64 protein-coding genes (1 of these 64 only partly in view) are annotated in these 53,264 nt (G+C 66.3%); 32 read left to right on the top strand and 32 right to left on the bottom strand.

What is annotated here, in order from left to right; genetic code table 11:
- Together H977_RS0106920 and H977_RS0106925 are read left to right on the top strand one after the other, a co-directional pair.
- A protein-coding gene (locus H977_RS0106920) for a ferredoxin reductase (protein ID WP_029107172.1) crosses the window boundary here: on the top strand, positions 1–819 show its 3' portion. Its footprint begins 276 nt before the window's first position; the window shows 819 of its 1,095 coding nt (coding positions 277–1,095); the start codon falls outside the window, past its left edge; the stop codon is at positions 817–819.
- Between the two features lie 15 nt (positions 820–834).
- Positions 835–1,977 (top strand): fatty acid desaturase family protein, encoded by a 1,143-nt coding sequence (locus H977_RS0106925; RefSeq protein ID WP_029107173.1) that lies wholly within the window; start codon positions 835–837, stop codon positions 1,975–1,977.
- Here the strand turns inward: H977_RS0106925 and H977_RS0106930 are convergent.
- The 6 genes from H977_RS0106930 to H977_RS0106955 all read right to left on the bottom strand — a co-directional run bounded on the left by H977_RS0106930 (position 1,967) and on the right by H977_RS0106955 (position 11,163).
- Entirely contained in the window at positions 1,967–2,485 is a 519-nt protein-coding gene (locus H977_RS0106930; RefSeq protein ID WP_029107174.1) for a GNAT family N-acetyltransferase, read from the bottom strand. The genes H977_RS0106925 and H977_RS0106930 overlap by 11 nt on opposite strands.
- 110 nt (positions 2,486–2,595) lie before the next feature.
- Positions 2,596–4,122 carry an HNH endonuclease signature motif containing protein gene (locus tag H977_RS0106935; protein ID WP_029107175.1) on the bottom strand — a complete coding sequence of 509 codons (1,527 nt, stop codon included), beginning with the start codon at positions 4,120–4,122 and terminating at the stop codon, positions 2,596–2,598.
- Between the two features lie 87 nt (positions 4,123–4,209).
- On the bottom strand, positions 4,210–4,962 hold the full coding sequence (gene nei2, locus H977_RS0106940; RefSeq protein ID WP_029107176.1) for an endonuclease VIII Nei2: 753 nt from the start codon (positions 4,960–4,962) through the stop codon (positions 4,210–4,212).
- 3 nt (positions 4,963–4,965) lie between these two features.
- Positions 4,966–5,913: an SDR family NAD(P)-dependent oxidoreductase gene (locus H977_RS0106945; RefSeq protein WP_029107177.1), complete on the bottom strand. Its 948-nt coding sequence runs from the start codon at positions 5,911–5,913 to the stop codon at positions 4,966–4,968.
- Between the two features lie 42 nt (positions 5,914–5,955).
- The gene (locus H977_RS0106950; protein WP_029107178.1) at positions 5,956–10,473 is read right to left on the bottom strand and encodes an ATP-dependent helicase; all 4,518 of its coding nucleotides are present in this window, start codon (positions 10,471–10,473) and stop codon (positions 5,956–5,958) included.
- Positions 10,474–10,509: 36 nt separating this feature from the next.
- The gene (locus H977_RS0106955) at positions 10,510–11,163 is read right to left on the bottom strand and encodes a TetR/AcrR family transcriptional regulator (protein ID WP_029107179.1); all 654 of its coding nucleotides are present in this window, start codon (positions 11,161–11,163) and stop codon (positions 10,510–10,512) included.
- Between the two features lie 64 nt (positions 11,164–11,227).
- Here H977_RS0106955 and H977_RS0106960 point away from each other — a divergent pair, with 64 nt between their 5' ends.
- Together H977_RS0106960 and H977_RS0106965 are read left to right on the top strand one after the other, a co-directional pair.
- Positions 11,228–12,619: a cytochrome P450 gene (locus H977_RS0106960; protein WP_029107180.1), complete on the top strand. Its 1,392-nt coding sequence runs from the start codon at positions 11,228–11,230 to the stop codon at positions 12,617–12,619.
- A gap of 89 nt (positions 12,620–12,708) precedes the next feature.
- Positions 12,709–14,157, top strand: coding sequence for a lipase maturation factor family protein (locus H977_RS0106965; protein WP_029107181.1), 1,449 nt, complete (start codon positions 12,709–12,711; stop codon positions 14,155–14,157).
- Here H977_RS0106965 and H977_RS0106970 read toward each other — a convergent pair.
- Entirely contained in the window at positions 14,137–14,940 is an 804-nt protein-coding gene (locus H977_RS0106970) for an SDR family NAD(P)-dependent oxidoreductase (RefSeq protein WP_029107182.1), read from the bottom strand. The two genes, H977_RS0106965 and H977_RS0106970, sit on opposite strands and share 21 nt — an antisense overlap.
- Before the next feature lie 144 nt (positions 14,941–15,084).
- On the opposite strand from H977_RS0106970, the gene H977_RS0106975 reads away from it, so the two are divergent.
- Genes H977_RS0106975 through H977_RS32665 form a run of 10 tightly spaced genes read left to right on the top strand, consistent with a single transcriptional unit; the run spans position 15,085 to position 24,250 of the window.
- On the top strand, positions 15,085–15,894 hold the full coding sequence (locus H977_RS0106975; protein WP_029107183.1) for an ABC transporter ATP-binding protein: 810 nt from the start codon (positions 15,085–15,087) through the stop codon (positions 15,892–15,894).
- Entirely contained in the window at positions 15,891–16,649 is a 759-nt protein-coding gene (locus tag H977_RS0106980) for an ABC transporter permease (protein ID WP_029107184.1), read from the top strand. Before H977_RS0106975 ends, H977_RS0106980 begins: the two co-directional genes overlap by 4 nt.
- Positions 16,646–17,446, top strand: coding sequence for an ABC transporter permease (locus tag H977_RS0106985; RefSeq protein ID WP_196808176.1), 801 nt, complete (start codon positions 16,646–16,648; stop codon positions 17,444–17,446). Before H977_RS0106980 ends, H977_RS0106985 begins: the two co-directional genes overlap by 4 nt.
- A gap of 34 nt (positions 17,447–17,480) precedes the next feature.
- A complete protein-coding gene (locus tag H977_RS0106990; protein WP_029107186.1) occupies positions 17,481–18,533 on the top strand; it encodes an ABC transporter substrate-binding protein in 1,053 nt (350 codons plus the stop codon).
- A 48-nt stretch (positions 18,534–18,581) separates the two neighbouring features.
- A complete protein-coding gene (allB, locus tag H977_RS0106995) occupies positions 18,582–19,946 on the top strand; it encodes an allantoinase AllB (protein ID WP_029107187.1) in 1,365 nt (454 codons plus the stop codon).
- Positions 19,943–20,812: a hypothetical protein gene (locus H977_RS0107000; RefSeq protein WP_029107188.1), complete on the top strand. Its 870-nt coding sequence runs from the start codon at positions 19,943–19,945 to the stop codon at positions 20,810–20,812. The genes allB and H977_RS0107000 overlap by 4 nt, the downstream gene beginning before the upstream one ends.
- Positions 20,809–21,474, top strand: coding sequence for a GntR family transcriptional regulator (locus H977_RS0107005; RefSeq protein WP_036475260.1), 666 nt, complete (start codon positions 20,809–20,811; stop codon positions 21,472–21,474). The genes H977_RS0107000 and H977_RS0107005 overlap by 4 nt, the downstream gene beginning before the upstream one ends.
- Before the next feature lie 25 nt (positions 21,475–21,499).
- The gene (locus H977_RS0107010; RefSeq protein ID WP_036475262.1) at positions 21,500–21,901 is read left to right on the top strand and encodes an allophanate hydrolase-related protein; all 402 of its coding nucleotides are present in this window, start codon (positions 21,500–21,502) and stop codon (positions 21,899–21,901) included.
- Positions 21,901–22,962, top strand: a complete 1,062-nt coding sequence (locus tag H977_RS0107015) for an acetamidase/formamidase family protein (RefSeq protein WP_036475264.1) — start codon at positions 21,901–21,903, stop codon at positions 22,960–22,962. Before H977_RS0107010 ends, H977_RS0107015 begins: the two co-directional genes overlap by 1 nt.
- 25 nt (positions 22,963–22,987) lie before the next feature.
- Positions 22,988–24,250: an amidohydrolase family protein gene (locus H977_RS32665; protein WP_231395890.1), complete on the top strand. Its 1,263-nt coding sequence runs from the start codon at positions 22,988–22,990 to the stop codon at positions 24,248–24,250.
- Here H977_RS32665 and amaB read toward each other — a convergent pair.
- Positions 24,218–25,768, bottom strand: coding sequence for an L-piperidine-6-carboxylate dehydrogenase (gene amaB / locus H977_RS0107025; RefSeq protein ID WP_029107192.1), 1,551 nt, complete (start codon positions 25,766–25,768; stop codon positions 24,218–24,220). The two genes, H977_RS32665 and amaB, sit on opposite strands and share 33 nt — an antisense overlap.
- Positions 25,769–25,810: 42 nt before the next feature.
- Here amaB and H977_RS0107030 point away from each other — a divergent pair, with 42 nt between their 5' ends.
- Both H977_RS0107030 and lat read left to right on the top strand, forming a co-directional pair.
- On the top strand, positions 25,811–26,275 hold the full coding sequence (locus H977_RS0107030) for an Lrp/AsnC family transcriptional regulator (protein ID WP_029107193.1): 465 nt from the start codon (positions 25,811–25,813) through the stop codon (positions 26,273–26,275).
- Positions 26,276–26,327: 52 nt separating this feature from the next.
- Complete coding sequence (gene lat / locus H977_RS0107035) at positions 26,328–27,680, top strand: L-lysine 6-transaminase (RefSeq protein ID WP_029107194.1); 1,353 nt, start codon at positions 26,328–26,330, stop codon at positions 27,678–27,680.
- Here the strand turns inward: lat and H977_RS0107040 are convergent.
- On the bottom strand, positions 27,657–28,226 hold the full coding sequence (locus tag H977_RS0107040; RefSeq protein ID WP_196808177.1) for a restriction endonuclease: 570 nt from the start codon (positions 28,224–28,226) through the stop codon (positions 27,657–27,659). The genes lat and H977_RS0107040 overlap by 24 nt on opposite strands.
- An 84-nt stretch (positions 28,227–28,310) precedes the next feature.
- Here H977_RS0107040 and H977_RS0107045 point away from each other — a divergent pair, with 84 nt between their 5' ends.
- Genes H977_RS0107045 through usfY (H977_RS0107055) form a run of 3 tightly spaced genes read left to right on the top strand, consistent with a single transcriptional unit; the run spans position 28,311 to position 29,965 of the window.
- Positions 28,311–28,997, top strand: coding sequence for a PAS and ANTAR domain-containing protein (locus tag H977_RS0107045; RefSeq protein WP_029107196.1), 687 nt, complete (start codon positions 28,311–28,313; stop codon positions 28,995–28,997).
- A gap of 29 nt (positions 28,998–29,026) precedes the next feature.
- On the top strand, positions 29,027–29,644 hold the full coding sequence (locus tag H977_RS0107050) for a flavodoxin family protein (RefSeq protein ID WP_029107197.1): 618 nt from the start codon (positions 29,027–29,029) through the stop codon (positions 29,642–29,644).
- A 12-nt stretch (positions 29,645–29,656) separates the two neighbouring features.
- Positions 29,657–29,965 carry a protein UsfY gene (usfY, locus tag H977_RS0107055; RefSeq protein WP_029107198.1) on the top strand — a complete coding sequence of 103 codons (309 nt, stop codon included), beginning with the start codon at positions 29,657–29,659 and terminating at the stop codon, positions 29,963–29,965.
- 59 nt (positions 29,966–30,024) lie between these two features.
- On the opposite strand, the gene mbp1 is transcribed toward usfY (H977_RS0107055), so the two are convergent.
- On the bottom strand, positions 30,025–30,267 hold the full coding sequence (gene mbp1, locus H977_RS0107060; protein WP_029107199.1) for a microaggregate-binding protein 1: 243 nt from the start codon (positions 30,265–30,267) through the stop codon (positions 30,025–30,027).
- 170 nt (positions 30,268–30,437) lie between these two features.
- Between mbp1 and H977_RS0107065 the strand changes: the two genes are divergently transcribed.
- A complete protein-coding gene (locus tag H977_RS0107065) occupies positions 30,438–31,136 on the top strand; it encodes a HemK2/MTQ2 family protein methyltransferase (protein WP_196808178.1) in 699 nt (232 codons plus the stop codon).
- Complete coding sequence (locus H977_RS0107070) at positions 31,133–31,339, top strand: CDGSH iron-sulfur domain-containing protein (RefSeq protein WP_029107201.1); 207 nt, start codon at positions 31,133–31,135, stop codon at positions 31,337–31,339. Before H977_RS0107065 ends, H977_RS0107070 begins: the two co-directional genes overlap by 4 nt.
- Here the strand turns inward: H977_RS0107070 and H977_RS0107075 are convergent.
- The 7 genes from H977_RS0107075 to H977_RS0107110 form a co-directional block, all read right to left on the bottom strand.
- Complete coding sequence (locus tag H977_RS0107075) at positions 31,319–32,338, bottom strand: iron-containing redox enzyme family protein (protein WP_029107202.1); 1,020 nt, start codon at positions 32,336–32,338, stop codon at positions 31,319–31,321. The genes H977_RS0107070 and H977_RS0107075 overlap by 21 nt on opposite strands.
- Before the next feature lie 73 nt (positions 32,339–32,411).
- Complete coding sequence (locus H977_RS0107080; RefSeq protein ID WP_051288703.1) at positions 32,412–32,837, bottom strand: DUF4383 domain-containing protein; 426 nt, start codon at positions 32,835–32,837, stop codon at positions 32,412–32,414.
- 331 nt (positions 32,838–33,168) lie between these two features.
- Entirely contained in the window at positions 33,169–33,507 is a 339-nt protein-coding gene (locus tag H977_RS0107090) for a hypothetical protein (protein WP_029107204.1), read from the bottom strand.
- Positions 33,494–33,859 (bottom strand): hypothetical protein, encoded by a 366-nt coding sequence (locus tag H977_RS0107095; RefSeq protein ID WP_051288704.1) that lies wholly within the window; start codon positions 33,857–33,859, stop codon positions 33,494–33,496. Before H977_RS0107095 ends, H977_RS0107090 begins: the two co-directional genes overlap by 14 nt.
- A complete protein-coding gene (locus H977_RS0107100; protein WP_029107206.1) occupies positions 33,856–35,085 on the bottom strand; it encodes an Nramp family divalent metal transporter in 1,230 nt (409 codons plus the stop codon). The genes H977_RS0107095 and H977_RS0107100 overlap by 4 nt, the downstream gene beginning before the upstream one ends.
- Positions 35,085–35,573 (bottom strand): hypothetical protein, encoded by a 489-nt coding sequence (locus H977_RS0107105; RefSeq protein WP_231395891.1) that lies wholly within the window; start codon positions 35,571–35,573, stop codon positions 35,085–35,087. Before H977_RS0107105 ends, H977_RS0107100 begins: the two co-directional genes overlap by 1 nt.
- A complete protein-coding gene (locus H977_RS0107110; protein ID WP_036475266.1) occupies positions 35,570–35,797 on the bottom strand; it encodes a hypothetical protein in 228 nt (75 codons plus the stop codon). Before H977_RS0107110 ends, H977_RS0107105 begins: the two co-directional genes overlap by 4 nt.
- 236 nt (positions 35,798–36,033) lie before the next feature.
- Here H977_RS0107110 and H977_RS0107115 point away from each other — a divergent pair, with 236 nt between their 5' ends.
- Complete coding sequence (locus H977_RS0107115; protein WP_029107209.1) at positions 36,034–37,251, top strand: glycosyltransferase; 1,218 nt, start codon at positions 36,034–36,036, stop codon at positions 37,249–37,251.
- A gap of 30 nt (positions 37,252–37,281) precedes the next feature.
- On the opposite strand, the gene H977_RS0107120 is transcribed toward H977_RS0107115, so the two are convergent.
- Positions 37,282–38,301 (bottom strand): DNA topoisomerase IB, encoded by a 1,020-nt coding sequence (locus H977_RS0107120; protein WP_029107210.1) that lies wholly within the window; start codon positions 38,299–38,301, stop codon positions 37,282–37,284.
- 163 nt (positions 38,302–38,464) lie between these two features.
- Between H977_RS0107120 and H977_RS0107125 the strand changes: the two genes are divergently transcribed.
- Positions 38,465–38,866, top strand: coding sequence for an ATP-binding protein (locus H977_RS0107125; protein WP_231395892.1), 402 nt, complete (start codon positions 38,465–38,467; stop codon positions 38,864–38,866).
- Here the strand turns inward: H977_RS0107125 and H977_RS0107130 are convergent.
- The 4 genes from H977_RS0107130 to H977_RS0107145 all read right to left on the bottom strand — a co-directional run bounded on the left by H977_RS0107130 (position 38,863) and on the right by H977_RS0107145 (position 41,764).
- Positions 38,863–39,291 carry an STAS domain-containing protein gene (locus tag H977_RS0107130; RefSeq protein ID WP_029107212.1) on the bottom strand — a complete coding sequence of 143 codons (429 nt, stop codon included), beginning with the start codon at positions 39,289–39,291 and terminating at the stop codon, positions 38,863–38,865. The two genes, H977_RS0107125 and H977_RS0107130, sit on opposite strands and share 4 nt — an antisense overlap.
- A 168-nt stretch (positions 39,292–39,459) precedes the next feature.
- Positions 39,460–40,893, bottom strand: a complete 1,434-nt coding sequence (arsB, locus tag H977_RS0107135; protein WP_051288725.1) for an ACR3 family arsenite efflux transporter — start codon at positions 40,891–40,893, stop codon at positions 39,460–39,462.
- A 47-nt stretch (positions 40,894–40,940) separates the two neighbouring features.
- Positions 40,941–41,315: an ArsR/SmtB family transcription factor gene (locus H977_RS0107140; protein WP_029107214.1), complete on the bottom strand. Its 375-nt coding sequence runs from the start codon at positions 41,313–41,315 to the stop codon at positions 40,941–40,943.
- A gap of 47 nt (positions 41,316–41,362) precedes the next feature.
- Entirely contained in the window at positions 41,363–41,764 is a 402-nt protein-coding gene (locus tag H977_RS0107145; RefSeq protein ID WP_029107215.1) for an ArsI/CadI family heavy metal resistance metalloenzyme, read from the bottom strand.
- A gap of 101 nt (positions 41,765–41,865) precedes the next feature.
- Here H977_RS0107145 and H977_RS0107150 point away from each other — a divergent pair, with 101 nt between their 5' ends.
- Positions 41,866–42,225 (top strand): Rv2640c family ArsR-like transcriptional regulator, encoded by a 360-nt coding sequence (locus H977_RS0107150; protein ID WP_029107216.1) that lies wholly within the window; start codon positions 41,866–41,868, stop codon positions 42,223–42,225.
- Between the two features lie 5 nt (positions 42,226–42,230).
- On the opposite strand, the gene H977_RS0107155 is transcribed toward H977_RS0107150, so the two are convergent.
- Genes H977_RS0107155 through H977_RS0107165 form a run of 3 tightly spaced genes read right to left on the bottom strand, consistent with a single transcriptional unit; the run spans position 42,231 to position 43,659 of the window.
- Positions 42,231–42,857, bottom strand: a complete 627-nt coding sequence (locus tag H977_RS0107155) for a maleylpyruvate isomerase family mycothiol-dependent enzyme (RefSeq protein ID WP_029107217.1) — start codon at positions 42,855–42,857, stop codon at positions 42,231–42,233.
- On the bottom strand, positions 42,854–43,342 hold the full coding sequence (locus H977_RS0107160) for an SRPBCC family protein (protein ID WP_051288705.1): 489 nt from the start codon (positions 43,340–43,342) through the stop codon (positions 42,854–42,856). The genes H977_RS0107155 and H977_RS0107160 overlap by 4 nt, the downstream gene beginning before the upstream one ends.
- Positions 43,339–43,659, bottom strand: a complete 321-nt coding sequence (locus tag H977_RS0107165; RefSeq protein ID WP_029107219.1) for an ArsR/SmtB family transcription factor — start codon at positions 43,657–43,659, stop codon at positions 43,339–43,341. The genes H977_RS0107160 and H977_RS0107165 overlap by 4 nt, the downstream gene beginning before the upstream one ends.
- A 99-nt stretch (positions 43,660–43,758) precedes the next feature.
- Between H977_RS0107165 and H977_RS0107170 the strand changes: the two genes are divergently transcribed.
- The 4 genes from H977_RS0107170 (at position 43,759) to usfY (H977_RS0107185) (ending at position 44,931) form a co-directional block, all read left to right on the top strand.
- Positions 43,759–43,992, top strand: a complete 234-nt coding sequence (locus H977_RS0107170; protein ID WP_029107220.1) for a hypothetical protein — start codon at positions 43,759–43,761, stop codon at positions 43,990–43,992.
- Positions 43,993–43,999: 7 nt separating this feature from the next.
- Positions 44,000–44,155: a DUF6131 family protein gene (locus H977_RS35185; RefSeq protein WP_155946544.1), complete on the top strand. Its 156-nt coding sequence runs from the start codon at positions 44,000–44,002 to the stop codon at positions 44,153–44,155.
- 42 nt (positions 44,156–44,197) lie between these two features.
- On the top strand, positions 44,198–44,455 hold the full coding sequence (locus H977_RS0107180; RefSeq protein WP_029107221.1) for a DUF7218 family protein: 258 nt from the start codon (positions 44,198–44,200) through the stop codon (positions 44,453–44,455).
- Positions 44,456–44,622: 167 nt separating this feature from the next.
- Positions 44,623–44,931 carry a protein UsfY gene (usfY, locus tag H977_RS0107185; RefSeq protein WP_029107222.1) on the top strand — a complete coding sequence of 103 codons (309 nt, stop codon included), beginning with the start codon at positions 44,623–44,625 and terminating at the stop codon, positions 44,929–44,931.
- Positions 44,932–45,020: 89 nt separating this feature from the next.
- On the opposite strand, the gene H977_RS0107190 is transcribed toward usfY (H977_RS0107185), so the two are convergent.
- Positions 45,021–45,365, bottom strand: a complete 345-nt coding sequence (locus H977_RS0107190; RefSeq protein ID WP_029107223.1) for a hypothetical protein — start codon at positions 45,363–45,365, stop codon at positions 45,021–45,023.
- Between the two features lie 50 nt (positions 45,366–45,415).
- Between H977_RS0107190 and H977_RS0107195 the strand changes: the two genes are divergently transcribed.
- On the top strand, positions 45,416–46,402 hold the full coding sequence (locus H977_RS0107195) for an LLM class F420-dependent oxidoreductase (RefSeq protein WP_029107224.1): 987 nt from the start codon (positions 45,416–45,418) through the stop codon (positions 46,400–46,402).
- On the opposite strand, the gene H977_RS32670 is transcribed toward H977_RS0107195, so the two are convergent.
- Complete coding sequence (locus tag H977_RS32670; RefSeq protein ID WP_036475271.1) at positions 46,370–46,915, bottom strand: DUF6328 family protein; 546 nt, start codon at positions 46,913–46,915, stop codon at positions 46,370–46,372. The genes H977_RS0107195 and H977_RS32670 overlap by 33 nt on opposite strands.
- Before the next feature lie 274 nt (positions 46,916–47,189).
- Between H977_RS32670 and H977_RS0107205 the strand changes: the two genes are divergently transcribed.
- Together H977_RS0107205 and H977_RS0107210 are read left to right on the top strand one after the other, a co-directional pair.
- Entirely contained in the window at positions 47,190–47,621 is a 432-nt protein-coding gene (locus H977_RS0107205; RefSeq protein ID WP_029107225.1) for an ATP-binding protein, read from the top strand.
- Between the two features lie 26 nt (positions 47,622–47,647).
- The gene (locus H977_RS0107210; RefSeq protein WP_231395901.1) at positions 47,648–48,370 is read left to right on the top strand and encodes an RNA polymerase sigma factor SigF; all 723 of its coding nucleotides are present in this window, start codon (positions 47,648–47,650) and stop codon (positions 48,368–48,370) included.
- Here the strand turns inward: H977_RS0107210 and H977_RS0107215 are convergent.
- On the bottom strand, positions 48,341–48,763 hold the full coding sequence (locus H977_RS0107215; RefSeq protein ID WP_029107227.1) for an STAS domain-containing protein: 423 nt from the start codon (positions 48,761–48,763) through the stop codon (positions 48,341–48,343). The genes H977_RS0107210 and H977_RS0107215 overlap by 30 nt on opposite strands.
- Positions 48,764–48,960: 197 nt before the next feature.
- On the opposite strand from H977_RS0107215, the gene H977_RS0107220 reads away from it, so the two are divergent.
- Complete coding sequence (locus H977_RS0107220; RefSeq protein ID WP_029107228.1) at positions 48,961–49,506, top strand: nucleotidyltransferase family protein; 546 nt, start codon at positions 48,961–48,963, stop codon at positions 49,504–49,506.
- A gap of 20 nt (positions 49,507–49,526) precedes the next feature.
- Here H977_RS0107220 and H977_RS0107225 read toward each other — a convergent pair whose 3' ends face one another.
- The 4 genes from H977_RS0107225 to H977_RS0107240 form a co-directional block, all read right to left on the bottom strand.
- On the bottom strand, positions 49,527–49,859 hold the full coding sequence (locus H977_RS0107225) for a hypothetical protein (RefSeq protein WP_029107229.1): 333 nt from the start codon (positions 49,857–49,859) through the stop codon (positions 49,527–49,529).
- A gap of 85 nt (positions 49,860–49,944) precedes the next feature.
- On the bottom strand, positions 49,945–51,738 hold the full coding sequence (locus H977_RS0107230) for an acetyl-CoA carboxylase biotin carboxylase subunit (protein WP_029107230.1): 1,794 nt from the start codon (positions 51,736–51,738) through the stop codon (positions 49,945–49,947).
- Positions 51,739–51,920: 182 nt separating this feature from the next.
- A complete protein-coding gene (locus H977_RS0107235) occupies positions 51,921–52,331 on the bottom strand; it encodes a SufE family protein (RefSeq protein ID WP_155946559.1) in 411 nt (136 codons plus the stop codon).
- Between the two features lie 5 nt (positions 52,332–52,336).
- Positions 52,337–53,233, bottom strand: coding sequence for a sulfurtransferase (locus H977_RS0107240; protein ID WP_029107232.1), 897 nt, complete (start codon positions 53,231–53,233; stop codon positions 52,337–52,339).
- Between the last annotated feature and the right edge of the window lie 31 nt (positions 53,234–53,264).

Below are 53,264 nucleotides of genomic sequence, written 5' to 3' on the forward strand. Positions count from 1 at the left end.
CGCCGTACCCGGTGCTATTCGCCGGCCAGCGCCGAAGGGGCATCGCGCCTCGAGTTGACCATCGGCCGACACGAAGGCGGGCTGGTCTCGAACTACCTGTGTGACCATGCCTATCCGGGGATGGTGCTTGGCCTCGACTCGGTCGGCGGAGACTTCGTCCTGCCCGAGACGCTGCCGAAGCGCATCCTGTTCGTCTCCGGCGGCAGCGGCATCACCCCGGTGCTGTCCATGTTGCGCACGCTGCGTGCACAGGCGTTCACCGGGGAAATCGCCTTCCTGCACTACGCGCGTGGTGTTGAGGAGGCGTGCTACCGCGCCGAGCTTGCGGAGTTCGCCGCCATGCCCGGCGTGCGGGTCCTGCACGGCTATACCCGTGATGGCCGCGAAGGTGATCTCGACGGGCACTTCGATGCCGCCCACCTGAGCGCGGCCATTCCCGGCGGCGATCCCGAGGCGGTCTTCGTCTGTGGTCCGCCCGCTCTCGTCGACGCTGTCCGGCTGCACTGTCCGGACGCGATCTCAGAGAGCTTCGTGCCCCCGACCTTCGCGGTGCCGACAGACGCCATCGGCGGTACCGTCGCATTCACCAGCAGCGGCATCGAGGCGACCAATGACGGTCAGACCCTGCTGGCGCAGGCCGAAGCTGCGGGGCTGTCGCCTGAGAGCGGATGCCGAATGGGGATCTGCCACAGCTGCACCCGGTTCAAGCGCAGCGGAGCGGTCCGCAACCTGATCACCGGCGCGGTTTCGACCGCTGATTGCGAAAACATCCAGATCTGCGTCACCGCACCCGTCGGTGACGTCGCCATCGATCTTTAAACGAAAGGACTTGCCATGTCCGACAAGACCTACACCCTGACCCCCGAGCAGTTCGAGGAATTCGGCGCCGAACTCGACACCATCCGCGAAAAGGCGATTGCCGATCTCGGCGAACGCGACGCCGAATACATCCGCGGCATCATCAAGATGCAGCGCAAGCTTGAGGTTGGCGGCCGGGCTCTGCTGTTCCTGCCGCCGGCCTGGCCGGTCGGCACCGTGATGCTCGGACTGTCGAAGATTCTCGACAACATGGAGATCGGCCACAACGTCATGCACGGTCAATACGACTGGATGGGCGATCCCGCGCTGCGAGGCCATAACTTCGAATGGGATTCGGCCTGCCCGTCGAATCAGTGGCGGCACTCGCACAACTACATGCACCACACCTACACGAACATCGTCGACATGGACCGCGACATCGGCTACGGCGTCCTGCGGATGAGCGAGGACCAGAAGTGGAGCCCGTACTACCTGGGCAATCCGGTGTACGCCTTCCTGCTGATGGTGTTCTTCCAGTACGGCGTGGCCCTGCACGAGCTCGAGACCGAGCGGATCCGCTCCGGCGAGATCAAGTTGCGGGACAAGAAGGACATGCTGCGCGAGATGTGGGCCAAGGTGCGCAGGCAGACCGTCAAGGACTATGTGGCCTTCCCGTTGTTGGCGGGCCCGTTCGCGCCATTTGTGTTCGCAGGCAACATGACTGCCAATCTGATGCGCAACGTCTGGTCCTACACCATCATCTTCTGCGGACATTTCCCCGAGGGCACCCAGGAGTTCACCATCGAGGAAACCCAGGACGAGACGCGCGGCCAGTGGTACTTCCGGCAGCTGTTGGGTTCGGCAAACCTGTCCGGTGGCAAGTGGTTCCACATCTTCAGTGGCAACCTGTCATTCCAGATCGAACACCACCTGTTCCCGGACATCCCGGCGCACCGCTACTCCGAGATTTCCGGTGAGGTCAAGGAGATCTGCCAGCGATACGGCCTTCCCTACAACAGCGGCCCGATCCACAAGCAGTTCGCCTCGGTGGTCCGCAAGATCGTGCGGCTGGCCTTCCCGTGGGGCGGTAAGCCAAAAGATCCCGAGCCAGCTACCAAAGAGACTGCGCCGGAACCGGATTCGCAGGCCATTTGCGAGCCCGAACTCGTCAACTGCTGACCGCCAGGCTGCACTGCAGCAGTACCGTGTCCAACCATTGTCCGTGCTTGTAGCCCACCGCACGCAGTCGACCCGCCTCGGCGAAACCGTGCTTGCGGTGCAGGGCAAGTGATGCCGTGGCCTCCTCGGCATCGACCACCACGGCGATGACCTCACGAATGCCCGCTGCGGTACAGCCCTCGAGCAGTCCTTGCAACAACAGAGTCCCGATGCCACGGCCGGCGCACTGCGGGGCGAGGTAGATCGAGTTTTCCACTGTGTGCCGGTAGGCCGGCCGCATCTTCCACGGTGCGCAGTACGCGTAGCCGACGATCTCACCATCGAGTATCGCGGTGAGGAACGGCAATTCACGTTCGCGGGCCGTTGCGAGCCGACGCTCCCACTCCTCGCGATACGGCGGAATCAACTCGAACGTGGCCACCCCGGTCTCGACATGGTGGGCATAGATGGCGCCGATCGCGGCGAGGTCATCCGGTGACGTGGGGCGCACGGTCGCGGCGTCGGTCATGTTCTCACCCTAAGCGGCGCTGATCCGGTCGGACTACATCGGAAGCGCAATCTACATCGGCCTCCGCACGGCGCACGAGGTCAAACTGAAAGCCAGCGGCGCAACGCCACTCAGAATGGTGGGGGTGGTTCGTAGTGTTCGGCGATCCAGGCTTGGAATTGGTGTTCGTGTTCGAGGTTGTTGTTGAGTTCGGCGCGTAGGCAGCGTTCTTCGGTGATGCGGTGTTGGCGGTCTTGTTCGCGGGTGCGGTGGCGGGTCGGCATCCTCGCGCCGCGGTTGGGGTGGGGTGTCTGGGGTTCGGGCTGGTGCAGGTTGCCGGTCGGTGTGGCTAATGCCGGGAACATGGCGGCGCCGTGGGGTTCGGTGATGTAGGTGTGTCCGGTGGGTGCGGTGAATTCGATGGTGCCGTCGGGTAATTGGCGATCAGACCAGCCGGTGCTGAAAGTTTTCAGTAGGTGATGGGCCCGGCAGTAGAGCTTGTTGTTGGACGGGTGGGTCGGTCCGGTCGGGTAGGGCATGGTGTGGTCGATGTCGCAGCGTTGGGCGGGGGCGTCGCAGCCGGGGAATCGGCAGGTCAGGTCGCGCCACTGGATGAATGCGGAGAGCCCCGCCGAGGGGCGGTAGCCGGGCTCACCCACTTCGCTCGGTTGGAGGGATTCCTCCGTCACGCCTGACTCAACTGACTCCGCGGGTCCGGCGGATGCCTCAGGCGGTTCGGCGGGCGCGGCCGTCTCGGCGGGTATGCGCACGGGCTTGAGTTTGGCGGTGGCCACCAGATCGCGCACTGATTGGGCGGGCAGGATGCCATGACCGGGTAGGTAGCCGGGATTGTTGGAGGTGCCGTCGATGGTGGCCTGCTCGGCCAGCACATGGATGACCGCGGCATTGGCGGCGGCGCGTTTCTGGGTGGCCGGGCATTCGGGTAACCCGCACAGGCACTGTAGTTGGGCTTCCATGCGGGCCACCGGTCCGATCGCGGCAGCACGACGCTGCGCATGCGTACGCGGATCGTTGTCACAGACCGTGTTGGCCACCGCATCCAGGCGCTGATCCAGTGCCGCCGCGTCGACGGCATCGACGTTGGCCCATAGTGTGGCCCGTCCGGGACTGCCGGGGTCGATCTGAACGAACGCGTCTTCGGTCAGATCCGGTGGCACCCGCACTCCGTGGGGGTCGAGTTTGGTGACCTGCTGATCGACGCGTTCGCGTAGTTGCCGTTCGGACAGTCGCATCCAGCTCCGTGCCCGCGAGGCCAGTGCCTCATCGAGCTGTGCCCACACCGAGGAATGCATGGTTTCGGTGCGGGCGATGATGATGCTCACCACCCGATAGTCGATGTCGCCGGCAGCGAAGCGGGCCGCCACCAGCGGCAGTTTGTCGCGCAACACCCGGGCCCGCCGGATCTGGGTACCGGCCCGGCTGCGGCTGATCCGCAGGGCGGCCGAGATTTCGGCGGCCACCTCCTCAAACGGATCAGTGGTCCAAAAGATCGTCTCGGCCAACTCCTGTTCCCGGCGGGTATCCAGTTCCCCGATCGCGGCCAACCGCGCCGCGATGGCCGCCGATTCCGCGCGCGCCCCAGCGGTGATCGCGTCGATCAGCGCCGCACCACCATGATCGGAATCTCCGTCGAACATGTGTTCGATTATGCCACCGCCCGGGGACATGCCGACGCGTTATCCACAGCGTACGATTCATCCACAGATGCTGCTGTGCAAAGCAATTCAGACTTGACAGGTGGGGCACCAGTAGGTCACCCGCTCGCTGGCGGCGTCGGTCTCGATCAATGTCCCGCATCGGCGGCAGGGCTCACCCGCGCGGCCGTAGACCCACAGCTGCCTCCCGTTCCGCGTATCTCCAGTTGTGGTCCGATTCCACCGGGATCTATTGAGCCACAGCATGTCCCGGGCGCGTTGCACCACGCGCAACGGGTCGGTCAGCGTACTGACGGGCGAGGTCGGCAGCCGGCCGAAGACGAAACACAGCTCATTGCAGTAGACATTGCCGACACCGGCCATCACCCGCTGATCGAGCAGCGCCGGGGCCAGTGGACGGTCCGGATCGGCGGTCAGGTTGGCTGCCGCAGTGCGTGGCTCCCAGTCCGGGCCGAGCAGGTCCGGACCCAGGTGTTCCACTGCCGCCATGTCGATGTCACGGTCCAGCACCTCCAACAAGCCGAGGTCGATCCCGGTCGCCCGGCTGTCGGCCGTCTCCAGCACGATACGGATCCGGTGTGCGGCGCCTTTGGTCCATCCGATGCGCCAACTGCCCTCCATCTTGAGATGGGAGTGAATGCTGGCCGGACCGACCCGAATGAACAGATGCTTACCGCGGCTGACCACCTCGTCGACGACCTGCCCGGTCAGATCGACCGTGGCATAGCGGGGCACCCGGATGTCGCAGCGGGTCAACGTCTTGCCCACCAACGCGTCGCGCAGCGCGGTGGCGGTGTGGAAGACGGTGTCGCCTTCGGGCATGCCCTATTGAACCAGCCTCAGAGAGTGCTCCCACAGTCGTTCTGCGTTGGACGGGTCCAGTGCGTATCGGGCGACACCGGATATCCCGAACTCGTCCCGGCGATCAACGACTTTCGCTTCGTTGCAGTCATCGAAGTACCGTCCGCCGATTCCTTCCAACAGCGGTGAAGCGGCCAGCAGCACCGAGGTGGCCGCCCCCTGCTCGACAGTTTTGAGTCGGCTGCCCGCCTCCCGGAACCGTTGTGCCGCCTCGGCGCCGTAGGCCGGATCAAGGTGGCGCTGCAGCGCTGTCAGGATGCCGCCGGGCATCAACGCGTTCGCGGTGATTCCGTCGTCGGCCCAGCGGCGGGTGGCTTCCACAGCGAACAAAACATTCGCTGTCTTGGACTGGCCATATGCCCCGAACGGGTCGTAGTCACGGAACGCGTAGTCGATGTCGTCGAAAACAACGGGGGAGCGCAGGTGCCCCGACGAACTGACCGATACGACGCGGGCGCCGCCGGCTGCGGCAAGAGCAGAGTGCAGACCCGTGGTGAGTGCGAAATGGCCGAGATGGTTGGTGGCGAACTGCAGCTCGTGACCACGCGAGGACAGCGTGAGCTCCGACAGCGCCATCACTCCCGCGTTGTTGACCAGAATGTGCAGCGGCCCGGACCAGTCGCGGACGAACGACTCCACGCTGCTGAGGTCGGTCAGGTCCAGGCGGCCGACTCGGATCGAGTTGTTGCCGGTCGAAGTACGGAGTTCGTCGGCGATGCGCTCGCCTGCTGCAATGTCGCGGACCGCCATGGTGACAGTGGCTCCAGCGGCCGCGAGAGCACGTGCCGTCTCGACGCCGATGCCCGAAGCCGCGCCGGTGACGATGGCCGAGCGACCGGACAGGTCCACTCCGGCGATCACTTCCGAGGCGGTTGACTCGAAGCCGAATGGCGTGCTGATGGGGGCTGTCATGCGTCTCAACAACAATGCACGGCCGGGCACTGTTCCCGAGGGCTACCGCAACCGCAAACCGCGTGGCGTGCGAGAAAATCCGGCTCCGGTCAACGCCTCCTGCACGGCGGCGCGGTCCGCGTCGACCCCGGGGTCGAGCACGGCGACTCCGTTGATCCGTTCTACCAGCAGCGACGGCATCCGCCCGGCGGTCACCAGGTCGGCCAGTGCACCCGCGGCCGCTCGTAGTGTGTCCGGATCGGAGGTGAAGCTGAGGAGGGTGCGCCCACCGCGTTCCAGGAACCACACCAATTGCCCGTCGACCAGAGCCACGAGGGCTCCCGCCTTGCGGCCAGGCCGGTGAGAGTCCTCACCGCCCCGTTCAGGCCAGGCCAGCGCGGCCCCATAGGGATTGGCCGGGTCGGTCGCGGCGAGCACGACGGTGTGGTACTCGGGCCGGTGGGGATCCACCCCGTCGAGGTAGGACCGCAACCGGTCGACCGTCGAGGCGGCCGCGAACTGCGCACCCCCCAGCGACTCGACGAAATAACCGCGTTGGCAACGGCCCGCATCCTCGAACGCACTCAACACCTTGTACAAGGTGGCAAATCCGCCCGGCACGCCCTCGGCCGCTGCCGCTCCCTTGGTGAGCACGCCATGCCGGTTGAGTAGCAGCTCGGCCTGGAAATGGGCACGCACGGTCGAATCCGGTTCTGCGCCAGGCAATGCCGACCATCGGCCGGACACCATCGGATCGGCTGCCCGGCTGTGGGGACGCGCCACGCTGTAGCGACTGAGCCGGGGCGGGCGCTGACGCTGCCGATGCGCCGGTGTGCCTGAGCGGCGGGGACCGGACAGCATCGCCCGTACGGGGGCGAACGTGTCCCCGGTGACCCAGCCGGCCCAGATGAGTTCCCACAAGGCGGTTTTCAGTTCGGATTCGCCGGCCTGATCGGTGAGTTGACGGAAGAAGTACGCACCGCCGTGTCCCAGCGTCTCCATGATCGCGCGGTGGATGTCGGTGAATTCGATCTCAGCGGGAGCGGGCAGTGTCAGTGGCGCAGTCTCGGCCAGGTGGAAGGACACCCAGCCGTCACCGCCGCCGATCTGGCCCGCACCCGACCACATGACCTCGCCGGAGGCCAGCAATTCGTCGAGCATGGCCGGCTGGTAATCGCGTACCCGCTGGCCGAAGACCAGCGACTCCAGCGCCGACGCGGGAATGAGGACGCCGGCCAGTTGCTCGATCACCGCGGCCAGGCCGTCGCTGCCCGTGCTGTGGGTGGACCCGACGTGCTGCCAGGAAGGCAGGAAGCGACCGTAGGCAGCGGTGCTGACCGGCTCGACCTGGGCACGCAACGCGGCCAGGGAGCGGCGCCGCAGGATTCTCAATACTTCGGCGTCGCACCACTGGTCGCCCGGAAGATCGTCGACGAACTCACCACGCACCAGTCGGCCGTCGACCGCCATGCGGCCCAGCACATCCGCGGTCACCCGCAGTCCCAGCCCGAACCGGGTGGCCACCTCGGTGGTGGTGAACGGCCCGTGGGTGCGGGCGTAGCGGCCGATCAGATCGCCGAGCGGGTCCGAGACCGATTCGGTGAACGCCGCAGGCACCCCGACCGGCACGGGGGCGCCAACCCCGTCGCGCAGCAGGCCGATGTCTTCCACTGCCGCCCACCAGGTCTGGCCCGCATAGGTCACCGGCAGTGCACGCTTGGCGGCATGCAACCCATCGAGCCAGCCCCCGATGGAGTCGGTGGTGGCACGCGCGGCGATCTCCGACTCGGTGAGCGGCCCCAGCATCCGCAGCAGATCGGTCACCGCCTCGGCGTCCCGCGCCGCCCGTTCCTCGGTCAGGTGTTGCAGCTGTGCCGATGTCGAGGCGATCACCGCCGGATCCAGCAGCTCGCGTAGCTCGACGCGGCCCAGCAGTTCGGACAGCAGCACGGTGTCCAGCGCCAGCGCCGCGGCGCGCCGTTCGGCCAGCGGGCTGTCGCCCTCGTACATGAAGGCGCCCACATAGCCGAACAGCAGTGAGGCTGCGAACGGCGACGGGACTGCGGTTTCCACTTCGACCAACCGCAGCCGGCGCTGTGCGACCCGCCGCATCAGCTCGGTCAGGGCAGGCACGTCGTACACGTCCTGGAGGCATTCCCGCACTGTCTCCAGCACGATGGGGAAGTCCGGGTATTTGCGGGCGATGTCGAGCAGTTGCGCGGCGCGTTGCCGTTGATGCCACAACGGGGAACGCTTGCCAGGGTGTCTGCGCGGCAGCAGCAACGCACGTGCGGCGCATTCACGGAACCGGGACGCGAACAACGCCGAACCGCCCACTTCCGCGGTGACGATGGGCTCGATCTCGTCGGCGTCGAACACGAACAGATCTGCACCCGGCGGGTTTTCGCCGCTGTCGGGCAGCCGCACGATGATGCCGTCGTCGGAGGCGGTCGGCTTCTCGTCGATGCCGTATCGTTCCCGCAGCCGCCGGCCCACGGCCAGTGCCAATGGTCCATGGACCCTGAGCCCGTACGGGGAATGCAGGATCACCCGCCAATCGCCGAGCTCGTCGCGGAAGCGTTCCACCACGAACGTGCTGTCACTGGGAACGACGCCGGTGGACTCCCGCTGATCGTGCAGCAGCCGGTAGAGGTTGTCGGTGGCGAAGCCGGCGAAACCCATTGTCTGACAGCGCTCGTCGAACTCAGCGCGACCGAGTGCGGCAAGCTCGCCGGTGAACGCCCCGACGGCCGCGCCCAGCTCGGCGGGCCGGCCCACGCTGTCGCCGCGCCAGAACGGCAACCGCGCGGGTTGACCCGGGGCCGGGATGACCAGCACCCGGTCGTGGGTGATCTCGGTGATCCGCCAACTGGTGGCACCCAGGGAGATGACGTCGCCGGGGCGCGACTCGTACACCATCTCCTCGTCGAGTTCGCCGACTCTCGAAGGCTTTTCGGACTCGGTGGCCAGGTAGACGGTGAACAGCCCGCGGTCGGGGATGGCCCCGCCGGACGTGACGGCGAGCCGTTGGGCGCCGGGGCGGGCGGTCAAGGTTCCGGTGTCGCGGTCGTACACCAGCCGCGGCCGCAGTTCGGCGAACTCGGTGGACGGATACTTCCCGGACAGCAGGTCCAGCGTTGCCTCGAAGGCGCTGCGCGGCAACGTGGCGAAGGGCGCGCTACGACGTACTGCGTCGAACCAGGCGTCGGCGTCCACCGGTTCCAGGGCGGCCACCGCCACAGTGTGCTGGGCCAGCACGTCGAGCGGACTGGCCGGGACGTGCATGGTCTCGATGTCGCCGGAGCGCATGCGCTGCACCGCCACCGCACAACCGATCAGATCGGTGCGGTGCTTGGGGAACAGGACGCCCTGGGAGATCTCGCCGACCTGGTGGCCGGCGCGCCCGATGCGCTGCAGGCCGCTGGCCACCGACGGCGGCGATTCGACCTGGATCACCAGATCGACGGCACCCATGTCGATGCCCAGCTCGAGGCTGGACGTGGCGACGACAGCGCGCAGCCGGCCACTCTTCAGGTCGTCCTCGACCTGCGCTCGCTGCTCTTTGCTGACCGAACCGTGGTGGGCCCGCGCCAGCAGTGGCAAAGCGCCGTTGGCTTGACCGCTGGCCATGAGCTGGGCCGGGGCGCCGCCACCGACCTGGGGGTTGTGCGTGGACGGCAACTCGATGCCGGACCGTTCGGCATGAATCTCGTTGAGCCGTGAGGTCAGCCGTTCGGCCAGCCGGCGGGAGTTGGCGAACACGATCGAGGACTGGTGCGCCTCGATCAGATCCACGATGCGTTCCTCGACATCGGGCCAGATGCTGTTGTTGTCGAGGTTGGCCATATCCGGAACGGGCACCTGTACCGACAGGTCGAAGGTCTTGCCCGCGGGAGGGGCCACGATGGTGGTGGGGGCATGCCCGGAGAGGAATCGCGCCACTTCCTCCGGTGGGCGCACCGTCGCCGACAGGCCGATCCGCTGGGCCGGCTTGTCGAGGAGCTGGTCGAGCCGTTCGAGTGAAAGCGCCAGGTGTGCACCACGTTTGGTGGCAGCGACGGCGTGAACCTCGTCGACGATGACGGTCTGGACCGAGGCCAGCGTCTCGCGGGCCGCCGAGGTCAGCATCAGGAACAGTGATTCGGGCGTGGTGATCAGGATGTCGGGCGGCTTGCTCAGCATCGCGCGCCGTTGGCTGGGTGTGGTGTCCCCGGAACGGACGCCGACGCTGATCGAGGGGGCCGGCACGCCGTGGCGCTCGGCGACCCGGGTGATACCGGTCAGCGGGGTGCGCAGGTTGCGCTCGACGTCGACGGCCAGGGCCTTGAGCGGCGATACGTAGAGCACCCGGGTGCCCGAGCGGGGACCGGACGGCAGCTGGGCCAGCTCGTCGATGGCCCACAGGAACGCGGCGAGCGTCTTGCCCGAGCCGGTCGGGGCGATGACCAGGGTGTTGTCGCCCTCGGCGATGGCGGACCAGGCCTGTGCCTGCGCGGCCGTCGGCGCCGGGAAGGCAGCCGTGAACCACTCCCGGGTCAGCGCACTGAACCGGGCCAGCGGATCGGCCGGCGTGGTGGTCATCTAGCCATACTGCCGCGCGGCACCGACAAGTGGCCTTCAGCGGTGTTCGGGGGCGGCCGCGCAGACCAGCTCGGCAGGCAGTCCCGGCACCCGGCCGACGGCGTCGAGCAGCGCGTGCGCACAGCTGTCGGCGACGAATCCGGCATCGATCGAGGGGTCCTTGAGCCGTTGACGGCACATTTCGAAGGTCAGTGCCAGCCAGCCGTAGACGGTGGCGCGCAGATCACGTTCGACCTTGGCGTCCAGCGGTTCGGACACCGACGCGCCGATGCGGCTCATGATCCGGTCGGCTTGACGGTCGTTGTCGATGTCGTCGACACCGCGCAGTACCGGGTCGGTGCGGCCCAGTCCCATGTAGGCCGCCCACGCCCCGTGCGGATGCTCCTCGTCGTAGCGCAGGTAGGCCAGCACGCCCGCGCGCAGCTGGCCGAACAGGCTCTGACCAGGCTCCGGGGGAGTGCTGGTGGCCTCGAACAGGCGCTCGCCCTCGGCCTGCACCACGGCGGCGAAGAAGGCGCGCTTGTCGGGGAAGTAGTGATACATCAGGGCTCGTGAGACGCCGGCGCGTTCGGCGATCTCGTCGATACGCACCTCGTCGTACGGTCGTTGGCCGAATACCTCGGCTCCCAGCGCCAGCAGCTCGTTACGTCTGTCGGCAGGGGAGAGCCGCCGTCTCGACTCGGCACTCACGCCTGCAGCTTAACGTGACCGGCCTTACTTGACACATGTATAACAAGGCCGGAATCCTGGTGCCATGACCGTCGCGGGCCACCGGACCTCAGCGCAGGAGAAGGCGAAGTACCCGAAACTGCCCCACCCGCCGCGCCGGGTGCCGGTGCTCGGGGACGTGCTCGGTCTGAAACCCGACTCCTCGATGCAGAACGCGATGGGGATGGCCGAGCTGGGGCCGATCTGTGAGTTCCGGTTCCTGGGTGCGCGCTACGTGGTGGTGACCGGAGCCGACGCGGTCGCGGACCTCAACGACGAGACCCGCTTCTGTAAGCACGTCGGCCCCGATATCGAGGCGCTTCGGATCATCGGCGGCGACGGGTTGTTCACGGCCTACAACGACGAACCGAACTGGCACAAGGCTCATCAGCTGCTGATGCCTGCGTTCAGCCAGGCCGCGATGCGTCGCTACCACGGCGTGATGTTCGACGTGGCCGACGAGCTCACCGACCGCTGGGACCGGCAGTCCGACCTGGGTGACACCGTCGATGTCTCGGCCGACACCACTCGGGTGACGCTGGAAACCATCGGTCGCTGTGCGACCGGATACTCGTTCGGATGCTTCCAGGGCGACGAAATGCACCCCTTCGTCGCGCACATGGTGTCCGCGCTCCTGGGTGCAGATCGCCTCGGAGTGCTGCGCGAAACCTTCCTTCCCGCCTTCGTCTACCGCCGTTACGAGCGCCAGGTCCACCGCGACGCGAAGTATCTGCACGAGCTGGCCGACGAGATCGTCTCCCGGCGGGCACAGCGATCCGAGGCCCATGAGGATCTGCTGCAGATCATGCTGGAGTCCGATCTCGACGCCGCCAACATCCGCTTTCAACTGATCAACTTTCTGATCGCCGGGCACGAAACCACATCCGGTGCACTGTCTTTCGCGCTCTATTTCCTGTCGCAGCATCCGCGGGTGTTTGCCCGGGCCCGCGACGAGGTGGACGAGGTCTGGGGTGATGAGGCGCGGCCCGAGTTCGAGAAGATCGCCAAACTGCGCTATGTCCGGCGGGTTCTCGACGAATCGCTGCGGTTGCAGCCGACGGTGCCGGCGTACTACCGCGCCGCTCGCGCGGACACGGTGCTCGCCGGAATCCACCCGATGCGCAAGGGCGACTGGGCGCTGGCACTGACCACGACGCTGCACCGAGACCAGCGGTGGGGCCCCAACCCGGATGCCTTCGATCCGGACCGATTCTCCCCGGAACAGGTGCGGGCCAGGCCCGGCGGCTTGTACAAGCCGTTCGGCACCGGTGAAAGATCATGCATCGGAAGGCAATTCGCGCTGCACGAGGCGGTGCTGATGTTGGCGGTGCTGATCCGGCGCTACGACCTGACCGCCGATCCGGACTACACGCTGCGGGTCCAGGAACGGCTGACCATGATGCCGTCCGGATTCCGGCTGGCCCTGCATCGCCGCTAGGCCAACGCCGGGCTGCCGATCAGGCATGAAACACCCCGATCCGGGGTACGGTCTTCGTGGACAGATCCGCGACGTCGGCAGGTCCGCGCATGGAATGGTTCATCGCAGACGAATATTGGTTGGCCAGACAGGTGTTGCAGCGGGGGACCGCCGCAATCTATCTGATCGCGTTCATCGTGGCGGCCCGGCAGTTCCGTGGGCTCCTCGGTGAGCGCGGGCTGCTCCCGATACCCCGATTCCTGGCCGTCAACTCGTTCCGGCGCGCCCCGAGCGTCTTCCAGTTCCACTACTCGGACCGCTTCTTCGGGGCGGTCTGCGTCGCCGGCGCGGTGTTGTCCGCGGCCCTGGTGGCGGGCGCCGCAGATCTGGTGCCCTTGTGGGCAGCGATGCTGACCTGGTTGCTGCTGTGGGTGCTGTACCTGTCGATCGTCAACGTGGGGCAGTCGTGGTACTCGTTCGGGTGGGAATCACTGCTGCTCGAAGCCGGGTTCCTGGTGATGTTCCTGGGCAACGACGATGTCGGGCCACCACTTCTGGTGCTGTGGCTGGCCCGCTGGCTGGTGTTCCGCGTCGAGTTCGGTGCGGGCCTGATCAAGCTGCGGGGCGACCCGTGCTGGCGCAACCTGACCTGCCTCTACTACCACCACGAGACACAGCCCATGCCCGGCCCGCTGAGCTGGTTCTTCCACCACCTGCCCAAGCCGCTGCACCGAATCGAGGTGGCCGGCAACCACTTCGCCCAGCTCGTCGTGCCGTTCGCGTTGTTCGCTCCGCAACCGGTGGCCAGTGGGGCGGCGGTCGTCGTGATCATCACCCAACTGTGGCTGGTCGCATCGGGCAATTTCGCCTGGCTCAACTGGATCACCATCGTGTTGGCCTTCAGTGCACTCTCCGATCCCGCTGCGGGCGTGTTGTTCCCGATCCCCGAACACCAATTCGGCCCTACCCCAGCATGGTTCGTCGTGGTGGTGATCGCCTTCGCCGCGGCCGTGGCTGGCCTGAGTTACCTGCCCGCACGCAACCTCGTCTCCAAACGGCAGCGGATGAATGCCTCCTACAACCGGTATCACCAGGTGAATTCCTACGGCGCGTTCGGCTCCGTCGGCCGAACCCGCGATGAGGTGGTGCTGGAGGGCACCTCGGAGCAGGACCTGACCGAGGACACCGTGTGGAAGGAGTACGAGTTCAAGGGCAAGCCCGGCGATGTCCATCGGTGGCCGAGGCAGTTCGCGCCCTATCACCTGAGGCTCGATTGGCTGATGTGGTTCGCCGCGATCTCACCGGCGTATGCCCACGGCTGGTTGCGCGTGCTGCTGACCCGGCTCCTGGAGAATGACCGGGCCACCCTGAAGCTGCTGCGCCGCAATCCGTTCCCCGATGAGCCGCCCCGTTACGTGCGCGCCCGGGTGTACCGCTACGAGTTCAGCACGTGGAGCGAGCTGCGTCGCGAACACGTCTGGTGGCATCGCACGCCGCTGGGCCTCTACGTCCCGCCGCAGACGCTGCCCTCCGGGCGGTCATCTGCCGGCGCGCAGTGACCGCTGGTAACGGCGCATCCCCGCGATCCACCGGTCGTAGTCGGACCCCTTGTGGCGGTACATGTCGAGCACCTGCGGGTGCGGTAACACGAGAAACCGGCCGGACTGCACGGCCTCGACAGTCGCGGCGGCCACCTGTTCGGCACTGATGACCTCGCCGGACTGCACGATCGACGCCGCACCGGCCGCGGAATCCGGATCCGCCGAGGCTCGCACCGCATCGAGCAACGGAGTGGCCACCCCCAACGGACACACACAGCTGACCCCGATGTTGTCATCGCCGTACGTGATGGCCAGCCATTCGGCGAACCCGACCGCCGCGTGCTTGGTGACGGCATAGCCGGCTGCCCCGATCTGGGACAGCAGACCGGCCGCCGAGGCGACCGACACGAAGTACCCGCCGCCGCGCGACGACCATTGTGGGACAAGCACTTGTGCCGCCCGGATGTGGGAGCGCAGATTGACGTCGAGAATGCCGTCCCAGCTCTCCTCGGTGCCAAGGCCCGGTGCGCCGATGATTCCGGCGTTGGCGACATAGATGTCGACCGGGCCGAACTCGGTGGTGGTCAGCGCCTCGATGTCGGCCGTGACACCGGCGTCGGCCCGGGTTCCCAGAGCCTGCCCGCCGCCGGACCGGATCTGCGCAGCCGTCTGTTCGGCCGACCCGGCATCAAGGTCGGCGGCCACCACCCGGGCGCCCGCCGCGGCGAACGCTTCGGCCAGCGCCCGGCCGATGCCTGATCCGGCGCCGGTGATGACCGCAACCGTCTGTTCGATGTCCATGGCCCCCTGCCTACCGAAGATCGGCGGCGAGCGCACTTGTAACCCGACCGTGTCCGGGGTTCATCGAGCGGAAACAAAACGTCCCTAAGTTATGGATCCAAGCTTGGATCCGAACATGAACGGCTTCCCACCAGAGGAGAACACATGATCGCGCCGACGGCACCCGGGATTCACATCGGGGGACTGACGAAGCAGTTCAGGGTGGGCCGGTCGGTTGTCACAGCGCTCGACGGCGTCGACATCCAGTCCGACCAAGGTGAGTTCGTGACGCTCCTCGGACCGTCCGGCTGCGGCAAGAGCACCGTGTTGCGGATCCTCGCCGGGCTTGAGGCGCAGAACGCGGGCACCGCCCTGGTCCACGGCGAGACCCCACAGGACATGCGCAGGCACCACCATCTCGGCATCGCGTTCCAGGATTCGGCCCTGCTGCCATGGCGGTCGGTCAGGTCCAACATCCGGTTGCCGCTCGAGGTGTCCAAGCAGTCCGTGTCCGACGATTTCGTCCAGGAACTCATCGATCTGGTGGGGCTGACCGGCTTCGAGGCCGCACGGCCCGCCCAGCTGTCAGGCGGTATGCGTCAGCGGGTCTCCATCGCGCGGGCCCTCGTCGTAAAGCCCAAGGTGCTGCTGCTCGACGAGCCGTTCGGCGCCCTGGACGACATGACCCGCCAGAGCCTCAACGTCGAGTTGCTCCGGATCTGGACCGAACGGCCCGCCACCACCCTGATGGTCACCCACGGCATTGCCGAGGCGGTGTTCCTGTCCGACACGGTCGTGGTCATGAGTGCCCGGCCGGGCCGGGTGGTGAAGTCGGTCCAGATCGACCTGCCCAGGCCTCGACTGCCGGAGATGATGCGCACCAGCGAGTTTCACGAATACGTCGACCTGCTGTCATCCATCCTGTTCGGCTCGCGTTCTGACGAGGCCGAGGTACGGGTGGCGGTGGGCCGATGAACCACAACCGCCTTGCCGGTCTGGCCGGCTCTCTGATCGTGCTGTCGGTATGGCAACTCGTCGGCATGACGGGCATTCTCGGGCCCGGCATCGTGGCGCCGACCGAGATCCTTGCCGGGGTGATGTCCGACGGCGCTGCCTTCTACGGCATCCACATACCCGTCACTCTGGCTTCGGCGTCCGTCGGATACTTCTGGGGCAACCTTGCCGCGATCGGCTGCGCAGCCCTGGTCACCACCGTGCCGGCACTGGAGAAGTTGGTGCTGCAGGCGGGGATTGCGTCGGCGTGCATCCCTCTGATCGCGATCGCTCCCATCCTGGCCGCCTGTTTCGACGGCATGGTCACCTCGGCCATCATGGCGGCCGTCTCCGTCTTCTTCACCACCCTGGTGGGAACGATCAACGGCCTGCGCCACGCGGATCCGCTCAGCAAGGACCTGGTGCGAGCCTACGGCGGCGGCAGATATCTGGTATTGCGCAAGGTCGAACTGCTCTCGGCGCTGCCCAGCATCCTGACTGCGCTGAAAGTCGCTGTCCCGGCAGCGATTCTGGGTGCGATCATCGGTGAGTTCATGGGGCAGGAACGTGGCCTCGGTGCCGCACTCGTTGTCGCGCAGTCTTCCAGCGATGTGGTCCGGACCTGGGGCATCACTCTGGTGTCGAGTCTCATCGCGGGCCTCGCCTTCGTTTTGGTCAACACCGTCGAGAAGGTTGCCACGCCATGGGCCGCCGGGATGGCAGGAGGGCGAGCATGACAACTCTGCAGACGCCGACGGCCCGCGGTGCCGCACGTATGCTGCTGACGTCGGGCGGTGCGGTGCTCGCAATCCTCGTGGTGTGGACCGTGTTCATCGGCGTGGCCGACGTGAGCTCGTATGTGGCCAAGTCGCCGGCCGACGTCTGGCACTATCTGTTCGTCGACGGCGATGCTGCGGCTCACCGGGCCGGTATCGCCACGAATCTCGCCAGGACAGCTGTCGACGCCGCGTACGGATTCGTCCTCGGACTGGTTCTGGCGGCCGGGGTTTCGCTGCTGTTCTACTTCTCCAGGACGGTCGAGAGGATGTTCCTGCCGACCGTCACGGCGCTGCATGCGATCCCGATGGTGACCATCGCTCCGATCCTTGTGCTGATCTTCGACCGCGGCGTGCTCGGAACGGCTGTCATCGGAGCCGCCATTGTCGTGGTACCTGCGTTGCTCACCATGTTGCACGGAGTTCGCAGCACCCCGCGGACCGACGTCGAGATGATCACCGCCTACGGCGGCTCCACATGGGCAGCTTTCTCGAAGGTGGCCCTGCCCCACGCGATCCCCACCTGGTTCGCCGCCGCACGGGTCGCGGTGACCACCTCTGTGGTCGGAGCGCTGCTGGCGGAATGGCTGGCCACCGGCGAGGGTCTGGGCGGTCAGATGCTGCGCGATGCCAACGAATTCGAGTTCGCCCGGCTGTGGGCGTCGGTCGTCGTGCTCACCATCACCTGCGTCGTCGTCTACCAGATCGTCAGCGTCATCGAGGCCGCTGTCACCGCCCGCATGAGTGCTCCTCGCTGAGCACGCCACCACTCAATCTCGAACGGACACATCTATGAACAAGCATCTCGGTCGACGCCAGTTCCTCACCAGAGGCCTCGCAATCGGTGGCCTCGCGCTGGGCGCACCGGCCGTACTCTCCGCCTGTGTCTCAGGCGAATCCAGCGGAGCCGCCGACGGATTCGGCGTGGCCTCCCAGCGGCTCGCCTGGATCAAGAACACCCAGTTCGCCGGCAGTTACGTCGCGGACAAGAAGGGCTACTACACCGACGCCGGATTCAGCGGCGCTGACCTGGTCTCCGGCGGGCCCACCGCGCCACCGATCGAATCGGATGTGTTGTCGCGTACCTTCGCGGGGGTGTCGCAGGTGCCGATCGTGGGATCGGCTGTGGCCAAGGGGGCGCCGCTGAAGATCGTCGGCGCGGTCTACAACCGATATGCGGGCTGCATCATGTCGATGGGAGACAAGCCGATCAAGACTCCGGAGGACCTGTACGGCAAGACAATCGGATGTGCGTCGTCGAGCGAACCCGTCTGGCGCAACTTCATGTCAGCCCTGAAACTGGACTCCTCCCGAATCAACACGGTCCCCGTCCAGGGAGACCCCATCGGTATGACCGCCGGCCAGATCGACGGCTACCTCGGTTTCATCAACAGCCAGGTTGTCGACCTCCGGCACAAGGGATTCGACATCAACACCATGCTCCTGGCCGACGTCGGATTTCCGCTCGTGGGGCAGACCTACATCACCACGCAGGAGAACATCGACAAGAATCGGGACAAGCTCAAGGCGTTCCTGCACGCCGAGATCCGCGGCTGGCGCGAGGTGCTCGACAACCCGAAGATGGCGACGGATCTCACGGTCAACGAGTACGGCAAAGACCTGCATCTGAACCCCGAGGCCACCTACGACTGCTGCCTGGCCGGCAACGAACTGATCCGCGATGGGAGGCCTTCGCAACAGATCGTGGCGATCTCCGACGAAACCGCGGCGGCGAACATCAAGGCCATTGCTGCCGGCGGGCTCAACCTGTCCGTCGACGACCTGTTCGACCTCGGCCCCATTCGCGAAGTCTACGAACAGAACCCGGATCTGACGCTGACGTAGCTCGCACCTCGACCCATCGAATGACCACATGAACAGAAAGGTCGTGACATGACCGCTCCACCCGCCCCGGACCTCGTCGTAACCGGAGGAACCGTGGTGTCCCACGACGGCCGCCGCCGCCAGGACATCGCGGTGGCCAAGGGCAAGGTCATCGCGGTCGGCGATGACCTTGCGATGGAAGGGGTTCCGACGGTCGACGCGGCCGGGCTGCTGGTACTGCCCGGCCTGGTCGACGTGCATGTGCACCTCCGCGAGCCTGGCATGACCGAGAAGGAAGACTTCGCCAGCGGCACGTCGGCGGCGGCCGCAGGCGGGGTGACCACCGTTGTCGACATGCCCAACACGAAACCACCGGTCGCCACAGCGGAGCGTTACCAGCAGAAGCTCGATCTGGTGAAGAACAAGGCATTCGTGGATTTCGGGCTCTACGGAATGCTCGATCACGACAACGCGGACGAGATTGCCGGTATGGCCGAGCTGGGCGCCATGGGGTTCAAGCTCTTCATGGGACAGACGACGGGCGACAACCGCTGCCCCAACGACGCCGCGATATTCCGTGGCCTGGAAGCCGCTGCCGACGCGGATCTGGTGGTCGGTGTCCACGCCGAGAACGACCACCTGTTGCGCATGTTCGGAGACCGGTTGCAGGCCGAGGGCCGGCGGGATCCGCGTGCCCACCTGGAGGGCAGGCCGGCGTTCGTCGAGGTCGAGGCGATCACCCGGATCATCACCATGGCCACCGAGGCCAAGACGAAGCTGCATATCCACCACCTGTCCACCGCCGCGGGACTGCAACGCGTCATGGACATGCGGGCTCAGGGTCACCGGGTCAGCATCGAAGCCCTGGTGTCCCATCTGTTCCTCGATGACAGTGCCTATGACACCTACGGAAACCTGATCAAGCTCAACCCGCCGATCCGCCCGGCGGCCGATGTCGCCGCGCTGTGGGCGGGCATCGACCGGGGTGATGTCGACGTGGTCGCTACCGACCACGCTCCGCACACCGTCACCGAACAGGCCGAGACCGATGTGTGGAAGGCCTATGGCGGATTCATCGGCGTCGAGACCATGCTCCCGCTGATGCTGACCGCCGCCGCCAAGGGCCGGCTGGCGGTGGAGGACATCGTGCGATTGTGTTCGTACACCCCGGCACGGCGCTGGTCGATGGCCGACAAGGGCCGGATCGCACCGGGTTTCGATGCCGACCTCGTACTTGTCGATTCCGGTGCCGAGGTGGTGCTGGACCAGGCCGGCCTGCACTCCAAGCACAATGTCACGCCCTATCACGGGTGGGAGCTCACCGGCAGTGTGGTGGCCACCTATCTGCGCGGTCAACTGGTCTACGAGAAAGGCGAGGTGATCGGTGCACCCGCCGGCCGCCAGGTGAAGCCGGTACGGGAGGGCGCGCGATGACGGCCCTCCTGGAGGCCGACGGCGCAGCGACGATCCGTGCCGCCGTGGCGCAGTGCGTCGACGAGGTGCGGAGCGTCGCAACCGGATCAGCCTCGTCGGACCCGACCGTGATCGCGGGAATCGGCACCACTGCCGCGCATGCACTGAAGGGCAGGCTCCTGCACGACGCACTGCTCGCCGAGAACGTCGACCTGGACGACACCGTTCACTTCGACAGTCCCGTTGAGCTACTGGGTGATTCGCGCTGGTCGCTGGCCCTGGTGCTCAGCCCGTGGAAACAAGAGGTGGCTCCTGCGATACCGACTCTGACCACGTCGGCCGCACAGACGGGCGTGGTCGACACCATCGTTCGCGGATCGACAGGCGCGGTCGGAGTCAACACCAACAGCTGGGCTTCCCAGGCAGCCATGGAGACCCTGATGGGCGGCAGGACTCCGGAGTCGGTACTGGTGCTGGGTTCGGGCGGTTCGTCGAACTCGGTGGCGCTGGCCTGCCGTCGGGCGTGGCCGCAGGCCCACCTTATCGGTTCGGCACGCAACGTCGAGGCGCTCGCGACGTGGGCGCGGCGATTCGGCGCCGAGCACTGCGGCCCGGCCGGGGTCGCCGAACTGCTGGGAGACGAGCCGCCGTCGCTGCTCGTCAACACCACGACCTGGGGGGAGACCGACGCCTCGGAGGACACGCCGTTCGCCTTCGACTTCGGCCGGCTGACCGCGCCCGGCAACCAGTTCTTCGACCTGAACAACCGGGTGAGCGCATTGCAGACATCGGCGCTGCAAGCGGGTATGAACGTGATGTCGGGCACCTTCATGCAGCGCGCGACGAACGCGTGCCGCGCCGCACTGGCGAAAGCGAGGATGAGATGAGTCCGTTGGACAGTACCCTCGCCGTTTCCACCACGGGTGAACCGCTGAGCGTGCGCGAGCAGGTGTACCGCTATCTGCGGCAGCAGATCACCACCGGTGAATACGCCGGCGGTATCCGGCTGACCGAGGAGGAGATCGCCGAGGATCTCGGGGTCAGCCGGACGCCGATACGTGAGGCGCTGCAGCGCTTGACGAGTGAAGGACTCGTCGAGCGGGTGAGGCGCGGTCAGCTCGTGGTGGTCGAGGTCGACGCGGCCGCCCGCGCCGAGTTGCACGAACTGCGGGTCGCGTTCGATCAGGTCGCGGCGAAGCTGGTCACCGCCAAATACGCTGAAGTGGACTGGGATTCGCTGTATGACGGGCTGGACCCACTTGCCGCCGCAATGCGGGAGCACGGCGTCGTGAGTCCGCAATATGCGATGGCGCATCTGGAGTTCCACATGGCCATCAATCGCGCCGCGTTCTGCCCGATCACGTCGTCGTTCCTGGAGCGCCAGGCGTTTCTGTATCCGACCGACGACTACGTCCAGCAGCCGGGTCATGAGCCGATCTCCCAGCACCGCACCCTGCTCGACGACCTTGCCAGCGGCGACCTCGACCGCGCGGCCACCGCCATGCGCGTGCACGCGCTGCGCGGCCACGGCAACACCACGTTGAGCTGAACCTACTTTTCCAGACGGAGTTTTCATGTCACACGAGACTGTCCTGATGTTTGTCAACGGCCAGGCCATGTCGGGCGGGCCGCTCAACGATGCCCTGGCCTCGGCCCGGTTCGTCGGTCCGGTGCGCACCGCGCCGGCCTACCGGTTCTTCTCCTTCGGCGACGTGTTTCCCGGGCTGGCACCGGTGCGCTCTGGCGGCTGGTCGGTGCCCGGGGAGATCTACGAGATGAGCTACGCAGAACTACGGGAGAATCTGTTGCCCCGGGAGCCCGCCGAGCTCGAACTTTCGGTGATCCAACTCGAAGACGGCCGCGGTGCACTGAGTATGGTGTGCCGATCGTTGCCGACCGAGGATGACCAGGCGCGGGAGATCACCGCACGTGGTGGGTGGCGACAGCACCTGGGCGAGCCTGCCGGGACGCGGTGATGCCGATCCTGCAGGCCGGGATCGACCCAGGGACCGCGGAGCACTATCTGTGGTGCAACAGCGAAACCATCAGTTGGGGAACGCTTCCCACCCCTGACACGGCACCGGTGCTCACCGTCGACAGCGGCCGGACCGTCACCTTCGACACCGTGTCGCAGGAAGGGCTGATGGAGGATCAGGGCCGTGACCCGGTCGCCTACTTCGGCCGGCACGGTGTCGAGAGGACCGATGTACTCACCGACGCCATCGACCTGGCAGCGTCGGACCTGCGCAAGCCGGTAGCGCCGAAGGCACCGCATATCGTGCTCGGGCCGGTTCACGTCCGCGGTGCACAGCCGGGCGATTGGCTACGCGTCGACTTCCTGGATCTGCGGCCGCGCGTCCCGTACGGTGTCGTCTCCAGCAGGCACCAGCGCGGTGCGCTGCCGGATCGGCTGCCGCGAGAATCCGACGGCAGTATTCCCGCGGTGTTCAGCAAGTTCTGCAGGCTCGACGGGACCGGAACACGTGCCGTGTTCGAATTCGCCCGTGGCCGAGCGACAATCGGATTCCGGCCGTTCATGGGCCTGTGTGGTGTGACCCCTGCCGGTCCGGAGCCGCTCAGCACCATCCCGCCGGGTCCATTCGGGGGCAACATGGATGTGCGGGACATCGTGGTCGGCAGCTCGCTGTACCTACCGGTCCAGGTGCCCGGTGCTGGGTTCTACCTCGGCGATCCTCACTTCGCGCAGGGCAACGGCGAGATCGCCCTGACCGCGCTGGAAGGTTCGTTGCGGGCTACGGCACGCCTTACGGTGGTGACCTCGCTGACACCGGCGCGTGCGCCCATGCCGTTCGTCGACACCGATGATCACTGGATCATTCTCGGCATGAACGAAAGCCTCGACGAGGCGATGCGTCAGTGCGCTCAACTGTCGGTCGACTTCCTGTCGGCGCACACCGGGATGACACCCAGCGAGGCATACCTCTATCTCAGTGCGGCCGGCGACTTTTCGGTCACCCAGGTGGTCGACATCGTCAAGGGTGTGCACTGCACGATCCGCAAATCCGACTTCTGTTAGGACTGTGATGGCCCAGAGTTCACCGGTGACAGCGCACGGACGAGCCGTGCCGGTATTGCACAACGCCACGCTGCCGGACGGCCGCGTCGTCGACGTGCACCTCGAACGGGGAAGGGTTCGCGATGTCGTCCCCGCCGCGGGGCGGGTGGCCGTCGGAGATGACCTCGACCTCAGCGGGCATCTGCTGCTGACCGCTCCTACCGAGCCGCACGCGCATCTGGACAAGGCGCTGTCCTTCGACGAGATCCGGCCGCCCATGGGAGATCTCGGCGCAGCCATCGCCGCGTGGGAAAACCACACCCCGTCCCTGACCGTCGAGGGCATCGCCGAGCGTGCTCGCAGGGCGGCACTGCTGTTGCTCGGCAACGGAACCACCGCGGTGCGGTCGCACGTCAACCTGTTGCGCGGCGATGACCCACTGCGGGGGATCCGCGCGCTGGTCGCGGTGCGCGAGGAACTCGCCGCCGTCATGGACATCCAGATCGTTGCCATGGCGCCGTACTTCGCCGACGATGCGGCCGTGCACGCAGCCCTGGATCTCGGTGCCGAATTCGTCGGCGGCCATCCACACCAGACGCCGGATCCCAGCGGAAATCTACAGCGGTTGTTGGCGATTGCGCGCTCCCGCAATGTCGGCGTAGACATGCATACCGACGAACAACTCAACCCGATGATGCTCACGCTGGAGGAACTGGCGCATTCGGTGCGGGACTGGCCGAAGTCGTTGCCGGTCACCGCCGGACACTGTGTCAGCCTGGGGATGGTGCAAGCCGATGTGCTCGACCGGGTGATCCGCGCGGTGAAACACAGTGACGTCGGCATCGTCAGCCTCCCGATCACCAATCTGTACCTGCAAGGCTGGGCCGATCCGGTCGCCACGCCGCGCGGACTGACTGCCGTTCGGGCGTTGTTGGACGCCGGTGTGCGCGTTGCCGGTGGCGCGGACAACGTCCGCGACCCCTACAACCCGCTGGGCCGCAGCGACGCACTGGAGACCGCGATGCTGCTCGTGGCGGCCGGGCATTTGTCGGTCAGTGAGGCTTACCACGCTGTCAGTGCAGGGGCCCGCGACATCATGGGTCTGCCGGTGGCGGGAGTGGCTGCCGGCCTGTCCGCGGATCTGCTGGCCATCCGGGCATCGAGCTTGGAAGAGGCGGTGGCCGGCGCGCCACAGGATCGAATGGTGCTGAGCCGGGGCCGCCTCGTGTCGATCAGTCGCACCAGCCGATCCTGCGCTGTGACGCGGGTCGGCCGCCTACCCGAAATGGACGCCCTGGGCCAGCGGTAGCTCCGAGGAGTAGTTGACCGTGTTGGTGGCCCGTCGCATGTATGCCTTCCACGAGTCGGACCCGGACTCGCGGCCACCGCCGGTGTGCTTCTCGCCGCCGAACGCGCCGCCGATCTCGGCTCCCGAGGTCCCGATGTTGACGTTGGCGATGCCGCAGTCGGATCCGTCAGCGGCCATGAACCGCTCGGCCTCACGTACGTCGGTGGTGAAGATCGCCGACGAAAGGCCCTGTGGCACTGCGTTGTTCAGGGCGATCGCATCGTCGATGTCGTCGTAGGTCATGACGTACAGGATGGGCGCGAAGGTCTCGGTGTGCACGATGTCCGTCTGTGCCGGCATCCGCACCACTGCGGGCGCGACATAGAACGCACCCTCGTCACCGAGGTCGTGACGCTCACCGCCGAACACCTCGCCGCCGTCGGCGCGGGCCTGCTCCAGTGCCCCGACCATGTCCCGGTAGGCCCGGGTGTGGATCAGCGGGCCGACCAGGGTGGCGTCCACGCTCGGATCGCCGATCGGGAGGCTCTGATAGGCCGAGACGATTCGCGACACCAGATCGTCGGCGACCGACGAGTGCACGATCAACCGGCGCAGCGTCGTGCACCGCTGGCCCGCGGTACCCGCCGCGGAGAACACGATCGCCCGCACGGCCAGGTCCAGATCGGCCGAGGGTGACACGATCGCTGCGTTGTTGCCGCCCAGCTCGAGCAGAGCCTTGCCGAACCGGGCCGCCACCCGCGGGCCCACCTGTTGGCCCATGCGCACCGAGCCGGTCGCGCTGAGTAGCGCCACCCGCGGATCGTCGACCAGTCGCTCACCCAGCTCACGTCCGCCCAGGATGAGTCGGCTCACGGATGCGGGCGCGCCGACGTCTGATGCGGCGCGCTCGATCAGTGCCTGGCAGGCGATCGCGGTGAGCGGCGTCAGCTCCGACGGCTTCCACACCACCGTGTCGCCGCACACGAGCGCCACCGCGGTGTTCCATGCCCACACCGCGACCGGGAAGTTGAAAGCGGTGATCACGCCCACGACGCCCAGCGGATGCCACGTCTCCATCAGTCGGTGTCCGGGCCGTTCGGAAGCGATGGTGCGCCCGTACAGCTGGCGCGAGAGCCCGACGGCGAACTGGCAGATGTCGATCATCTCCTGCACCTCGCCCAGTGCCTCGGACGTGATCTTCCCGGCCTCTACCGTCACGAGCGTGGCCAGGTCGGCCTTGTGTTCGACGAGCAGTTCGCCCAGGCGTGCCACCAGGGCACCGCGCACGGGCGCCGGGGTGGCACGCCAGGTCGAAAAGGCTTGTGCGGCAGCCGCGATAGCGGCATCGACCTGTTCGAGGCTGTCCTCGGGGAGGGTGAACAGCACGTCACCGGTGATCGGCGTGCTGGCGTGCAGGCCACTGTCCGGGGTGGTCGGCTCGCCGAGTTCCGGTGTGGCGCCGAGGGCTTCCAAGGACCTCTGTACCCGCCGGCGCAGCTCCTCTGCCGTGGGGAGATCGGTCCGTTCGGTGGTGGTCATCGTGTGCCTTTCTGGGGTTGCCGAGGCGTTACAGTGCGGGCCATGGGTGAAGCCGACGAATATGTGCTGGACGACACCGACCGGATCCTGGTCCGCGCGCTCGTCGCCGACGGCAGGGCCACGCTGTCGCACTTGGCATCGGCCGCGGGGTTGTCGGTGTCTGCGGTGCAGGCTCGGGTGCGCCGGTTGGAGTCGCGGGGTGTGGTGACCGGATACGCCGCGCGGCTCAATCCCGAGGCGCTGGGCAACATGCTCTCGGCGTTCGTCGCCATCACTCCTCTCGATCCGTCCCAACCCGATGATGCACCCACGCGGTTGCAGCACATCCCCGAAATCGAATCGTGCCACTCGGTGGCTGGTGAGGAGAGCTACGTCCTGCTGGTTCGGGTTTCCTCGGCCCGGGCCTTGGAGGACCTGCTCCAGAGGATCAGGACCGCCGCGAATGTCCGGACGCGCAGCACCATCATTCTGCAGACTTTTTACAGTGGTCGAGACTACATTCCGTAACACTTCCTGTCACAAGTGCTGGCCACCGTAAAAGTTCCGTTAGTATGGCGCCATGACCGCAGTGCTGACGACCACGCCGCACGTAACGCCTGACCAGGTCCGGGCAGTCCTGGCGCGCAGCGTCCTGACCGACGGCTTCGACTTCGTGCTGGATTTGGACCGTTCCCGGGGTTCCTATCTGGTGGACGCGCGCACCAGTGAACGCTTCCTGGACATGTTCACGTTCTTCGCCTCGTCGGCTCTCGGGATGAACCACCCGGCGCTGACCGGCGACGTCCCCGGCGCTGAAGAATTCCGGTCCGAGCTGGCGCGGGTTGCGGTCAACAAGCCGAGCAATTCCGACATCTACAGCGTGCCGATGGCCCGGTTCGTCGATACCTTCCGTCGCGTCCTCGGCGACTCCGCACTACCGCATCTGTTCTTCGTCGACGGCGGTGCGCTGGCGGTCGAGAACGCGCTCAAGGTGGCCTTCGACTGGAAGAGCCGGCACAACGAGGCGCACGGGCGCGATCCGGCGTTGGGTACCAAGGTGCTGCATCTCCGCGGAGCATTCCACGGTCGCAGCGGATACACCATGTCGCTGACGAATACGGACCCGATCAAGGTGGCCCGATTCCCGAAGTTCGACTGGCCCCGCATCGACGCTCCCTATCTGCGACCTGGAGCGGATATCGATGCGCTCGAAGCTGATTCGCTGCGTGCGGCCAGGGCCGCGTTCGAGGAGAACCCCCACGACATCGCCTGCTTCATCGCCGAGCCGATCCAGGGGGAGGGCGGTGACCGGCACATGCGGCCCCAGTTCTTCGCCGCCATGCGTGAGTTGTGTGACGAGTTCGACGCACTGCTGATCTTCGACGAGGTGCAGACCGGGTGCGGTATCACCGGAACCGCTTGGGCCTACCAGCAATTGGGGGTTACCCCCGATGTGGTCGCCTTCGGCAAGAAGACTCAGGTGTGTGGGGTGATGGCGGGTCGAAAGGTCGACGACATCGCCGACAACGTCTTCACCGTGAGTTCGCGGATCAACTCCACGTGGGGTGGCAACCTGGTGGACATGGTGCGCTCACGGCGCATCCTCGAAGTCATCGAGTCCGACGATCTGCTGCGCAACGCGACGGTGATGGGTGACCACCTTCTCGATCAGTTACGCGCGCTCGCAACCGATTACCCCGGCACGGTCCTCGACCCACGCGGCCGCGGCCTGATGTGCGCATTCAGTTTGCCCTCAGCCACCGCGCGCGACGAGCTGGTGAGGCGGTTGTGGGACCGCCACGTCATCATGCTGCCGAGTGGGCCCGACTCGGTGCGTTTCCGGCCCACGCTGAGCGTGACACGCGACGAGATCGACCGATGTCTCGAGGCGGTTCGGGACGCGTTGAGGTCAGGGGTCGCGGGCCGGCTCTGACGACGCGGCGCGGCGCAGGATGGACTTGAGCCTGGGCAGGTCGGCGCCGCCCACGAGTTCGCAGCCGTGCAGTTCGGCGAGTTTACGTGCGGCCGGGGTGAATTGGTTGTTGGTGACCACCATGGTCCTGGTGCAATCCTGCATCGGCGCACCCGCGACGACCTCCTGCACGGCGCTTGCACCCACCGGCCGTGACAGTCGTTTGCATTGCACCGCAATCCGGTTCGGCCGATGTCCGACGATCAGATCCACCCCCCAATCGCCCGTGAGAGGAGTCATGATCACCGGCAGTCCACAATTGCGTGCCGCGCGGGCCACATGGTCTTCGAATTCCAGCCCGGTCATCTCTGTGGCCGCTTGCTCGCGCGCGGTCGGAGTGCCGGCCCCACGCAGTGCGCCCAGCAGGAATCGTGGCGTGGCCGCCAGTAGCAGCGGTACGGCCACGCCGATGGCTGCGCTCCGAGCCGCGTCGACTCCGGCCAGGTGACACGCGATCGCGGCTGCCGCGCCGGCCGAGATGAGGATCTTGATCCGGGCCCGTCTCACGACGCTGAATGTAGATGTTGCCGGTGACAAATGTCGTGAGGAATCGATGGAGCCACTGCCCGCTCGCCGCGTTAGGCTCCATCCGTGACGAGTGACCCGGACGCGGGGAACACCGAGTCGCCGATCGAGCATGCGCTCGCCGGCGGTGAGCCGCAGCGTGTCGGCTGGTTCCGGTTCTATTTCGCCGACGAGCGCTGGGAATGGTCGCCGCAGGTGGAGCGGATGCACGGGTACGACCCTGGTACCGCGCGCCCGACCACCGAGTTGGTGCTCGCCCACAAGCACCCCGAGGACTACGGGCAGGTGGCCGCGACTCTGCTCGAGATCCGCCGCACTTCCGGGGCGTTCAGCACCCGGCACCGCATCATCGACACAGCCGGCGACGTCCATCACGTCGTTGTGGTCGGGGATCAGCTTTTCGATGACAACGGTGCGATCATCGGGACGCACGGCTTCTACGTCGATGTCTCACCCTCGATCGCGCAGGCGCAGGCGCAGGCCGTCACCGACGTGGTGGCGGGAATCGCGGAGGCCCGCGGTGCCATCGAGCAGGCCAAGGGCATGTTGATGTTGATCTACCGGATCAACGCGGAAGCGGCGTTCGACCTGCTCAAATGGCGGTCGCAGGAGACCAATACGAAGTTGCGGCTGCTGGCCGAGCAGCTGGCCGCAGATTTCCAGGCCCTCGATTACTCCGAGACGCTTCCCAGCCGCGCGATCTTGGACCGGATACTTCTCACCACCCACGTGCGGGTTCGCCGGGAGGTTTAGCCAGGGCCCGCCAAGGGAAGTAGTGGTTCATGACGGCCCCGACCCTGACCGCGATGGCCCTCGTCTGCAGCCTCAAGCGCCGTCCGGCGGAGTCCAGCAGTGAGCTGATCGCCGGCCAGGTCCTCGAGAATCTCGGCGCGCTCGGGGTCGGCACGGAGTCGGTGCGGTGCGCCGATTTCGTCATCGAGCCCGGGGTAGAGGCCGATATGGGTGGTGACGACCAGTGGCCGGAGATCCGCCGGAAGATTCTCGACGCCGACATCCTGCTGCTGTCGACACCGGTGTGGCTGGGACACCCGTCGAGCATCGCGCAGCGCGTCCTGGAACGACTCGATGCCGAACTGTCCAACACCGACGACGCCGGTCGTCCGGTGCTGGCGGGCAAGGTGGCGCTGGTATCGGTCGTGGGCAACGAGGACGGTGCCCACAAGACCGTCGCCGACCTTTTCCAGGGTCTCAACGACATCGGCTACACGATCCCAGCGCAGGGCTGTACGTACTGGAACGGCGAGGCCATGCACGGCACCGATTATCAGGATCTCGACGAGGTACCCGGTCCCGTCGCCGATGCCACCGCCGCCGCGGCGCGTAACGCCGCGCATCTGGCCGAACTGCTCAAGGTGGGGCAATACCCACGCTACGAGTAAGAGGGAGAAATGATGAAAGGTCCCGACGATCCTGTCGACCACACCAGGACGACCCGGCCGCATGCCGGGGAGGCGATGAAGGACAACCGCAACATGCCGGCGCTGGTGCTGATCGGCCTGGGTGTGGTGATGTTCGTCGCGTGCCTGTTCGGCTTCGCGACCGGCAACACCGGGGTGGGCGTGGTGCTCGCCGTGCTGGCCGCGGTCGGCCTGCTGGCAGGTGGGCTGTGGCTCGCGATCGCGCATCTGCGCGTGCGGCGTATGGAAGAACGTTGGTACGCAGAACATCCCGGTGTGATCCGGCAAGCGCCGAACAGTTGATCCGAGCAAGCGAGATGGCCCAGCCACCTTGGCTGGGCCATCTCTTCAATCAGGTCGGGCTAGGGCCTCTGGCTCGCCTGCTCGCGCTTTTCGGCGGCCTTGGCACCCGCCCGGGCCGATTCGGCCTCGGCTTCCTTCTTGGCCGCGTCCTGCTGGGCGTCGGCCTTGTCCTGCTGGGCCTTACCCTCGCGGACCAGGTCTTCACGCCCGGTCACAGTACCGACGGCTTCCTTCGCCTTACCCTTGACGTCCTCGACGACGCCCTTGATGCCTTCTTCAGGTCCTGAGTTCTTCTCGGTCATGCTCTACCTTTCCGCTGCTTGGAGTGGATTGGTTTTTCACGCGGCTTCTCCACGCACCCCTGGGATTTCCCGGATGCGGCGGCGCTAAACGTGTCGTGACGAATCGCCGATCGCCAAACAGGAAGTTTGCGGACGGCCCGGTTGGGTATCGGATAGGGGTGCTTTCCGGAATGAGTGAAATGGCCGGTGAAATGTCCGCAGAGACCATTGCCGTTGGCGCCGAGAGCGTTTACCGGCCGCAGCACGACTCGTGGCTGCTGATCGACGCGCTCGAGCGCCACGACGTCGTGGCGGGCCGGCGGGTGGTGGACCTGTGTACCGGAAGCGGAGCCGTTGCCATCGCCGCGGCCGAGCTGGGTGCCAGAGAAGTTACCGCGCTGGATATTTCACCCAGCGCGGTGCACTGTACACAGGCCAACGCGCTGGCGGCACGGGTCGATGTCGATGCCAGGCTCGGCTCGTGGACCCAGGCGCTCGAACATGAACCGTTCGACATCGTGATGTGCAATCCGCCCTATGTTCCGGTGGCGCCGGAGACCTCCGCGGACGCGGTCGTCTCGACCGGCCCGATGGTCTCCTGGAACGGAGGGCCGGACGGCCGGCTGGTTCTCGACCCGCTGTGCCGCTCGGCCGCCGCGCTCCTGGCCGAAGGCGGGTCGCTGTTCCTGGTCCAGTCGGAGTTCGCCGATGTCGAACGGTCGTTGGACCTGTTGCGGTCGGCTGGCCTGGACGCGGACGTCTGTGCGAGCCAGCGGATTCCGTTCGGCCCGGTGTTGCGCCTGCAGGCTCATTGGCTCCGGGACACCGGGCGACTGATGGAAACCAGGGCCGAAGAGGAACTGGTCGTCATCCGGGCGGACAGAACATGAGCGAGTGTCGGGCGGTGCGGGTGGTTCAGGGCGGGCCGATCCTGATCGAGGGGCCGGTACGGATCGAGCTGCCCGATGGGACCACCGTGGAATCAGATCGGTTCATGGTGGCGCTGTGCACGTGCCGCCGGTCCAAGACCTATCCGTTGTGTGACACCAGCCACCGCAAGGTCAAGCGGACGTCAAGCAAGCGGCCGGCATAGCGAACTACGTTCGGCCACCCAGCATTTCATCAGGTGGTCGGCCAGCCTGTCCTCCATGGCGGCGAAGGCGCGAATCCCGAACACCACATCGGTGTCGAGGTCTGGCTCGCGCCGCACCAGGTCGCCCACCACATCGTGCCGGACCACCTGTTCGTGTACCGCGTCGGCCTCCACGTGCTCACGGTAGAACCTGATGCATGCCTCGGGCGCGTCCATTCGTTCCAGGGCGGCCACCATGCGCTGCGATCCGGGCGAGGACGTGATCTCGGTGGCCGCGAAATGGCCCGCGGCGGCACCACGTAGTCGTCGGTGCAAGCCGAACATGGACATGAGATTGACCAACGCGAGGCTCTCGGCCGGTACCGCGTCCAGATAGCCGAGGTAGCGGTTGTCCAGCTCGGCCTCGCGCATGAGGTCGGCGAAGAGGTGCTGGTGGAGGCGATCGGCCGAACCGGCCCCGTATTCGTCGTACTCGACGGCGACGAAGGCGGCTTTCGCCTGGCCGCTCAGGCGCGGGATCAGCCACGCGTGCGGGTCGCCCTCTTTGAGGTGGTACAACGACCGGTGCACGAAGTACTCGCGCATCTGGTCCCATGTGCCCTCGTCGCGAAGGTGATAGGACGGGCCCGTGCCGTCGACGGGCTCGGCCGACACGCGCGCCATCTCGCGTTCGGCGGTGTCGTCCGGATCGATTACGCCGACCTCGCGCCGGACCGCCGCGAGGAATATTCGCTCGAACTGCGAGCGCAGGTGCAACAGCCCCGCGTTCCATTCCCAGTCCTGATCGACGCCGGCAAAGCCTCGGTAGTGCAGTTCGTAGCAGATGTAGAGCGCGAGTTGCACATCCAGGCCGAACGGATCGGCATCACGCAGCGGGATCCACACCGGTTCGAGGTGGTTGTGCGGTGCCCGATCGCCGAGCCGCTCGATGAGCGCGCCGGAGATGGGCCCCTTCGCGGGCGGCAGCCCCGGCTGCGTAAGGGTTGATGGCGTCGTCATGGCGCAGGAGGTATGCCCGTCGGCGGTCTTGGGTAAACCCGTCTGCTGCAGTGTTTTTACCGCTTCTACGGGTCTACTCGATGGTGCCTGGTGCGCCCGTGCCGATCCCGCTGGTCGCCGTCGCCGCCCGGCCGAACACCAATCCCAAGCCGATCATGACGATTGCCAAGCCGAAATGCAGCCAATTGTCGGCGTTGTTCACCGGGATGAAATTGGCCGAACTGTCGCGGTCGATCACCAGACCGTAGAGCCAGAGGAGGGCATAGATCACCCCGCCGCCGATCAGATACGCGCGCGCGGCGCCGGCTCGCCGGGCGGTGAGCACGCCGACCGCTCCGAATGCCAGGTGCACGAGATTGTGCAGAACCGACACACCGAACACCCCCAGCAGCATCGCTTCCGAATGGTGTCCGGCCCAGTGCAGATCGCCGTAGTCGGTGGTGATGCCCGGGATGAACCCCAGCACACCGACGACGAGGAAGAGGATCCCGACAATCATGGCGCCGGCTTGCAGTGGGGCCCGCCGCGCAGGGCGGCCGGGGCTCCTTGGATTCGCAGTTCCCACGGGACAGCCCTTTCTGTGAGAGTCGCGCCAGGGGCGCGGCTGTGTCGCTGTGGGTTACCCGCCGGGGTCCGGTCAAACCGTTTCGGGCGGTTTGTACTGGTACCGGGCGGGGTATACGAGCGATCTGTCGGAGTCGAGGTGAGGAACATGGCCAGGCCAGAAGCGCTTTTCGAGCGGATCGCCGACGTCATCGAGTCTCAGCGGCAGCGGGCGCTCACGGAGTATGCCGTTGCCGAGTTGCTGTGGCATTGCCGTGGCGATGCGGTCACTGACACCGAAGGGCCGGCGGGCGTCGGCTGTACCCGGCACGCAGCATGATGTGGTCGGAAGCGACTCTGGCCACGTCGTCCCATGCGGCCAGGAAGGTCCCGCGATGCCGCCATGCGGCGATGGTTGCGATGAGCCACGGTGCGTCGAGGCCGGTGCGCTCGTAACCCAGATACGCCGAGCGGGTGCGCGGACTGATCACCAGGCCGGTCAGTTCTGGACTGCGCGGGTGATCCGCGCCGTCTCCGGCGATCCTGAGCCGGACATCTATGACGGTTCCGACCGGGTGGTGCCCGGCATCCAGCACGCGGAGCCCGAGCAGATTACTCAGCTGCATGACGTCCTCCCGGGATACGCGCGACGATGTGGTCGCGCAGCCAGCGTTCTACCCAGTCGGCGTCCGCCGGCAGCTCCGAAGACGTCAGGTGCACGGTGACGTCCACCGAAGCGACGTGTCTCCAGGGAATCTCGTGCAACATCGATCGCGGCGGTGCACCGCCGAGGATGCGCGTCATCACCACTTGTCCTGAGAGGATCGCGGTGACGCGCGGCGGTGGGCTGCCCGGTTCGATGTCCACATCGGCCTCGATGCCGTCGATTTCGAGATCGTCGACGATGCCGACCGGGGCACCGTCGTCGTCGAGCAGCTGCCGGTCCAGCAGGTGCAGGCGGGCGTCGACGATGCTCATTGGCCCGCCGCCGTCACGATCATCAGCGGTATGGCTGCCAGCGAGGCGGCCACGATGATCACCAGATACACCGAACCGAACATGTTGAGCAGCCTTCCGTTCGTCTTGTCGCCCATATACTCCGGATCGTTGGCCACGATGAGGATGGGCAGATAGGTCAGCGGGAGTGCGATGGCCGAGAACACCACCGAATACTCGGTGACCATCACCGGGTCGACGCCCGTGAACAGGACCGCGGCGCCGACGACGATGCTCACGAACATCACGACGTGGAACCGGGACGCCTCGGCGGGACGGCGGAACTTGCCCCACGGCCAGCCGAAGAACTGGGCCAGGGTGTAGCCACTGGACAGCGTGGTCTCGAGGGCCGCGCCGAATGTGGCCGCCACGATGCCGACGATGGCGAACGCCAGCGCGAGTTTTCCGCCGGCCTCCACGACGGGCATCACGATCTGCGACAGTGATGTCACCTCGATCTGTTGCGGTAACAGAACCAGGGTCGCGCAGGTCGCGATGGCCACCGAGAGGATGCCGCCGAGTGGGAACCCGACCAGGACGTTGAGCCGTGATACTCCGAGATCTTTTGTCTTCCAATGTTCTTCAACGGCGCCGGAGGAGAAGAAGAACACCTCGTACGGGGTCATCGCGGCCCCGAACAACGCGATCGCGTAGTACCAGTAGGTCGCCGAGGATTCGGATTCCGGAATCACCGGTTGCGTCGCCTGCTGGGCCAGCTCGCCCCAATGTGGTTGCAGGGCAAAGACGGCCACGGCGAAGACGATCAGGCACAGCCCGGCCAGACCGGCGGTGTTCTCCATCACCGAGAACTTGACCCGCCAGACCACCAGCCACACCGCGAAAGCCGCCACCGGTATCCACATCATCCGCCCGACGTCCGTCGCCAGTTGCAGCGCCAGGGCGACGCCGCCGATCTCGGCCGTCAGGGTCATCAGATTGATCAGGAACGAGGCCGTCAGGTTCGCCGCCGCGGTCCGCGGCCCCAATCGTTCCCGGATGATCTCGAAGGTGGCGCGCCCGCTCACCGCGGCCACCCGGCCCGCCATCTGGGCGAACAGGCAGATCCCGACAACGCCGACGAGCACCACCCAGACCAGTGCCAACCCGAACCGGGAACCGACCACGGCATTCATCACCAGATCGCCGATGTCGAGGAATCCGCCGATCGCGGTCAGAATTCCCAGCGCTACCGCAAAGAACTTCTTCATCAGCGGTAACCGTTTTCCAGGGCGGCGGCCGATGTCAGCAGTTGGCCGCGGAGTGCGGACAGCTCGGGCTCGGCCGCCACCTCGCGGACCCGAGCCGAGGCGGTGTTGAGTTGGCCGATCAACGTGGTCTGGGCTTCGGTGAGCATCCGCTGGCGGTCGAGGTCGACCGGTTCGTCGGCCTTGAGATCCGCGATCCCCTTGTAGGCCTTGACGATCTCTTCGCGCGCATCGGAGATCTGGACGCTGACCAGTTGCGGTGTGGAGCGGTCACGTATCCGCAGGTCCAACGCGTATGCGCCGCTGCGGGCGGCGGCCACCGTCTCTTTCATGCTCTGGGCGAGCTGGCCGGGCATGCCGTCGCGGTTGGCTGGGCAACGGGTCAGCAGGAGCCCGAGTACGGCGATCAGTACGACGGTGATCAGTGCCGTCCGAACCCGCCGCGCACGGTCTTCGCTTTCTGCCTGCTCCGCCATGGCGGTCACCGTCATCCGGGCAGGGTTTCGCCGCCGTCGTCGCGGTCGAACTCATCGAGTCCGAGGTCGTCGGTGACCGCCTCCCGCTGTTCCTGCCAGTCCGGATCGGCGGCCTCCAGTGGAGGGCCGTCCTGGTCTGTCACAGCCACTTCGGCGTCGGGAACCGGTTCGCTGGGCTCGCGGTCCTGCTCGAGCGCGTCGGCGATCGGTACCTCGTCGGGCACATCGTCGCGGGTCATACGGCCGGGGATACCCGGTGCCTTCTCGATCAAACTCTTCGGGTGTTTAAGTGACCGTTGCCCGGGTACTTCCGCCCCATGAACGCAGTCCCCCCGCGATCGATTCTCGCGTGGCACGTACACGGCTCCTGGATGAAGTCGTTCGTGGCGGGCAGGCATGCGGTGCAAGAGGTTCCGGTTGGTGCGTTGCGGGAACAAGATGTCGATCCGGCCGTGAGCTCGTCGAGGAGGCTTGCATGAAGATCGCGATGGTGTCAGAGCATGCCAGTCCGCTGGCTGCACTCCGCGGAATCAACGCGGGTGGGCAGAACGTGAATGTGGCCGCGCTGTCGGCCGCGCTGGCCCGGCAGGGGCACGACGTCACCGTCTACACCCGCCGGGACGACCCGGGGTTGCCTGCCAGGGTCAGGACGGCCGACGGCTACACCGTGGCGCACGTCCCGGCAGGACCTGCTGAACGCATTCCGAAAGACGAACTGCTGCAGCACATGGGCGAGTTCGCCAGATTCCTCGACACGACATGGGCAGAAGACCGCCCGGACATCGTGCACGCGCACTTCTGGATGTCGGGCGTGGCCGGCCAACTGGCGGCACGTCATCTCAATCTGCCGGTCGTGCAGACCTTTTACGAGTTGGGCGTGATCGAGCGCCGCTATCAGGGCGGCGATGGCACGAGCCCTCCCGAACGCCTCAAGCTGGAAACGATGGTGGCGCGCGGCGCGACATGGGTTGCGGCCACCTGCACCGACGAAGTGTTCGAGTTGATGAGGCTGGGCCGGTCCCGCTCGAGAATCTCCGTGGTGCCGTGCGGAGTAGATGTCGACCTGTTCACACCCGACGGGCCCCGCCGCCGACGCGGCGCGCCCCACCGCATCGTCAGCGTCGGAAGATTCGCGCCGCGCAAGGGATTCGACCTCGCGATCCGGGCACTGACCACCGTTGCCGACACCGAGTTGGTGATCGTGGGCGGACCACCGCGAGCCGAGCTGGCGCGCGACGCCGAGGCGTGCCGACTGCGGCGATTGGCCGGGGAACTCGGCGTCGCAGACCGGGTGCGGCTCTGTGGCGCCGTCGACCACGCGGAGATGCCCGCCGTCTTGCGATCGGCGGACGTAGTGGCCTGCACGCCGTGGTACGAGCCGTTCGGCATCGTCCCCCTGGAGGCAATGGCCTGTGGGATTCCGGTTGTCGCCTCGGCCGTCGGCGGCATGTTGGACACCGTGGTGGACGACATCACCGGTCGGTTGGTGCCACCGAAGCGGCCTGACCTGCTCTCTGACGCTCTCAACGCACTGCTGCGTGACGACTTCCGTCGGCAGAGTCTCGGAGCCGCCGGACGGGACCGGGCCCGGTCCCGCTATTCCTGGGACCGGATCGCGGCGGACACGCTGCGGGTCTACGACCGCGTGGAACCTGCCGCGTACCTGCCGCCGCAGGCGACCTCGGTGTCATAAGGGTGACGAGGCTCGCGGTCTGAGGGCGAGTCATGTTTGCTTGCCCACTTTTCGGATCAACCGGGCGGTGCTGCGCTCGAGGATCGTCTGGCGCTTGTCGCTGTTACGTACGCGCGCCGCCCGCCGTACCGCGGGACCGATGGTCAGTCCATCCCGGTACGCATCGACCACTCGAGGATCGACGTAGGCGCTACGGGTGACCGCGGGGGTATTTCCGAGAGCCTCGGCGACCTCGCGCATCACAGCGGACTCGACGCGTTTGATCACCTTGGGGTCGACGGGAGGGTCCGCGTCGACGAAGGCCTCGGCCGCCAGTACCGTGCCGTGCCAGGTGCGTAGATCTTTCACGGTGTAGTCATCGCCGACCATTTCTTTGAACCGGACGTTGAGATCCTCCGCATGCACCTCCGTCCATTCGGACGAATTGCGAAATGCCAGTAGGCGATCGCCGTTGCCCCGGCTCCGCTGCAGGGACCGGACTGCCCGCACCACGACCGGATCTTCGACCAGCAGCGTGCGCCGCACCCCGCTCTTGGCCGGATAATCGAACTCCACCGCATCCGGCCGCAGCGTGATGTGTTCGCGCAGCAGCGTCGCGACACCGAACGAGTTGTTCTCCTCGGCGTACTGGTCCCCGCCGGCGCGGAAGTAACCGAGGTCCAGCAGTCGCAGGCCCAGTGCCAGCACGCGGTCCCGGGTCAGCCCGCGCCGCCTCAGGTCCGTCGCGATGGCGTCTCGCCAATCGGCCAGGCCGGCGGACATTTCCAGCACCCGGTCGAACTTCTCCTCGCCGCGTTCCTGCTGCCATTGGGTGTGATAGAGGTACTGGCGCCGTCCCGCGACGTCGGTGCCGACGGCTTGGATGTGTCCGTTGGGGTAGGGACATATCCAGACTTTCTTCCATGCCGGTGGGATCACCAGATCCTCGATGCGCTTGAGCGTTGCCGCGTCGGTGACCGCAGCCCCGTCGTCGTCGCGGTAACTGAATCCCCGGCCACGGCGGACCCGGTGGATACCCGGCCCGCCGACGACGCTGCGCCGCAGCCTCATTGCGTCCCACATCCTGGTTTGACGACCGGACGACTGTGGGTACGCGACAGGCATGTCACCGTCTGACCGGGCACCGGGGTCTCCACTCACTGTGCTGCACGGTCGGCGGATACCCCGGTCGGCATCGGGTCACACGCGCGGAGCGCGAACTGTGGAGTTGCGGGTGCCGGCCCGAGTCGAGTCACTGGCCGTGGTGAGGGCCATGGTGGGTTGCCTGGCCCACTATGAGGAACTGACCGGCGATACGGCCGGCGATCTGGCGTTGGCGGTTGATGAAGCATCCACGGTGCTGATCGGTATGGCCGCGCCAAGAGCCATCCTCGTGCTGGTCGTAGATCCCGGCGTGGATGGCCTGAGGGTCCGGGTGTCAACGGCCTGTGACAGCGTCCATGACGAACTCGGCAGCGCCGGCCTGAGCGGCTTCAGCCGCCGGGTACTGGAGTCGCTCGCCGAGGAGGTCGACACCTTCGTCGACGACCTCGATCTCGATCAGACCGGCGAACCCACACCGGTACTGGGGATTTCGCTGACCGTCCGTCGGGATGGGTTCTCGGCGCGAGGTTAGGGGCCCACGTCCACCAACCGCAGTTGCTTCGGCTGACTGCGCAGCGTCGAGAGGGCAGCGGGAAGCCCGGCGGAGACCGGCAGCCCGCGGGCAGGATCGCAGATGCCGAGCACCCGGGACACGGCAGCGCTCGGGATCAACACCCAGTCGATGTTCTCGCCGGCGCACCGGACGTTGAGCGTATGGAGGCAGGCGAAGCAGCCTGCGCCGAAAAATTCGACGGCACTCAGGTCAAGGACGAGCTGTCCGCTCGGCCTGCTGTGCCGGATTCCGCATTCGATCAGTTCCGTGGCGTTGGACGCATCCAGTTCGCCGCAGACGCTGATCACTGCGGTCGCCGGCCACAGCCATTGGGCGCAGAATTGCGCGCGGCTGCGGTCGTGGGTAGACGGGGTGGCCCGGCTCGCGGCGTTCATGGTGGACATCGGTGACTCCCTCAGCAGAAACACTGCGGTCACGCCACACTTCAGGTTCTGTGGGCTCAAAACCCCTGGATACAGAATGACAACCCTGCATCCGATGACGATTCCAGGGCGGCTGTGAACTCAACCTGCGGACGACTTTACGCCCCATCACGAGTACGAACAATCGATCTACGGGCTCACGTTCAGTTCGGCCAGCAAGCGCCGGACACGTGCGTCGATCTCGTCGCGGATGGGGCGGACTGCTGCGAGGTCATGCCCGGCGGGGTCGGGGAGCTCCCAGTTCTCGTAACGCTTGCCGGGAAAGATCGGGCAGCTGTCCCCGCATCCCATGGTGATGACCACGTCGGCGGCCGAGACGATTTCCTCGGTCCAGCGTTTGGGGCGTTCGGCCGTGATGTCGATACCGACCTCGGCCATGGCGGCCACTGCCGCCGGGTTGATCTCATGTGCGGGTTCCGATCCGCCGGATCGTGCGATGGCCCTGTCTGCGGCGTAGTGGTTGAAGTATCCGAGGGCCATCTGCGAGCGGCCGGCGTTGTGGGTGCACAGAAACAGCACGGTCGGCGGGTTGCCCGGCAGGTGCTGAGAAGTGTGGTGGGCGAAGCGGTTTCGCAGCGCCAAGGAGACGTAGACCAGCGCGACCAATACCGGCACTTCGATCAGTGGCCCGACGACCCCGGCCAGCGCCTGGCCGGAGGTGGCGCCGTAGGTGGCGACCGCGACCGCGATGGCGAGCTCGAAGTTGTTGCCGGCCGCGGTGAACGCCAGGGTGGTGGTGCGTTCATACCCGAGATCGAGCGCCGTGCCGAGCAGATAGCCGCCGCCCCACATGATCGCGAAGTAGGCCAACAGCGGCAGCGCGATGCGGGCCACGTCCCACGGCCGGCTGGTGATCTGTTCACCTTGCAGCGCAAAGAGAATCACGATGGTGAACAGCAGTCCGTACAGCGCCCATGGGCCTATCCGCGGTAGGAACTTCGTCTCGTACCAGTCGCGGCCCCTCGTCTTCTCTCCGATCCGCCGGGAGAAATAGCCGGCGGCCAGCGGGATGCCGAGGAAAATCAGCACCGACTTGGCGATCTGCCAGGGTGAGGTGCTGATGGTGGTTTGTGGCAGGCCGAGCCAACCGGGTAACACCGACAGGTAGAACCAGCCGAGCGCGGCGAACATGACCACCTGGAAGGTCGAGTTGAGTGCCACCAGCACGGCGGCGGCCTCGCGGTCTCCGCAGGCGAGGTCGTTCCAGATGATCACCATGGCGATGCAGCGGGCCAGGCCGACGATGATCAGGCCGGTGCGATATTCGGGCAGATCGGGCAGCAACAACCACGCGAGGGCGAACATCAACGCCGGTCCGAGCACCCAGTTCAAGACCAATGAGGAGATCAGCAGTCTGCGGTCGCGCGTGACGGTGTCGAGGCGGTCGTAGCGGACCTTGGCCAGCACCGGATACATCATGATCAACAGGCCGAGGGCAATGGGCAGCGAAATCCCGTCGATCTCAACGTTTTCCAGCGTCGTGTCGAGACCGGGGATCGAGCGGCCGAGGAGTAGTCCGGCGATCATGGCGGCGACGATCCAGACCGGCAGGAACCGATCCATCGTGGACAGCTTGCCCACGACCGCCGGAGCGGGCGTGGCGGTAGCGGTCACGCCGGTGCCGCCGTCGCGGTTTCGGCGCCGAGGAGGGCCGCCACTCCGGCCAATGCATCGGGTACGACGGCGTAGTACACCCACGATGCCCGACGTTCGGAGGTCAGCAGGCCGGCGTCGCGCAGCACCTTGAGGTGATGGCTGATGGTCGGCTGGGAGACTTCCACGCCGGCCGAGATGTCGCAGACACATGCCTCCCGACCGGCATGGCTGGCGATGGCCGAGAACAACTGCAACCGGACCGGGTCTGCCAGCGCCTTGAGTTTGACCGCCATGTCCACTGCCGCGGCGGGCGAGATCGGTTCACGCAGTAACGCCCCGGGTGGGCAACAGGCGTCCTGGCCGGGCGGCACGTCGGTCGAATTCGGCATCCATCGATATTGACATGTATCGATATGGCCTGCAAGGCGCGTATCGGCTAGCCGGCCGTAGGCGTGCCGGCGCCGCCGAAGGTCTCAGAGTCGGCCAGCACCGTGTAGACCTCCCATCGCTCGCCGCCGGATCCGGTTACCCAGACCTTGTCCTGGGTCGCGAAACAGCACGTGGTGCCGATCTCCTCGTCGGTGAACAGCCCCTCGTCGGTCAGCCGGGCGATCTCGGTGTGCACCTGATCGCTGGATGCGACCTCGACGCCGAGGTGGTTGAGGGTGCCGCCCTCGCCGGGGTTCTCCAGCAGGACCAGCTTCAGTGGGGGATCGGCCACGGTGAAGTTGGCATAGCCCGGCTTCACCTTCGCCGGAGGGGTGGCGAAGAGCTTGGAGTAGAAGGCGATCGCCTCGTCGAGATCATCGACATTGAGTGCGAGTTGGACACGTGACATGATTCGAACCTCCATCGCTGATGAGACATATATCGAATTAACCGTCCTCGCCAGCATGACACCTTTTCGATATATGTCAAACTCCGTGGCATGATGGCACCATGCCGAAAGCGCTGCCCGTGATCGATATGTCCGCACCGGTCTGCTGCGCCCCGATGGCAGCCGGCCCGATCACCGATGATGAAGCGGTGGCCGTGGCGATGCGCCTGAAGGCGATCGCCGACCCGGCCCGGATCAAGATCCTGTCGTTGTTGTTCACCGCAATGCCCGGCGAAGGCACGAGTGGCAACCTCGCCACCGCGCTCGGGTTGAGTGAGTCGACTGTCAGCCACCACATGGGCCAGCTACGCAAGGCCGGACTGGTGTCATCGGACCGCCGAGGGATGAACGTCTTTCACCGCGTGCGGCCCGAAGCTCTCCAGGCGCTGTGTGTGGTTCTCGACCCGAACTGCTGCCGGTAGCGCGGTCAGAGCCGGCCGAGCAGGGTTGCCGCACCCGGCCCGGCGAGTTCCTCGGCGGCTTGTCGGCGGCCCGTCATCGCCAGGAGAAGCGCCTCTCCGGTCCCGGTGACTTCCGGCCCGTTGCCGTGCTCCCACCCGATATCGGTGGCGCGCAGGCGAAGTCCTCTGATTCTGCGACCCGCACCGAGGCGCGGATTGCCGGGTACCAGAGGCAGGATCCGTTCGAGCCGCTGCGCGGGCACGTCGCGCGGGCGGCCGAGTGCGCGGCGGATGTCCTGGTGATGGACGGCGCCGTCGACCAGGCCGATCATGCCGCCGAACCCCGCCGTCAGGCCCTGCGGGCGCAGATGGCGGTTGAGGAATTCCACCAGCCCCGCCGTCGACATCGTCGAGTATTCGGCGACACCGACTTCGTTGGCCCGCACCACCCGTCCCTTCACGAACCGCTTGAGCAACCCCGCGGGACCCAGCTCGTCATAGCTGACGACATGGGCCACAACGTCTTTCACTGTCCAGCCGGTGCACAGCGACTCGGTCTGCCATTCGTCGGAGGTCAAGGTGGCCAGGAATTCGGCAAGATCGGCCCGCTCGTCCCGGGCCAGGTCCATCAATGACGGCTCGTCGGTGCTCATCGAGGGCTCTCCTTCCGGACCACGTCGGCGTAACGGACGAGGTACAGCGGCCATCCGGCGTCGCCCCCCACTCCGTCTGCCACCGATCGCCAGCCCGCGCCGTGGCGCTCGAGGTGGCGGTGCTCCAACTCGACCCGGGTGCGGTCGTCACCGTCTGCGATGAACCGCACCTCCACCTCGCTCGTGCGGTCGGGGTCGGATTCGATCTGCCATGTGGGTCCGATGTCCCACGAGAAGACCACACGCGCCGGAGGTTCGTAGACCAGGACCCGGCTCCACTCGCATCGACTGCCGTCGGTCCCGACGTCGTAGATGTGTCCGCCGGCGTGCGGTTCGAAGACCGTGCGGGCGATCGGCACCGAGAGCAGGTTGTGTTCGCGTGGCTTGATCGCGTCGAACCGATCGATGAACACCGAGAACGCCTGTTCCACTGCGGCGTTGACGACGACACTCTTGCGGATGGGCTCGACCTGTGTGGGCGTCACGTCGTTTCCTCCTTCTGATCGACGATGTTCTTGTAGGCGTCCAGTGCCTGATCCCAGAAGGTGTCCAGTTCGGCGCGCAGCGCCGCCACACCGCCGGGGTCGACGTGGTAGAGGCGACGTGTCCCGACGGCCCGATCTGCCACCAGCCCAGCGCTTTTCAGCACCTTCAGATGCTGGGAGACCGCGGGTCGGCTGATCGGTAGCTCGCGAGCCAACTCGCCCACGGCCATCGGTCCCGATGCCAGCCGCCTGACGATGGCACGTCGGCTGCCATCGGCCAGCGCGGCCCACGGATCGGTCGAAGGGTAAGTCACCACGAACGGTAACTCTACGCTTACCGATGCGGCGCGTCGAGTGGTCTCGAAGCGGTTTGCCCCCATGTTTGACCCGGGCGTCAGTCGGGTACATCGCATGCCATGAGACTTGGTGGATTGTTCGGAACGCTCGTGCTGATCTGGCTGATCATCGGTGTGGTGGCAGCCTGGCAGCGCGACTATTTCCACGGTGGTTCAACCAACTGCGCGACCGCGGGCGCGATAGCGCTCACAGTCCTGGCCGGCCCACTCAACTACGCGGGAGTCAATCCCAAGGTGGACGAGTGCCGTTTGCCGCAACCCAGTGCGATGGCTCCCATCGCCGCACTGAATTGAGGTCATCATGATTGTGCTAGGCGCGATCCTGCTCATTCTCGGCTTGGTCTTCAACATCTACCTGCTCTGGGTGGCCGGCGTGATCCTGCTGGTCATCGGTGCCGTCTTCTGGGTGCTCGGGGCGATCGGGCGGCCGGTCGCGGGGCGTCGGAGCTGGTATTGACCACACTGCCGTCGGCGTCATCAATGACAAGGGAGGTGCACGATGCCGAATTCATCGATCAAGGACGAAAAGCTCTACGAGGAGCTGCGCGACGAAGGAAATTCGAAAGAGAAGGCGGCGCGGATCTCCAACGCCGCTGCGGCCCGGGGACGTTCGAATGTGGGCCGATCGGGCGGCGAGTCCGGATCCTATGACGACTGGAAGGTCGACGATCTGCGCAAGCGAGCGAAAGAGCTTGGTATCAAGGGCTATTCCGACAAGAACAAGGGTGAACTGATCGGGATGCTCCGCAACCATTGACCACGCGAAACGGGAGTAGGTCCACACGGCCCCGCCGTCGAGGCGGGGCCGTGTCGCGTCTCGGTGGCGAGGATTCGTGGTTTTCTCGCCAGAGCTGCCCAGGAGATCTACCGTGGAGTCAGCCCATGCACGGCAGGTGGGGCGACAAGTGGCGGGAAGGAGCAGCCATGAAGGGTCCAAAAGATCCAGTTGACCACGCCCGGACAACCCGGCCACACGCCGGCGAGTCGATGAAGGACAACGTCATCATGCCCGCGCTCGTACTGATCCTCTTGGGATTGGTGCTGTTCGTCGGGTGTCTGGCGGCGTTCGCCACCGGCCACTCCGACGTGGGCCTGACCGTGGGCACGTTGTCCGCAGCCGGGCTCGTCATCGGTTCGACGTGGTTGGCGCTCGAGCACATGCGGGTGCGCCGCATCGAGGATCGCTGGTACACAGATCATCCCGGCGTGATGCGGCAGCGGCCGAGCAGCTGAGATCCGAGCCCACCGACCCGGCCGCTGAACGGCCGGGTGAGTGGCTCGTGGCGCGGCGCAGGTTCAGAACGACTCTTCAGAACGGCCTTTCAGAACGACAGCGCCAGTACCGCGAAATCGATTGCCAGCAGTGCCAATCCGATCACCGGGACGAGAATGCCGTACCGCATCCGTGAGGTGAGGATGGAAACGGCGATCGTGACCACGGGCACCACGGGTGCGCCGTAGAACAGGATCCCGAACCAGAATTCGCCAGGGCCTTTGCTCGCGCACACGTCGCCGGTACACCCGGCCATACCCATCACCGCACCCATGCCGTAGAGGAACACCGCGATGGCCGCGGGAACGGTCAACACCGCCAGCACCCACGTGAGCGATATCCGCATTCGCCGCTCGCCGCGGTGCTGTGTCTGCAGAGTCTGTGATTCGGTCATGGCGTCCGCATACCCAGTTTCGCGGTCTTCTGCACGGGTATTCCAGCGCCATGGCCAGATTCGGATACACACTGATGACCGAGCAGAGCGGCCCCCGACAGCTCGTCGACTATGCGGTGTCGGCAGAGCGGGCGGGCTTCGATTTCGAGGTGAGCAGCGACCATTACAGTCCCTGGCTGGCCAGCCAGGGACACGCGCCCAACGCGTGGCCCGTGCTGGGCGCGGTGGCTCACGCCACCGAAACTGTGCAGCTGTACTCATACGTGACCTGTCCGACCATCAGGTATCACCCGGCGATCGTCGCCCAGCAGGCCGCCACGGTGCAGATTCTCGCCGACGGCCGGTTCACCCTGGGTCTGGGCAGCGGTGAGAACCTCAACGAACACGTCGTCGGTCACGGCTGGCCCACCGTGGAGCGCCGCCTCGACATGCTCGCCGAGGCGATCAAGCTGATCCGTGAACTGCTCAGCGGGGAACTCGTCGACTTCAGGGGTGAGTTCTACGAAGTGGACTCAGGCCGCATCTGGGATCTGCCGGATGTCCCGCTGACCATCGCGGTGTCGATGACCGGTCAGAAGGCCGTCGACAAACTTGCCGTGGCAGCCGATCACCTGATCAACGTCGCACCCGACCGCGCGATCGTCGAAGGCTGGCAGCAGCGCCGTCATGCCACCGGCGTCCTGCCCGAGGGGCGGGTGATCGGACAGATCCCGGTGTGCTGGGATCCTGACCGGGATACCGCGGTGAAGCGGGCTCATGACCAGTTCCGCTGGTTCGCCGGAGGCTGGGCGGTCAACGCGGACCTGCCGACACCAGCCGGTTTCGCGGCGGCGACCCAGTACGTGCGTCCCGAGGATGTCGCCGAGACCATCCCCTGTGGACCGGACCTGGACGCGATCGTCGCGGCTGTCGCCCCATATCTGGAAGCGGGATTCACCGATGTCGCCCTTGTCCAGATCGGTGACGAGGGCCAACAGCGATTCCTCGACCAGGCGGCGAAGCCGCTACTGGCTGCGCTGCGCGCCGAGTTCGACTGACGCGCCGGTCGACATCGGATGACCCAGACGCATCGCCAATGGCAGCACCAGCCAGATACCTACGAACCCCACCAGGGCGACCACGCCGGCGATCACCCCGGCTTCGCGCCCGGCCACCGTGTCGAAGATCAGCTCGGTCACCCCGGCCATCGCCAGCCCGAGCAACACCAGCCCGGTGAACGCGCACCGGTGTGCGGCGGAAACCAGCAGATTCAACCGGTGCCTGCGGAACAGGATGCGATGCATCCCGACCGGTGCGACCAGCAACGCGGTGGCTGCGGCCGAACACGCGACCGTCGCGAGATAGACCAGCCGCATGGACTCGTCGAGCATCGAGAACCGTTCCTGGAACGGCAGAGTGAGCAGCAGGCCGGTGAGCAGCTGGACGCCGGTCTGAACCACCCGCAGCTCCTGCAGGAGGCTGCTCCAGTTGCGGTCCAAACGCTCGGCTTCGGTTTCGTGGCGGGCGTTCTGGTCCCACGGCTGATCCAGCTCGGGGTGGTCCGGATCCATGCTCTCGATAATCCCACGTTCACCACAGGTTTCGGGATGCGGCGCGGTGGGCATCCCTGGCTGGGATCCCAGGCCGCCCGGTGAGGGCGCAGGAAGGAATGACAGTGCCGAAGTCGAGAGCGACGTCGCCCTACCGGGGTGGACCCGCACTGCCTCTGGCGGAAACTGCTCGGCGCGTTATGGTTCAGGGTCGAGTGAGCATGATCAGCAGAGCGGTCTCGTGAGACAGCGTTCCCAGCTGGGATACTGTCCATCCGAGACGCCGGGAGGTGAGATGGCCGACGAACAGGGCCAATCCAATCCGCGCCACGCGGAGCGGTCGGTGGAGATTAGGGTCGCTGCGAGGCTGGAGAATCTGGCCGTGGTGCGCACCCTCGTCGCCGCGGTAGCGGCCTTCGAGGATCTCGATTTCGACGTCGTCGCCGACCTGCGGTTGGCTGTCGACGAGGCATGCACCGCGTTGATCAGGGCCGCGGTACCGGATTCGAGCCTGCATCTGGTCATCGACCCGCGGGATGAAACGGTGGTGATCACCGCTTCGTCAACCTGCACGGGTGCTGCGGTTCTCGAGCCGGGCAGCTTCAGCTGGCATGTGCTGAGCTCGTTGACCGACGAGGTCAACACCTTCATCAACGGTGACGGGCCCGACGTCGGCCAGGTATTCGGCATCACCCTGACGACGAGACGAGCGAGCCTGCTGCGGTGACGTCGGAATATGCGGACGTCCGTGAAATGTTTCGCGAACTCGGCGGACTGTCCGAGGACTCGCCGGCCTACGAACGTCAACGTGAGCGAATCGTCGAGCGCTGCCTGCCGCTCGCCGATCACATCGCGCGGCGCTTCGACGGCCGTGGCGAACCGCGTGAGGATCTGGTTCAGGTGGCGCGGGTCGGCCTGGTCAATGCGATCAACCGATTCGATGTCGAGACCGGATCGGACTTCGTGTCGTTCGCGGTGCCGACGATCATGGGGGAGGTGCGGCGCCACTTCCGCGACAACAGCTGGTCGGTGAAGGTGCCGCGGCGGCTCAAAGAGCTGCACCTGCGGCTCGGCGCGGCGACTGCGGAGCTGTCTCAGCGGCTGGGCCGAGCCCCGACCGCCTCTGAGCTCGCCGAGGAACTCGACATGGACCGCGAAGAGGTGATCGAAGGCCTGGTGGCGGGGAGCTCGTACAACACGCTGTCGATCGACAGCGGCGGCGGGGGTGACGAGGATGCGCCCGCGATAGTCGACACGCTCGGCGATGTGGACGACGGCTTGGACCAGATCGAGAATCGGGAAACGCTGCGGCCGTTGCTTGCTCAATTACCTGAGCGGGAACGGACGGTGCTGTTGCTGCGATTCTTCGAGTCCATGACGCAGACGCAGATCGCCGAGCGTGTCGGTGTCTCGCAGATGCATGTGTCGCGGCTGCTCGCGAAATCGCTAGCGCGACTTCGTGACCAGCTGCAGTAGTGGGGTCTTGCCGTTCAGTGTGGACAACGCCGCGGCCACGCTGTAGCAGGTGTGCAGCGTCGCATCCGGATCGCAGATGCGCAGCAGCCGGTTGACTGCCTTGCTGGGCACCAATACCCAGTCGGTATGGGTGGTCGAGCAACGCTCCTCGATGTTCTTGAGGGCCGAAAAACCTGCGGTGCCGAAGAAATCGATGTCGGTGAGGTCGACCGCGACCCGCTCGGCCTCGGCGGTGTGCCGCAACGCGTAGTCGGCGAACTCGGCTGCGTTGACGGCGTCGATTTCGCCATGAGCGCTGATCACCGCCGTGGACGGCGGCAGAAAGCGGGCGGCGAAGGTGGCTGGCGATTCGGCGGCCCGGTCGATGAGAGCGCTCGTCGAAAAGACGGTCATGGGTAGCTCCATCAGTCGTAATACACGTATTCGTACTGTTGGTGCGGCATCAATCGACAGTGTCACGAGTTCCCGCGCGCATTGTCGACTGCGCTCGCTGCGGCTGTGAACTCAACCTGTCACGAACCCTACCGCCATCAAGGTCATCGGACAATTTGTCTGAGTGGATTCTTATACTCCCAGGTCAGACTGTTGTCATGTCGAAGGGCGCCCCAGTAGCCGGTGTGGTGCTGGCCGCAGGCGCCGGCCGCCGGTTCGGAATGCCGAAAGTCCTTGCCGAAGAAGGTAATTGGCTTTCACGGGCGGTAACCGCGCTCGATCACGGCGGCTGCGACGACGTCATCGTGGTGCTCGGTGCGGCCGTGGTCGAAGTGCCTGCTCCGGCCCGCGCCGTGGTGGCCGCACGCTGGGCCGACGGAATGAGCGCCTCGGTACGCGAAGGGCTGAAGGCCGCCGGTGACGCCGAATGGGTCGTTCTGCAGACCGTCGACACTCCGGATATCGGCGCCGATGTCGTGGCCCGGGTCCTGGATGCGGGACGCGGCGCCGGTTCTGGCCTGGCCCGCGCCGGCTACGACGGCCGCCCCGGTCATCCCGTCGTGGTGGCCCGAAGGCACCTTGAGGGGCTGGCCGCCGCGTTGCACGGGGACCAGGGCGCTCGGGCGTTTCTCGGCGCCCGTGACGATGTCATCACCGTGGAATGCGGTGACCTGGCCACGGGCCTGGACATCGACGAGCGCTGACCGCTATCTGGCGGGCGCACTCACGTGTGTACCTCGAGTCCCAGCACCTCCATGGCGTACCGCCGCACGGTGTCCTCCGAGATGGCGGCGGCATCCTCGAAGCCGGGCCGGCCGCGGCTGCTCAGGAATCCGGTGACGCGATCCAGGCTGACCTCGGCAAGCAGTTCCCCGCTGGTCGGTTCGCACACCGCCCACGTGTACCGCGTGTCGTCGGCCCAGCCGTCCGCGGCGTCGTGCACGTAGTCCAGGTCGTCCTCGCCGAGGTCGGCGAGCGCGGGCCGGTCGTCCACGCGGTCATCGGCGCGCAGTCCGCGCAGGTACCACTGGCCGTTGTTGATCTCGACAGGTTCCATGAGCCCTCCAAGAACGCCGAATGGCCACCTACGACACAGGATTCAGCAGAATCCGTGCCACAAGTGGCCATTCGGTCCGAAAGATTTACTTGATCTCGGCGATCACGGTGCCCTGGGTGATGGCGGCACCGGCCTCGACGGCCAGGCCGGTGATGACGCCGTCCTTGTGGGCCGTCACCGGGTTCTCCATCTTCATGGCCTCCAGGACCACGACCAGATCACCCGCGGCCACCTCCTGGCCCTCCTCGACGGCCACCTTGACCACGGTGCCCTGCATGGGCGCCGTCACCGAGTCACCCGATGCGGCGGTCGCGCCGCCGCCACCGCGCTTGCGCGCCTTGGGCTTCTTGCGAATCGCACCGGGGGCAGCGCCGCCGCCACCACCGAGCGCCAGGTCACCGGGCAGCGACACCTCGAGGCGACGTCCACCGACCTCGACGACCACGGTCTGACGAGGAATGGTGTCCTCTTCCTCGATCGGATCGCCACCGGTGAACGGCTCGACGGTGTTGTCCCACTCGGTCTCGATCCAGCGGGTGTGCACCTCGAACTTCTCGCCGTCGCCGATGAAGGCGGGGTCTGCGGTCACGGCCCGGTGGAACGGGATGACGGTCGCCAGACCCTCGACGTTGAACTCGGCCAGGGCGCGGCGCGAGCGGGCCAGCGCCTCGTCGCGGGTGGCGCCGGTGACGATCAGCTTGGCCAGCATCGAGTCGAACTGCCCGCCGATGACGGAACCGGACTCCACACCGGAGTCCATCCGGACACCCGGACCGGTCGGTGCCTCGAACTTGGTGACGGGCCCCGGGGCGGGCAGGAAGCCGCGACCGGCATCCTCACCGTTGATCCGGAACTCGAACGAGTGGCCGCGCGGCGTCGGATCCTCGGTGATGTCCAGTGCCTCGCCGTTGGCGATCTTGAACTGCTGCAGCACCAGGTCGATGCCCGAGGTCTCCTCGGTGACCGGGTGTTCGACCTGCAGACGGGTGTTGACCTCGAGGAAAGAGATCAGCCCGTCCTGGCCGACCAGGTACTCGACGGTGCCCGCGCCGTAGTAGCCGGCCTCCTTGCAGATGCGCTTGGCGGATTCGTGGATCTCCTTGCGCTGCGCTTCGGTGAGGAACGGCGCCGGCGCCTCCTCGACCAGCTTCTGGAAGCGGCGCTGCAGCGAGCAGTCGCGGGTACCGGCGACGACGACGTTGCCATGGGTGTCCGCGATGACCTGGGCCTCGACGTGGCGCGGCTTGTCCAGGTAGCGCTCGACGAAGCATTCGCCGCGGCCGAACGCGGCGACGGCCTCACGGGTCGCCGACTCGAACAGCTCGGGGATCTCCTCGATGGTGCGGGCCACCTTCATGCCGCGACCACCACCGCCGAAGGCGGCCTTGATCGCGACGGGCACGCCGTACTCCTTGGCGAACGCGACGACCTCGTCGGCGTTCTTGACCGGGTCCGGGGTGCCCGGAACCAGCGGTGCCTTGGCCTTGGCGGCGATGTGGCGCGCGGTCACCTTGTCACCCAGATCGCGGATCGACTGCGGGCTCGGCCCGATCCAGATCAACCCGGCGTCGAGCACGGCCTGGGCGAAGTCGGCGTTCTCCGACAGGAAGCCGTAACCCGGGTGGATGGCGTTGGCGCCGGACTTGGCGGCGGCGTCCAGGATCTTCTCGAAGACCAGGTAGGACTCGGCTGAGGTCTGGCCGCCCAGTGCGAAGGCTTCATCGGCGAGCCGCACGTGCGGCGCATCGGCGTCAGGCTCGGCGTACACCGCCACGCTGGTCAGTCCGGCGTCTTTGGCGGCGCGGATCACCCGGACCGCGATCTCCCCGCGATTGGCGACCAGCACCTTGGAGATCTTTGAGCTGGCGTGGTTGGCCACGGTGCCTCCTCGGCAGTTCTCTAAGAAACGTCTTTAAGAATCTATCGCGGGCAGTTTATGCGGCGCACCTCAAGGCCTGCCCAACCGGTATCGGTTACTGATCAGTAGGTTTTCTCGGATCCGTTTGACCTCGGCGGAAACTCGGCGATTTCACCTTGTTGGCCTGGGACAACTGGTAGGGCTCAGGCCGCACGGAGTCGTCGCTTGATCCGGCTCAGCATGGCCGACATTCCGCGCAGCCGCAGCGGGCTGATCAACGCGGCCAGGCCCAGCGCCGTGTAGAAGTCGTCGGGTACCGCCAAGATGTCATCGGCCGGCTGTCCATCGAGGCCGGCCGCCAGGATCGCAGCGAAACCCCGTGTCGTCGGGGCCTCTGGCGGTGCGCTGAAGAACAGCCGCACTTTGCTCCGATCGGACGCGTCGACGTCCAGGAACAAAGGGGACTGGCACTCCGGAACCGGCTCCATGGCCGCCTCTTCCAGATGCGACGGCAATGGTGGCAACTCGTTGGCGAACTCCAACAGGAGCTGCAACTTGTCTTGGCCGGTCACCTCCTGGAAGTCGGAGACGACCTCCTCCAAGGCGTCCGGCATCGAGGTCACGAGGCGCCCGGGGCGTCACCTGGATCCGGGCCGACCGCGACCGGGACCCGAACGGCGTTGCCCCACTCGGTCCACGAGCCGTCGTAGTTGCGCACCCCGGGCAGTCCGAGCAGGTGGGTGAGCACGAACCAGGTGTGGCTCGAGCGCTCACCGATCCGGCAGTACACGACGGTCTTGTCCTCGGGGGTGAGGAAGCTGTAGAGCTCCTCGAGCTCGGCGCGGCTGCGGAACTGGCCGCTGTCCCTGGCGGCCTTGGCCCAGGGGATCGACTTGGCGGTGGGGATGTGCCCGCCGCGAAGAGCTCCCTCTTCCGGGTAGTCGGGCATATGGGTGCGTTCGCCCGTGTACTCCTGGGGCGAGCGGACGTCGATCAATGGCTGCTTGCCGAGGATGCCGAGCACATCGTCGCGGTAAGCCCGGATCGGGGCGTCGTTGCGGTCGACCACCGGGTAGCCGCTGGACTGCCGGGTGGGCACCTCGAGGGTGGTGTCACGGCCGTGGGAGACCCACAGGTCGCGCCCGCCGTCGAGCAGGCGCACGTCGGGGTGGCCGAACAGGGTGAACACCCACAAGGCGTAGGCCGCCCACCAGTTGCTCTTGTCGCCGTAGATGACGACCGTGTCGTCTCGGCTGATGCCCTTGCGGTCCATCAGTTCGGCGAACTGCTCACCGTCGATGTAGTCACGCACGTTGGGATCGTTGAGGTCCAGATGCCAGTCGATCTTGACGGCGCCCGGGATATGACCGGTGTCGTAGAGCAGGACATCCTCGTCGGACTCGACGATGGCCAAACCGGGCCGACCCAGATTGCTGGCCAGCCAGTCGGCGGTGACCAGGCGCTCCGGATGGGCGTACTCGGCAAGAGTTGGGCTGGGATCAGCAGGCAGCGGCACACCAAGAGCGTACCGTCGGGCCGATTATCCG

The organism is Mycobacterium sp. URHD0025 (assembly GCF_000426065.1).
Classification (GTDB): domain Bacteria; phylum Actinomycetota; class Actinomycetes; order Mycobacteriales; family Mycobacteriaceae; genus Mycobacterium.

Coding starts and splice junctions, on each gene's coding strand:
- H977_RS0107080 (WP_051288703.1), bottom strand. CDS start 32,837: ATGATTGTCGGGATCCTCTTCCTCGTCGTCGGTGTGCTGGGGTTCATC.
- H977_RS0107015 (WP_036475264.1), top strand. CDS start 21,901: ATGCCGATCCTGCAGGCCGGGATCGACCCAGGGACCGCGGAGCACTAT.
- H977_RS0107075 (WP_029107202.1), bottom strand. CDS start 32,338: ATGACGACGCCATCAACCCTTACGCAGCCGGGGCTGCCGCCCGCGAAG.
- H977_RS0107180 (WP_029107221.1), top strand. CDS start 44,198: ATGCCGAATTCATCGATCAAGGACGAAAAGCTCTACGAGGAGCTGCGC.
- H977_RS0107065 (WP_196808178.1), top strand. CDS start 30,438: ATGAGTGAAATGGCCGGTGAAATGTCCGCAGAGACCATTGCCGTTGGC.
- H977_RS0107155 (WP_029107217.1), bottom strand. CDS start 42,857: ATGAGCACCGACGAGCCGTCATTGATGGACCTGGCCCGGGACGAGCGG.
- H977_RS0107140 (WP_029107214.1), bottom strand. CDS start 41,315: ATGCCGAATTCGACCGACGTGCCGCCCGGCCAGGACGCCTGTTGCCCA.
- nei2 (WP_029107176.1), bottom strand. CDS start 4,962: ATGCCCGAAGGCGACACCGTCTTCCACACCGCCACCGCGCTGCGCGAC.
- arsB (WP_051288725.1), bottom strand. CDS start 40,893: ATGGATCGGTTCCTGCCGGTCTGGATCGTCGCCGCCATGATCGCCGGA.
- H977_RS0106990 (WP_029107186.1), top strand. CDS start 17,481: ATGAACAAGCATCTCGGTCGACGCCAGTTCCTCACCAGAGGCCTCGCA.
- H977_RS0107215 (WP_029107227.1), bottom strand. CDS start 48,763: ATGACCGTCTTTTCGACGAGCGCTCTCATCGACCGGGCCGCCGAATCG.
- H977_RS0106985 (WP_196808176.1), top strand. CDS start 16,646: ATGACAACTCTGCAGACGCCGACGGCCCGCGGTGCCGCACGTATGCTG.
- H977_RS0107030 (WP_029107193.1), top strand. CDS start 25,811: ATGGGTGAAGCCGACGAATATGTGCTGGACGACACCGACCGGATCCTG.
- H977_RS0106930 (WP_029107174.1), bottom strand. CDS start 2,485: ATGACCGACGCCGCGACCGTGCGCCCCACGTCACCGGATGACCTCGCC.
- usfY (WP_029107222.1), top strand. CDS start 44,623: ATGAAGGGTCCAAAAGATCCAGTTGACCACGCCCGGACAACCCGGCCA.
- H977_RS0107195 (WP_029107224.1), top strand. CDS start 45,416: ATGGCCAGATTCGGATACACACTGATGACCGAGCAGAGCGGCCCCCGA.
- amaB (WP_029107192.1), bottom strand. CDS start 25,768: ATGACCACCACCGAACGGACCGATCTCCCCACGGCAGAGGAGCTGCGC.
- mbp1 (WP_029107199.1), bottom strand. CDS start 30,267: ATGACCGAGAAGAACTCAGGACCTGAAGAAGGCATCAAGGGCGTCGTC.
- H977_RS0107000 (WP_029107188.1), top strand. CDS start 19,943: ATGACGGCCCTCCTGGAGGCCGACGGCGCAGCGACGATCCGTGCCGCC.
- H977_RS0107145 (WP_029107215.1), bottom strand. CDS start 41,764: ATGTCACGTGTCCAACTCGCACTCAATGTCGATGATCTCGACGAGGCG.
- H977_RS0106960 (WP_029107180.1), top strand. CDS start 11,228: ATGACCGTCGCGGGCCACCGGACCTCAGCGCAGGAGAAGGCGAAGTAC.
- H977_RS0107105 (WP_231395891.1), bottom strand. CDS start 35,573: ATGACGGTGACCGCCATGGCGGAGCAGGCAGAAAGCGAAGACCGTGCG.
- lat (WP_029107194.1), top strand. CDS start 26,328: ATGACCGCAGTGCTGACGACCACGCCGCACGTAACGCCTGACCAGGTC.
- H977_RS0107220 (WP_029107228.1), top strand. CDS start 48,961: ATGTCGAAGGGCGCCCCAGTAGCCGGTGTGGTGCTGGCCGCAGGCGCC.
- H977_RS35185 (WP_155946544.1), top strand. CDS start 44,000: ATGATTGTGCTAGGCGCGATCCTGCTCATTCTCGGCTTGGTCTTCAAC.
- H977_RS0107235 (WP_155946559.1), bottom strand. CDS start 52,331: ATGCCGGACGCCTTGGAGGAGGTCGTCTCCGACTTCCAGGAGGTGACC.
- H977_RS0106950 (WP_029107178.1), bottom strand. CDS start 10,473: ATGACCACCACGCCGGCCGATCCGCTGGCCCGGTTCAGTGCGCTGACC.
- H977_RS0106945 (WP_029107177.1), bottom strand. CDS start 5,913: ATGACAGCCCCCATCAGCACGCCATTCGGCTTCGAGTCAACCGCCTCG.
- H977_RS0107005 (WP_036475260.1), top strand. CDS start 20,809: ATGAGTCCGTTGGACAGTACCCTCGCCGTTTCCACCACGGGTGAACCG.
- H977_RS0106975 (WP_029107183.1), top strand. CDS start 15,085: ATGATCGCGCCGACGGCACCCGGGATTCACATCGGGGGACTGACGAAG.
- H977_RS0107190 (WP_029107223.1), bottom strand. CDS start 45,365: ATGACCGAATCACAGACTCTGCAGACACAGCACCGCGGCGAGCGGCGA.
- H977_RS0107170 (WP_029107220.1), top strand. CDS start 43,759: ATGAGACTTGGTGGATTGTTCGGAACGCTCGTGCTGATCTGGCTGATC.
- H977_RS0106965 (WP_029107181.1), top strand. CDS start 12,709: ATGGAATGGTTCATCGCAGACGAATATTGGTTGGCCAGACAGGTGTTG.
- H977_RS0107010 (WP_036475262.1), top strand. CDS start 21,500: ATGTCACACGAGACTGTCCTGATGTTTGTCAACGGCCAGGCCATGTCG.
- H977_RS0107205 (WP_029107225.1), top strand. CDS start 47,190: ATGGCCGACGAACAGGGCCAATCCAATCCGCGCCACGCGGAGCGGTCG.
- H977_RS0107115 (WP_029107209.1), top strand. CDS start 36,034: ATGAAGATCGCGATGGTGTCAGAGCATGCCAGTCCGCTGGCTGCACTC.
- H977_RS0106970 (WP_029107182.1), bottom strand. CDS start 14,940: ATGGACATCGAACAGACGGTTGCGGTCATCACCGGCGCCGGATCAGGC.
- H977_RS0107120 (WP_029107210.1), bottom strand. CDS start 38,301: ATGAGGCTGCGGCGCAGCGTCGTCGGCGGGCCGGGTATCCACCGGGTC.
- H977_RS0106925 (WP_029107173.1), top strand. CDS start 835: ATGTCCGACAAGACCTACACCCTGACCCCCGAGCAGTTCGAGGAATTC.
- H977_RS32670 (WP_036475271.1), bottom strand. CDS start 46,915: ATGGATCCGGACCACCCCGAGCTGGATCAGCCGTGGGACCAGAACGCC.
- H977_RS0106980 (WP_029107184.1), top strand. CDS start 15,891: ATGAACCACAACCGCCTTGCCGGTCTGGCCGGCTCTCTGATCGTGCTG.
- H977_RS0107110 (WP_036475266.1), bottom strand. CDS start 35,797: ATGACCCGCGACGATGTGCCCGACGAGGTACCGATCGCCGACGCGCTC.
- H977_RS0107050 (WP_029107197.1), top strand. CDS start 29,027: ATGACGGCCCCGACCCTGACCGCGATGGCCCTCGTCTGCAGCCTCAAG.
- H977_RS0107090 (WP_029107204.1), bottom strand. CDS start 33,507: ATGCAGCTGAGTAATCTGCTCGGGCTCCGCGTGCTGGATGCCGGGCAC.
- H977_RS0107070 (WP_029107201.1), top strand. CDS start 31,133: ATGAGCGAGTGTCGGGCGGTGCGGGTGGTTCAGGGCGGGCCGATCCTG.
- H977_RS0106935 (WP_029107175.1), bottom strand. CDS start 4,122: ATGTTCGACGGAGATTCCGATCATGGTGGTGCGGCGCTGATCGACGCG.
- H977_RS0107210 (WP_231395901.1), top strand. CDS start 47,648: ATGTTTCGCGAACTCGGCGGACTGTCCGAGGACTCGCCGGCCTACGAA.
- allB (WP_029107187.1), top strand. CDS start 18,582: ATGACCGCTCCACCCGCCCCGGACCTCGTCGTAACCGGAGGAACCGTG.
- H977_RS0107095 (WP_051288704.1), bottom strand. CDS start 33,859: ATGAGCATCGTCGACGCCCGCCTGCACCTGCTGGACCGGCAGCTGCTC.
- H977_RS0107100 (WP_029107206.1), bottom strand. CDS start 35,085: ATGAAGAAGTTCTTTGCGGTAGCGCTGGGAATTCTGACCGCGATCGGC.
- usfY (WP_029107198.1), top strand. CDS start 29,657: ATGAAAGGTCCCGACGATCCTGTCGACCACACCAGGACGACCCGGCCG.
- H977_RS0107225 (WP_029107229.1), bottom strand. CDS start 49,859: ATGGAACCTGTCGAGATCAACAACGGCCAGTGGTACCTGCGCGGACTG.
- H977_RS0107150 (WP_029107216.1), top strand. CDS start 41,866: ATGCCGAAAGCGCTGCCCGTGATCGATATGTCCGCACCGGTCTGCTGC.
- H977_RS0107130 (WP_029107212.1), bottom strand. CDS start 39,291: ATGTCCACCATGAACGCCGCGAGCCGGGCCACCCCGTCTACCCACGAC.